Raw genomic sequence first — 57,671 nt, forward strand, 5'->3', positions numbered from 1 at the left:
AACCATCCTTTGATGCACTAGTATTTAATAAAAAAGTAGAGCGTAATAAGAAACCTTTTGGTAACCATTCTTCTGAAAAAGACACAACAGCCTGTACAGGTGATGGGCTAATAACCCGAATAAACATATCTAAGCTTTTAGTTAACTGCTTTAAACAGGCACCCTCTTATATTGAAGTTAACGATTTTAAGTAAATATAAGTTTATTTTTTATGCCTTACACAGTTGAACTAGAATTTTGAGAGTTAGAATCTTGAGAGTTAGAGTCTTCGAACTTTAAAGCAAGAGTAATTAATACCGTGACCATTAAAAAGCTGGCAGAAATCGATATACAGGCAACCAGACCAAAAAACTGATACACAACACCCGATAAAACGGTACCCACAAGTCGCCCCATTGCATTGGCCATGTAATAGAAACCAACGTCCAGTGAAACGCCTTCATCGGAAGCAAAGTGAACAATCAAATAACTGTGCAATGCAGAGTTGATGGCAAAGGCAACTGCGAATATTAATAAACCAATAATAATCACCCAGGTGACATCAAAGTAATCAAAAGATAAAGCAATTGCAGCCGGTACCAGAGTTAATACACTGGCCCAGAAAATAAGCAATGATTTGTTGTTAACTGATCGAGAATTTGAACTATTTTTACGATGGGTGATGCTTGGCGCAATGGCTTGTACTATGCCGTAACCTATAACCCAGCAAGCAAAAAACGCCCCTACTTCAGCGTGAGCCCAATTCAGTTGTTGTGATAAAAACACAGGTAAAGCAACCACAAACCAGACATCACGGGATGCAAATAAAAACAGTCGTGCTGCTGAAAGTATATTGATGGAATGGCTTTTAGAAAAAATGTCTCGGAACTTGGGTTTAAAACGCGCTTTTCCGATATCTTGTTTTAATAACAATATGCTTACTATCCAGACAGCACTTAAGACTATCGCCATAATGAGTATGGCACCTTGAAATGAATAAGCTGTTAATAGTGCTCCGCCAATAAAAAAGCCAACACCTTTTAAGGTATTTTTTGATCCCGTAAGAAAAGCTACCCAACGATAAAGTTTTGATGAATGACTCGAATCAACCAGGGATTTAATCGCGCTTTTTGCGCTCATTTTATTGAGATCTTTGGCAATCCCAGAAACGGCTTGTGCTGTCATCACCCAGGGGATCAGTAAGTATTGTTCTGGTAATAACAACATGGACAACGCCATTATTTGTAAAAACAGACCAATATTCATGGTTTTATTTAAACCAATGCGCGCACCAAGCCAGCCGCCTACTAAATTAGTAACCACACCAAAAAACTCATAAAACAAAAACAGCATGGCCACTTCGAGTGCGCTATAGCCTAACTGGTGGAAATGTAAAACCACCAGCATGCGTAAGGCGCCATCAGTGATAGTAAATGACCAGTAATTAAACGTAATGATTAAATACTGTTTTAAAGCAGTCATAAATACGTTCGATTATTGAGTAATATATTTTGACAATTCAGCCACACGATTGACGTAACCCCATTCATTGTCATACCACAAATAGAGCTTCAACTGAGTATCATTAATCACCATGGTTGATAATGCATCGACTATGGATGAACGAGGATCGGTTCGATAATCAATTGATACCAGTGGCTTAGTTTCAAAGCCTAACACACCTTTTAAAGGACCATTGGCAGCCGCTTCAAGTGCATCATTGACTTGCTCGATGGTTACTGGCTTTTCCAATTCAAACACACAATCGGTCAAGCTCGCATTGGCTAGAGGTACGCGCACTGCGTGACCATTTAAGCGCCCTTTTAATTCGGGAAATATATGAGTAATGGCGGTAGCCGACCCTGTCGTTGTTGGGATCAAACTCATGCCACAGGCGCGGGCACGACGTAGATCTTTATGAGGTGCATCTAAAATGGTTTGAGTATTGGTTAAGTCATGTATGGTTGTCATACTGCCGTGTTTAATGCCAAAGTTTTCGTGTATAACTTTAACAACAGGCGCAAGACAATTTGTGGTGCAAGAGGCTGCTGTCACTATAGAGTGTTTAGCAGAGTCAAACTCATGTTGGTTCACGCCCATTACTATATTTTGAACGCCCTCTTCTTTAACCGGTGCTGTTACCAGTACACGCTTTACTCCTTGATCAAGATAAGGCTGAAGCGCTTGCTGGCTTTTAAATTTACCGGAAGCTTCAATTATCAACTCACAAGCTGACCAGTCAGTCTCTTCAACTCGACTATTTTGTGTCACTTTGATTATCTGTTGATCAATAACTATTGTATTTTCTTTTGCTTCAGCATATTTGTGCCAGGTACCGTGTACCGAATCAAAATTCAGCAAATGCGCACTGGTTTCTGCGTTACTGGCAGGATCATTGATTTGAATAATGTCAAAATATTGATCATCGAAAGCCGCTCTTAAAAAAAGCCGCCCCATTCGACCAAAGCCATTGATTCCAACTTTAATTTTTTTCATAACGGTTACAGACCCTTAACACTGATATTAACAATTGAGTTGAAGCTGTTGCGCCCGCTTTAGATCTCCGAGCATGGGTTCGTCATTGCCAAACGATGATAAAAAGCTCTGAATGACGGAGGTAAAGGGGTGTTGTTTATCTAATGCATAAAATACCCACTGGGCACGTTTGCTCGACTTTAGCAATTGATGTCGGTTGAGATAACCGATATGGCGAGAAATAACACTCTGTGGCAGCTCTAAAATATCGATAAGCTCACAGACACAGAGCTCATCAAACTGGCATAACAGTGACACAATCCTTAGGCGGACAGGCTCAGATAAGCATTTAAATAATTGACTGTGTTCAGACAAAGCAAAACCCCTTATATTTGGCCAGGCAAATATAAGGGGTTTTGAGATAAATGTCTAATAGAAAATAAAAGTATTAACTATTATCGTCAGATTTATCTTTATTAAAAATTTGACGCTTTTGAGTGGGTGCAAGCTCAGTTGGCGTTACCAGATATGCCTGAAGCTTGCCTTCATCCGAAACCCGAGCTTTAAACTCAACTTGCTGCTGCTTGATTAGATACTTAAAGCCATCAAGCTGAATTTCAGAATAGTGAAAAAATGCAGGGACTTTAAATTCTTCACAGCGAATAAAGCCATAGCCTTTTTCACGATAATAATTTTGCACGATACCTTCATAGGTTTTGCCTTCTTCTACTTCAGGCACATAATTTGGATCAACATCGGGTTGATGCGGTTTATGCTTGGGATTGTGCTTATTATCGTGTTGATGACGTTTTTTCTGGTAGCCATGGCGTGGCTTTTTGGCTTGAGGTTGATGATCATCTTCTGTATGACCAAAATTACCTTCTACATATTGTTGCTGCGGATAATCAGTATTTCCATTTTGCTGATGTTTCTGCTTCTTTTTTGTATTACCGTTTTCCTGTCGCTTTTTATTGGCGACCATAAATTCGTGGCTCGTTAACATATTAGTTTAGGTTCCGACCTGAATAAATTAGGTTAATAAAGAGAAAAACATTAGGATTTACAGTGTAAGTTTAAGATGTGTTAGTGAATTTATCAATTTTATAACCATTAAAATGTGTATTTTTTCGCCAAAAACAGCATAATCAATAGGATAATCGCTTTTATCTATAGCTAAAAATTGCTTTTAAACAAGCTATAAATGCATTTACGACATTATCCTGTCATAGCCAATCAATATTCACTAGTCGTTTAGCCGATAATCATAGGCTACTGTTTTGCATTATTTCGGTGCAAACAATACTTAATATCGCGGCCAATAAATATCATTTTTCCAATCACCTATCACTATTAGAATTAAAAGTAATAGAGTTGATTAGACATTAATATTAGCTATATCTAAATTAGTAAATTCAATTAAATGTGTTAAAATTCACCTATTCTAAGAACTACCTGACTATACAATATGACAAAGAGCATTGGCGAACTTAAACAACATGCCAGCAACGCCAGTCGATTACTAAAAGCGTTAAGTAATGAAACACGGTTGCTTATACTTTGTTTCCTTAGTCAAGGTGAAATGTCTGTCACCGATATTAATCAAAACATTCAAATTAGCCAGTCTGCACTTTCACAGCATTTGGCCGTTCTTAGAAATGACGGTCTTGTACAAACACGCCGGGATTCGCAAACAATATATTATTCCTTGGCGAAAGGCCCTGCCGCACAAATTATTGATACATTACACGGTATCTACTGCCAATAATCACCAAACCTGTTGAGCTATTTAAAATAAATACCTTAAACGCATCCATACCGATGAGTTTTGTTGCAGTTGCCCCCAAAAAGAATGCTCCTTCTCACCTTCAAATAAAAACAACCCCGTTGAAAGCTTCCATTCATCATTAAATCGATAGTCAGAGGTTAATCGTAAGTGGCCATCGTTATCCGTTGGTGAATAAAATACAAAGAACGAGTTGGTCCATTTTTGCTGATGCGACTGATGAGTGATCCGTGCAGTAACCTGAGTATGCCACTCCCGCTGTTCAAATTCTGGTGTCAGGCTGTTATTAATTAATGATTGATAGTCCTGTGTTTTTTCCAAATAAAACTGAAAGGATCCGGTTAAGTTTTTTGCCAGTTCCGTTTCATAACCGATTAATGCTCTGAACTCATCGTTTGGAACCAGAGAATCATGGCCACCCGGATCATCTAAACTCAGGTACTGGCCGATTTCAAACTTCACAATGCCATTGAAAGCCGCTTGCCTTACACTTGCTCCCCACACATTGAGTCGTGAAAAGTATGGATTAGCGTTATTATCGATAGCCTTTGGTGTTTTATAAAAACCACGATAACCGTAGAGCGCCCACTCCAATCCATTTTCTGTACCAAACAGGCGTGTTGCAAATTCAAAGTCACGATGCACAGGTTGAGCGGCGTGAATAGGAGTCTGAGGCTGTGAAATTCCAATTGATGGAATGTAAAAGCTGAATCGCTCACCGGATAAATACTCATCAGATTCAAATTCAGGCGTAATAACAACATCTAGGTTACTGTCACTGCCAAACCAGCTGAATCGAATGGCATCCGATGGTGCTTTAAGATACTCGTCATCTCGCCCCATAAAAAATGACTGCCAATCCTTAGGAAACAAGTCATTTATAAATACTAAATCACCTGTGCCCCAGGTTAATATTTGTCGGCCGAGTTTAATGTCGGTCGATTGACCTGGCGAAAATTGATAGTTAAGTTCACGGAGCTTTACATCAGTGTTATCGATCACTGCATCATGAATTAGATCGGTTTTTGTGGTCAACTCGCCAACATCAAAAGCATAATCCCAATCGAGTCGAAGCCTGAGCTCTTGCATAGGCTCGTCAATATGACTGGCTTTATCATCGAGCCAGTATGAGTTTGCAAACTCCAAAAAGCCATGAAATAACTGCTCCTCTGGCGTATCCCAGCTATCGCCCCAACCTTCGTTCCACTGTTCTTCTGTCTTTGTATGTTGTTGCGAAGCGTTAATACTTAAAACAAAAGCACTAAATATAACCAATAAAAACAGTCGTATTATTATGAACATTATTGAGTTCGCTGCAGCCATTTATCAGGAGGATTTCTTAGGCTACGTTCGCTAAATACTTGTTCTGGAATGCCCAAGTTATAATCCATAAAGCGAAACTGTATGAGGGTATGACCGTTTAAGCGATGATCGGTTAGTGTTGCCTCAGTAACCGTTGGAAAACTTTCAATGATTTTAACCTGATTCACTTCCATGGTGCGTAACGGTTTATCGTTACTGTCATAATAAATGACATGCATGGGCAAAAATGTTTGCTTGTTAATCGTTGAGGAATAATAAGCAAATTCCACAGTTTCTGGTGACTTTGGAGTATGCTTTAAATAATAATTTTCTTCATCTTGATTAATCAGTTCATGATTATCCAATAATGGTGAGCGGCCAGAAACGTCTTCGTAGTAAAAATTAGAGCCAACAAAACTTGTTCGCTTATCGCCAGATGAAATACGTTTAACCAAATCAAGCCCTGGTAAATACAGCCATCGATCATCATCACTTTGAGGCTTTTTATCGACTAAAAACACAGTATCTCTAACATCCGTTGGACGAGAAAACACCACAAGAAAATGTTGTTTCATATTTTCCTGTTGATTTTTACGAAGCATTACGAACTGACGATACTGCACGCGATCCTGCGAGTCGACAATTTTCATTCTTGCATCACTGCGGCCATCAGTTCCGGCATAATAGGATGCTAAGTTTGATTTATTAACAATAGTAGCTGCAGTAAGCCCTTCTGTTTCACTGGCATAAGCCGAAGTGACGACGACAAACAAAGCCACTGCAATAATTAGAGAGCCTTTACAAATTAAATTATTTAAATTCATTGTTTTGATTGTCCTGTTGTTTTGGAAAAAATTTTGATTTTCCAAGGTTAAATATGGCTGGCAACATTAATAACGTGACTAACGCTGAAACAGTCATAATTGTCGCTAAAAATATTCCAACCGTTATATAAGGGACAAGTGGAGCAAACAGTAATGGGGTAAAGCCAATGGCAATAACAATGGCATTGCGGGTAATGGCCCGGCCGGGTTCCTCAAACATTAGCTGTATGGTTTTATAAAAGTCACCTGTTTTTGCGTAGATGGATCGTGTTCTGTCGATAAAATGAATTGCAAAATCCACAGACAAACCAAGGGTGAGTGCAGATAAAACTGCAATAGGCATATCGTAATCTTTTCCAACCCAGCCTATCAGCCCATAAATAAAAGTAATGGTCAGCGATAAAGGTAACATAGCCATTAAACCAAATATGATGGAGCGAAATAAAATAACCATCATAATAAAGACCACAATAAATGCACTGATCAAACTGTCGAGCATTCCAGACACCATGGCATCCTGCCAGACAACATTTATATAAGTTTTCCCCGCCCACTTTAAACTCATGCCTTCAGGCAAAGGATTTTGTTTGGTAAAGGCATCAACCGTATCCATAACGGTTAACATATCCTGATTATCACCACTGGTAAGCTGCAGCCAAACCACTGCTCTACTGTAAGATGGGTTAACCATGTGCCACAAATCCTGTGGTCGATGGGACGATTGATATTGCAATAAGGTCTGTGCGACACCTGCTTGAGAATCAGGTAAAACAAAATCTTTTTGTTCACCACTAAACAGTTCTCGATTAACTGTTTTAACTAAATCAACAACCGAGTTGGATTTACCTACCACACCAGATTTATTCAGCGCTTGTTGTAAAGACGCCATGTACTGCAAAGTTTCTGGTTGAGTAAAATATTGAGTCTCCGACTGATATTGCTCGAGCAATGACATGGCTTGCTCTAATAATCCTGCATCAACCGCTTCTGCAGCAACCGGTTCTTCAGCAAAAAACGCATCATCAATGACAGCAATAAACTCTGAAGCATTAAATGTTTGCTCGGATGTATTATTTAATAATGTTGTCAACTTGCTCTTTAATGACGAGTCTTCCAATTGCTCGGTAACATCCGTTAATCGCTGCAACAATTCTGTTGCATATGCAGTTCCTTTTGTATGGGATAACACTAAAAAAGCATCGTAAGTTCCAGCAAAGTGATCATTGAGCACCCTATCGGCTATTCTTATACGATGGTCTTGCTTAAACCATCGAACCGGGTTGTCATTAATTTGAATTTTTTCAATACCGACAATCGAGAAGGCTAAAACTGTCATAAACGCAATTACAATAGCTTTGGACCAGCTGGTTGAAAACAGCCCCAGTTTTGGTATGAAGCGAGCTATCAAGCTTTGTTGATCACCATGCAATTTTGCCTGTAAAGCTTTCAGCTGTTTTTCAGACATTCGGGATATATATGCTGGCATAAATAAAATCGTCCAAATAAAGGCCAATAAAATACCAAAACCAACAAATACGCCAAATATTTGAACCGGGGGGATGGGCGTGAGTGCCAAGGATGCAAATCCAGCCGTTGAAGTGATTGAGGTAAATAACATGGGCCGAAACAAGTGACTGATAACGTCCTTAACCACTTGCTTAACATCGGCGCCTGGTTTAAAACGATCGGCAAATTCGGACATCACATGAACCGAATCCACAACCGCAATCGGCATCAAGAAAATAGCAATCATCGAACTCATGATGTGGACTTTAAAACCACAGGCAATTAATAAGCCCATGGTTGATAAAACCGTTGCCATTGCAATAATCATTGGCGCTATAACAATGGTTAAGTTTCGAAAAAAGAACAACAACAATAAAAATATAACCGCGGCAGCCAAAGGCGCTGAAATACCCATTTGAACAAACATCTCATAGCCAAAGGTATCTTCTGCAACTGGCAAGCCGGTGATATGGAATTGATCGTCTGTGTTTAACGCATCAATGTGCTGTTGAATGGCCTGTGAGATTCGATAACTTTCATTCTTGTCTTTAATGGGTACATAGATAGAAGCCGCTTTGCCATCACCAGAAACCAGTGTATCCAGTAGCAAAGGTAAATCCGCTACATTTTGTTGTATCTCAGCCGCTTCAGACTCACTGGACGGAGGATTTTTCATCATGTATTCAAACCGAATACTGCCCTCTCCAGTTTGCTCTATATTATCCACCACACTCAAAGACATAACATCTGGATTAACGACACCATCAATGGTTAATATTTTATTACTGAGTTGATGAATGGCTGACAATGAATCGGTGTTATAAATGGATTCATCATTAACCATCCCCACGACTATGGCATCGTGTAAGGCAAATTCTTGTTTTACCTGATTGTGAAACACTCTGTCCGGTTGATCATCCGGTAACATATTTTCCGGATCAGTATCTATTTGGATGGTGGGAATAAAAGCAGCCAGTCCCAATGAGACTATGGCCATTAATAAGTACACGCGTTTGGCGTGATTTAATGAAAAATTAATAACCCAAGCTTTCATCTTTCTCTCATTTATATTAGTATTTTCTAATGTTGGATGCATTTTATATTAGATATATCTAAATTACAAACAGCTATTTTAACTGGATATGGTAATGGATATCCCATTTGTAGCATAACAATCCAAAACTTCTATTACTGGAGGCAGTATGACAACAGCACTCGATTTAGTGACCGAAGCAAAAAAAGCAATTAATGAAGTGGATGCACAAACCTTTAAAAATTCGAGCACCGATGAGCGAATAGTCATAGACGTTAGAGAACCTGCAGAATATGAACAGGGGCACCTTGATAATGCCGTGAATATTCCAAGAGGTATTTTAGAGTTTGATATTATGAATAACTCATCGGTAAAGCAGCAGTTAAAGGATCCTTCACAGCTAAAGTCTTCGCCTATTTACCTTTATTGCCAGTCTGGAGGCCGGTCTGCATTAGCCGCAGAGTCCTTACAAAAGCTAGGCTTCAATAAAGTCGTTTCAATTGCAGGAGGCTATAAGGCCCTTACTGAATCAAAATGATGATTAATAACAAACTGATGTACTGGTGAGAAGGTTCCTGATAAAGCACTGCTTTATCCTTCGAACGCTTTGATTTGTAATCAGAGCCGGGGACTCCGTGGAAGCAGCAGTTGTGGTTTGTGCAACTGGTGCGCCCGGCAGGGTGAGAAGGTTCCTGATAAAGCACTGCTTTATCCTTCGAACGCTCTGATTTGTAATCAGAGCCGGGGACTCCGTGGAAGCAGCAGTTGCGGTTTGTGCAACTGGTGCGCCCGGCAGGGTAAGAAGGTTCCTGATAAAGCACTGCTTTATCCTTCGAACGCTCTGATTTGTAATCAGAGCCGGGGACTCCGTGGAAGCAGCGGTTGCGGTTTGTGCAACTGGTGCGCCCGGCAGGGTGAGAAGGTTCCTGATAAAGCACTGCTTTATCCTTCGAACGCTCTGATTTGTAATCAGAGCCGGGGACTCCGTGGAAGCAGCAGTTGTGGTTTGTGCAACTGGTGCGCCCGGCAGGAGTCGAACCTGCTACCTGCCCCTTAGGAGGGGGCCGCTCTATCCAAATGAGCTACGGGCGCGTGTTTATCATTTCGTGAAGCACAGGTTTATTGATGATAAATCTTTTGATAAGAAAACGAAATATCAATTCTTATTTAAATACTTAAATTACATTAGCAAACTCATATACTCATTTTCTTTTTTGCATCGGGTACGAAAATTTACAGGTGGTTTAAAACTATTTTTGACTAAAAAATGACGGGATAAGTCACTATCACTATAAAAGATATTTAACAGCTTATGAATCAGTCAGTTAGAAAAATTACCTTGATTTCTCTGGTTTTCTTTTTACCGCAACACTCTCAAATATTAACTAATCTTAAAGATAGGTTGGTAGTTTCGGTTAAAGGAGAGACGCAACTATGATGTATCAACAAATTCCGACATTAATATATTCATTACAGCCACGCTTTAAAAATAAAGAGTCTGTAAGGATTACTCAGTCTCAATATGAACAGCTCAATGAGCTGGTGAAGGATTACTGCCATTTTCATGATGCCCCAAGATTAAAAGGATTGGTAAAGCGCATTCAACGTCGTATGCAACAACACTCGGATCATCACTTATGGCAAACCGAGTATAACTTTATTACCGATCATTTAATGAGCGCAATGAAAGAAGCAGGTTATTGCCGTAATGAAGATAATAACAAATCGGTTATTTCGGTTTTAAACCGGGAGAGTTCAGGTGATTATAGTGAACGGCGACGAAGCCGACGCAGCGATCAAATGCAGTTTAGCCAGTCGGTAAAACAGATATTCGATAAGTGGTTGCATTAACGTTTAAATCGCATCTACTTTTCGTTGCTACTTGCTTTCATAAGAATTAACGTCAACTGACTTTAATCAGAAGTTAACTCATCAAACATTATCTCAATATCGTTAGAGTAAAACCCGCGATATTGCAGATAGCGAATTTGCTTTGCTTTTTCAGGCCAGTCTTGAGGGAGTTGTTTAAATTTTTTTCGCCATGCCTGTTGAGCAACTTCACTCCATTGAATCGTTAACTCGGATATTTTTAAATCCACCAAAGATTTTTCAACACCTTTCTGACTTAGCTCATTACGTATCCGAAATGGTCCATAAGCGCCCTGAATTCTGTGGCGTATCCAGCTTTCAGTAAAGCGTTCGTCGCTTAGCCATCCACGTTGCTCAAGGCTGTCGAGTGCCAGAGATATATCTGGTTCGGTAAATCCTTTTTGTAATAATTTGGTATGAAGTTCTTTCCGAGCGTGTTCACGGCGCGCTAAAAGAGCGATTGCCCTTTCGCGCGCTGTGTCTTTAGGTGGTGCTTTAACGGTTAGGCCTCTTCAGTTTCTGCTTTTTCTTGAGGTTTACTGCTGTTAGGTAATAACTTAGCTCTTAGCTGCTGCTCAATTTCATTGGCCATTTCAGGATTTTCTTTTAAGAAATTAATCACATTCATTTTGCCCTGACCAATTCGATCGCCATTATAGCTGTACCATGCGCCGGATTTATCAACCAGACCTTCTTTAACGCCTAAGTCAATCAGCTCGCCTTCAAGTGAGCTGCCCTGCCCGTACATAATTTGGAATTCAGCCTGTCTAAACGGTGGTGCCACTTTATTTTTAACCACTTTTACACGCGTCTCATTACCAACCACTTCGTCGCCCTGTTTAATTGAGCCGGTACGACGAATATCCAGACGAACCGATGAATAAAACTTAAGAGCATTACCACCAGTGGTGGTTTCAGGACTACCAAACATCACACCAATTTTCATACGGATCTGGTTAATGAAAATAACCGTGCAGTTGGCACGTTGGATATTGGCGGTTAATTTTCGAAGGGCTTGCGACATCAAACGAGCCTGAAGACCCATATGAGAATCGCCCATTTCACCTTCAATCTCTGCTTTAGGGGTTAAGGCTGCAACGGAGTCAACAACGATTATATCGACGGCGCTTGAACGAACCAGCATATCGGTAATTTCCAACGCCTGCTCGCCCGTATCAGGTTGTGAAACTAAAAGGTCATCTAAATTAACACCTAATTTTTCTGCGTACACGGGATCCAGTGCATGCTCGGCATCAACAAAAGCGGCAGTACCACCGGTTTTCTGACAATTAGCCACGGCCTGTAAAGCAATGGTTGTTTTACCGGATGACTCTGGACCGTAAACTTCAACCACACGACCTTTTGGAAAGCCACCAACACCCAGAGCTAAGTCGAGTCCGAGAGATCCCGATGAAATAACCTCAATACCAGGTCTTGCGTCGGAATCGCCCATTCGCATAATTGAGCCTTTGCCAAATTGACGCTCAATTTGTGACAGCGCTGCGCCGAGTGCTTTATTTTTGCTATCGTCCATCGTATTCTCCAGACAGTTCGTTTTATTTTGACTATTGAGGCGATTATTCCATATAACTACTCAGTTGACTAGTCCTTTTGTTGAATCATTGATATTGCGCCTTTTAAAGCTTCAACCACCGCCTGTTCTCTGATGTCAGCACGATGGCCCTTAAAAATAAACTGGGCCGTATGTTCAAGGCCATCAAGCTGCCAGCCTAGCCAAACCGTACCAACCGGCTTATCCTCGGTACCGCCATCAGGTCCTGCGATACCGCTCACAGATATCGCCAAATGCGCTGTCGTGCGTTCTAAAGCGCCTTTACACATGGCTTTGATTACCTCTTCAGAAACCGCACCATAACGAGTCAGCAACGAATTATCAACGCCTAGCAAGGTTTCTTTTGACGCATTACTGTAAGTGACAAAGCCACATTCAAACCAGCTTGAACTTCCAGCCAAATCGGTTAATGTTTTTGAGATATATCCGCCGGTACAGGACTCTGCGGTCACCAGTTTCAACTGATGACTGATGGCTAATTGAGCAAGCTGTTCGGTTAATGTTGATATTTTGTTTAACATTTATTCAACCCGGTGTAATTTCTATAGTTTTACTGGTTTAGGGCACCATGCTTCAGTACAATTTGCCCCATGAATCAAGCTAATCATTCTATAGTAGACGACCTGAAAGCGCATACCCCGATGATGCGCCAGTTTTTATCGATCAAAGCAGCTCATCCTGATCAGCTGCTGTTTTATCGCATGGGTGATTTTTATGAGCTGTTTTTTGATGACGCCATAAAAGCTGCAGATCTGCTCGACATCACATTAACCAAGCGGGGCCAATCGGCCGGCGAACCAATTCCTATGGCCGGTGTACCCTTTCATGCCGTTGATAATTATCTTTCGCGACTGTTAAAACTTGGCGAATCTGTTGCTATATGTGAACAAATAGGCGACCCGGCAACCAGCAAAGGGCCGGTTGAACGAAAAGTGGTTCGAGTATTAACCCCGGGCACAGTGAGTGATGAATCTTTATTAGCGAATGACTCGATACAATTATTAGCAGCAATTTATCATCAGAAACGATCACCTAAAAACCAAACCTTTGGTATGGCCTGGCTCGATTTGGCGGGCGGTCAGTTCTGGTTAAGCGAGTACGCGAGTGAAGATGATATACGAAGTGAATTGCATCGATTGCAACCTGCCGAATTAATCGTCTCTGAAAAAAGTGAATTGCAGATTCAACATTCCTGTTTAAGACAACTGCCCGATTATTACTTTGCCATTGATGAAAACAGAAAAGCGCTTTGCCATAAACTGGATGTGGTTAGTCTGGCAACGTTTGGTTGTGATGAATTCAATGAAGCCATTGCCGCTGCAGGCGCTGCATTACAATACGCAGAAGAAACACAAAAAACTGCACTGCCTCACATTAAACAGTTACTGCCCTACTTTGATCAGGATTGCATTCGTCTTGATTCCGCTACCCGAAAAAATTTAGAAATAACAAAAAACTTACAGGGTGGTGAAGAAAACACTCTGATGTCGATTATTGATCGCACTCAAAATGTCATGGGTAAACGTTTATTAAAGCAGTGGCTGCATCAACCGCTTGCGGATCGTACAACGCTTAGAATGCGTCATGAAATCGTTCGGGGTTTTATCGAAGCTTCGTTAAGCGATCTCCAGGAACAAGTAAAACAGATTGCCGATATCGAACGTATTACCACACGAATCGCTTTAGGCTCAGCAAGACCAAGAGATTTGGTTCGTTTAAGCAGCAGTCTTGAGCATATTGCTATTACAAAATCCATTTTAAAAAAATTAAATAATAACGTATTTGCTTCGCTGGTTAATGGCATTAATGATTTTGATGAACTGGCTGCCTTGCTGAGTCAAGCTGTCATTGAAAACCCTCCAGTTACCATTCGGGACGGTGGTGTAATTGCCGAAGGTTTTAATCAGCAACTGGATGAATTACGAGCATTATCCAATAATGCCGATAATTTTTTGATTGATCTGGAAGAAAAAGAAAAACAAAACAGTGGCCTTAATACATTAAAGGTAGGCTTTAATAAAGTTCATGGGTTTTATATTGAAGTTTCCAGAGCACAGAGTGAGCAAGTGCCTGAACATTTTGTTCGACGCCAAACGTTAAAAAATGTCGAGCGGTTTATCACGCCTGAGTTGAAACAATACGAAGAGAAAGTACTATCAGCCAAGTCAAAATCTCTTGCTCTGGAAAAAGAAATCTACCAACAATTAATTCAAGACTTGCAACCATTTGTCCGTTCACTGCATGCCAGCGCTAAGTCGATTTCAGAGTTAGACGTATTGCTGTGTTTTGCTGATGTGGCAATCAGCTATAACTATGTATGCCCTGAACTAATTGATGAAAAGCAAATTATTATTAAACAGGGTCGTCATCCGGTCGTTGAACATACTGTAGAACCTTTTATAGCCAATGCCATAACTCTCGATAAAGAGCAACGTACACAAATTATTACCGGGCCCAATATGGGTGGTAAATCAACCTATATGCGACAAACTGCGCTTATTGTATTGCTCGCCAATGTTGGTTGTTTCGTTCCAGCAGAAAGTGCAAAAATAGGTCCGATTGATCGCATCTTTACGCGTATCGGTGCCTCCGATGATCTGGCCTCTGGCCGATCCACCTTTATGGTGGAAATGACAGAAACCGCTTATATATTAAAAAATGCCACACCAAACAGTCTGGTACTGTTGGATGAAATTGGCCGAGGTACCAGTACCTTTGATGGACTGTCACTGGCATGGGCAATAGCAGAACACATTCATCAAAATATTCAGGCATTCACTTTGTTCGCAACTCATTATTTTGAAATGACCGAATTTCCCGAAAAATTTAAAGGTGCGGTTAATTATCATTTTGGTGCTCAGGAATTCGATGAAAATTTGATTCTTGAACACGCTATCCATATTGGCCCTGCGAGTCAAAGCTTTGGTATTCAGGTGGGGAAGCTGGCGGGAATACCACAGGCAGTGATCGAAGCAGCCAAGTACCAACTGTCAACACTTGAAAGCAACTCAGAAATCCATCAATTGCAAGAGACACCTGTAGAGCAATTGAAAACCAACTTAATTTCTGCTCAAAAAGAAAACTTACTCAATCAGATTAAATCCATTGATGTCGACAGTCTCAGTCCAAGAGAAGCGCTTGAGCTTATCTATCAATGGCAGCAACCTCTTAAAAATAAGGAGTGATAACCGTATGGCTTTTGTTGTTACCGAAAACTGTATCAAATGCAAATACACCGACTGTGTCGAAGTATGCCCTGTTGACTGCTTTTATGAAGGCCCAAACTTTCTGGTTATCCATCCTGATGAATGCATTGACTGCGCACTTTGCGAACCGGAGTGTCCGGCTGAAGCCATTTTTGAAGAAGATGACTTACCAGCGGATCAAAAACAGTTTATTGAATTGAATGCCGAACTTGCCGAAGAATGGCCAAATATCACAGAACAAAAAGATCCACCAGCAGACGCAAAAGATTGGGATGGGAAGCCGGATAAACTGCAATATCTGGAACGATAAAATACTAGAATTTAAATGTCTTTATTCGAATTGTTTGGTCGTGCGTTTATATTGAAACGCACGACTTCATTTAGAAAACAATGAACATTGAAATAATGACTATCAGTTCATGCTATTGGCATAATGAATGCTTGTGCCTTTTAGATCGACCCATTCAATATCCGCCTCAGGGTGATGACTGCGTACCAGCTCTTCAACCGGTTTAAACAAATCCCGTTCCACATCCACGAGTAATAAATATTTACCTTGATCGATTTGTTTTTGGAAGTGCTCAACACCCAGATCATTCACTGACACGCCAATCATGGATGACATCCAGGCACCAAAACCTGCCCCTGCAGCACTGAGTCCAAGTACCGCACCACCACCAAATACTAATCCCGCTGGGGGAAATGTAATGGCAACAATTCCAGCAAGAAAACCGGTGGTTCCACCAAACAATAAACCTCGTTTTAGCGCCGGAATCAAATCCGTTGTTTCGGCTAGCCCCGCTTCATGCAAGTGGGCTTTTTCAAGCCGCTCATGATCTTTACCAACGATATGGATATGGTGCTCATCCAGTCCATAATCCTGTAACTCGTTAACAATATTTTGCGTATTTTTAAAATCAGGAACTAAAAAATATAAGCGGATCACAAGACACCTCCAGTAATATCCTCTCACTGTTTTAAGTATAGGTGTGTTATTAGATTATGATGTTATTTTTTCTCTCTTATGAAAAACTAACGTATAGGCAGAATGGCTAATAACGAGAAGTAATCAAAACTGCTTATTGCAGACTATTCTTTATAGTTTTTAAATAAACTTGAAGGCATAAAAAAACCCGAGTGAATTTGCACCCGGGTTTTCCTTAGAGATAGAAAAACTTATGCGTCAACCGTAACCTGATTTGAAACAGGAATGGTCACCGAATTTGCTTTTTCTTGATACTCTTTCATTTGATGGAAGTTCATGTACTTGTAAATATCACTCGCCATACTGTCCAGTTCTTTTGCATACTCCATGTACTCTGATACAGAAGGCAGTTTACCCATAACCGAAGCAACCGAAGCTAGCTCGGCAGACGCCAAATAAACATTAGCGCCCTGCCCTAATCGATTAGGGAAATTTCGAGTTGATGTCGAGACAACGGTTGACTTTGGTTTAACGCGAGCTTGATTACCCATGCATAACGAACATCCTGGCATTTCTAATCGCGCACCAGACTTTCCAAAGATGTTGTAATAACCTTCTTCCATCAACTGGTGTTGATCCATTTTGGTTGGTGGTGCAATCCACAAGGTAGTGGCCAATGTGCCCGGCTCCACTTTATCCAATAATTTACCGGCGGCTCGGAAGTGACCGATATTTGTCATGCACGAACCAATGAACACTTCATCAATTTTATCGCCTGCTACTTCACTTAGCAGTCGTGCATCATCTGGATCGTTAGGCGCACAAAGTACCGGCTCTTTTAATTCATTTAAATCAATTTCAATGACGGCTTCATACTCGGCGTCTTTATCCGCTTCCATAAGTTCAGGGTTTGCCAACCATTCTTCCATTTTTTCAATACGACGGGCGATAGTACGCTCATCGCCATAACCGTTCGCAATCATCCACTTCAATAACACGACGTTTGATTGCAGGTATTCGGATACCGACTCTTCGGATAACTTAATGGTACAACCGGCAGCGGAACGTTCTGCAGAAGCATCAGACAATTCAAATGCCTGTTCGGCTGTTAAGTGCTCAAGCCCTTCAATTTCTAATACACGACCCGAGAACACATTTTTCTTACCGGATTTTGCAACGGATAAATGCCCTTCTTGAATGGCGTAATAAGGAATTGCATGAACCAGATCACGCAGTGTGATGCCCGGTTGCATTTTGCCTTTAAATCGAACCAAAACAGATTCTGGCATATCAAGTGGCATTACACCTGTGGCGGCTGCAAAAGCGACCAGACCCGAACCTGCCGGGAATGAAATACCCATTGGGAAACGGGTATGTGAATCACCACCGGTACCGACAGTATCAGGCAGTAACATTCTGTTTAACCAACTGTGGATAATGCCGTCGCCCGGACGAAGTGATACACCGCCACGGTTACGGATAAAATCGGGCAGTGAATGTTGAGTATCAACATCAACCGGTTTTGGGTAAGCGGCAGTGTGACAGAAAGATTGCATAACCAAGTCGGCTGAAAAGCCTAAGCAGGCTAAATCTTTTAACTCATCGCGAGTCATAGGGCCCGTTGTGTCCTGAGATCCTACCGTTGTCATTTTAGGCTCACAATATTGACCAGGACGAACACCGGTAACACCGCAAGCTTTACCAACCATTTTTTGCGCTAATGTAAACCCTTTACCGCTGTCTTTAACATCGGTAGGTAAACGGAAGAAATCCGCTTCTGGCAAACCTAAAAACTCACGTGCACGAGCTGTTAGTCCGCGTCCAATAATCATAGGGATACGACCACCGGCTTGAACTTCGTCAATCATGACCGAGGTTTTTAATTTGAAAGTTGCGATAGTTTCGCCATCTTTCTCAACTTTTCCTTCGTACGGATAAATGGTAATGACATCGCCCATTTCCATTTTATCGACGTCAACTTCAATCGGAAGTGCACCAGCATCTTCCATTGTGTTGAAAAATATTGGTGCAATTTTGCCACCAAGGCAGAAGCCGCCAGCTCGTTTATTAGGTACATAAGGAATATCATCACCCGTACACCACAACACAGAGTTAGTGGCTGATTTACGCGATGACCCAGTACCAACAACATCACCAACGTAGGCAACGGGATGTCCTTTTTCTTTTAACTGGTCAATAATTTCTAATGGATTGCCTTCAAGCCCTTCTCTTGGGTTTTTTAGCATGGCGAGTGAATGCAAAGGAATATCAGGACGCGACCAGGCGTCTTGCGCCGGAGATAAGTCATCGGTATTGGTTTCGCCCGGTACTTTAAAAACCGTCAATGTAATTTTTTCTGCCAGAGCGGGTTTCTTTTTAAACCATTCAGCATCGGCCCAGGACTGGATCACTTCTTTGGCGATGGCGTTTCCTGCATTGGCTTTGTCGGCCACATCATGGAACGCATCAAACATCAACATTGTGTGTTTAAGTTGTTCACCAGCTATTTTTGCAAGTTCACTGTCATCAAGCAGTTCAACCAGCGTAGCAATATTGTAGCCACCAAGCATGGTGCCCAATAACTTAACGGCGTGCTCTTTATCAACAAGTGGAGACATCGCTTCGCCCTTTGCGATAGCGGATAAGAAACCGGCTTTAACGTAAGCAGCCTCATCAACACCAGCAGGAATTCGATTGGTTAACAGATCGACTAAAAATTCACCTTCATCCGATGGTGGTGTTTTTAGTAATTCAACTAACTCATTAACTTGTTCGGCGTTTAAGGGTTTTGGCGGGATACCTTGAGCGGCGCGCTCTTCAACATGCTTACGATAGGCTTCTAACACGTTTCGTTCCTCGTTTGAATGCTTTTAGATTGCAGATCGCTATACATCAGTTTTGGCTTCAATGTGAAAGCCTGATAATTGAATATTTAACGATCTTACTGAAATTTGGGTGCGTAATTATACAAGAAATCCCTTCAAGAATAAATTAATACCTAAGTAAGGTATTCTTTTATCGAGCTTTTTTGATTACTTATTAATCAAAGTTAAGTTTTTTAAGGTTAACTAACTTTAAGTAGGCTCTGGATTAGAAAGTACACGTGTTATTAATAATTATTTTTTGAGCGACATCATATCAGCCGCCGTATCGACGCTAAACGCGGCTTTTTGACAACTGATCGAGCGTAATTCGGATCTATGTTTATTAATAATATCTGCCGCGGGATCGTCTGATTCAGTTGTGGTTAATTCGTAGAATAAATGATGAGGAAAAATAGCCGGTATTGTAAAAATATCATCATATTCCGTGGCAACTATGGCTTTATGCTCTTTGTTGGATAAATCAATCAGTGAACGATAGTGATCCAGAGGAATAAATGGCTGATCACAATACATGATTAAAATACGATCACTATTAAACTGGCGTTTAACGGCCACAGACAGTGAGCTGGCAACACCTGACTCCCAGTTTTCGTTGAATAATATATCCACCGGTAAATGGCTTATTTCTGCTTCAACTCTATGATGGTAGGCACCGGTTACGACCGTCACCGACTTTGATAGTTGGCTTGCCTTATAGCAAGCATTTTGAATCAGGGTTTTGTCATGATATTGAATCATCTGTTTGCATACGCCTAGTCGACTGGAGCCTCCTCCGGCCAATATCAGCACTGATAGATCAATCATAAGCTCCAATAACTTTTATTATGCCAATTTGTCACTTAAGAATAGCACATGACCAAAAAATAAATGAATGAAGCCAAAACGAAAAAAGCCAGCAATAAGCTGGCTCTTAGTGGGGTATAAAACAATAGGTTTTACTTGAAAGCTTGTAAACCGGTTTGAGCACGCCCAAGGATTAATGCGTGAACATCGTGTGTGCCTTCATAAGTATTGACTGCCTCAAGATTCATCATATGACGGATCACATGAAACTCATCATTAATGCCGTTACCACCGTGCATATCACGGGCTGCACGAGCAATTTCAAGAGACTTACCACAGGCATTTCGTTTAACCATGGAAATCATTTCTGGAACAAATCGTTTTTCATCGATCAAGCGGCCTACCCTCAGCGATGCCTGGAGTCCTAGTGAAATTTCCGTTTGCATGTCGGCCAACTTCTTTTGAATCAACTGGGTAGATGCCAATGGCTTGTTGAATTGCTTACGATCAAGAGTGTATTGACGAGCAGCGTGCCAACAGGCTTCTGCAGCGCCCATTGCGCCCCACGAAATACCGTATCGAGCCATATTTAAACAACTGAAAGGCCCTTTTAGCCCTTTTACTTCAGGGAAAATATTATCGTCAGGAACAAATACATCTTCCATCACTATCTCACCGGTGATGGACGCCCGTAATGAAAATTTGCCTTCGATTTTGGGGGCAGAAAGACCTTCCATGCCTTTTTCGAGCACAAACCCACGAATATCGCCGTTGTCATCTTTTGCCCAAACAACAAATACATCCGCTACAGGCGAGTTGGTGATCCACATTTTTGTACCTGTGAGACGATAACCACCATCTACTTTCTTCGCTCGTGACTTCATACTACCCGGATCGGAGCCTGCATCTGGCTCTGTTAAACCAAAACAGCCAATAAATTCACCGCTGGCCAACTTGGGCAGGTATTTTTCACGCTGTTGTTCGGTTCCAAATTTATGAATTGGGTACATCACCAAAGAAGACTGGACGCTACAAGCCGAACGATAACCGGAATCCACACGCTCAACTTCGCGGGCAATAAGGCCATAAGCCACATAGCTGGTGCCAGCACAGTCGTAGCCTTCAATTGTTGAGCCCAATAAACCCAGTTCGCCTAACTCGCGCATAATTTCAACATCAAAATGTTCATGACGATTGGCTTCTAACACTCTGGGTAACAGTTTTTCCTGAGCGTATTGACGTGCCGAATCGCGGATCATGCGTTCTTCTTCAGTAAGCTGATCGTCTAATAACAGAAGATCATCCCAATTAGATAGTACTGCACCTGACATAACTAGCCTTCCAGTGAAATGGTTAACGATACTGTGTGTCGCAAGCGAATGTTTTAATATGAGTTTATAAAAAACTCATATTGATTGAAGCCCATACTGCCAACGACGCTAATCGCCCTAGTATAGGGGAAATGGCGTGCAATTTCGAAGGCTAAATGCACTGCTACGACGACTTATAGGAATATTTAAAACCAGAACAATTATACAACCGGGTAAAATAGCGCTTTCAGCATTTATGCTTCGCTTTGGTTTAAAAATTGCCAGACGTGTTGAAATATTAATTCATGACCGTCCGAATTAGGGTGTACCTGATCCGAGCAAAATAATTCAGAACAATGGTTATCATTAAATGCTGAGAAAGTATCGATGTAACTGGCATTGTACTGGTTAGCTAACCCCATGATGGCATGGTTATATTTCACCACATCGTCATTCAACCGAATATTTCCGTGTGCATTCAATTTGCCGTCGACTTTTTTAGGGATGGGCAGCACCGACATTAATCCAATTCTCGCTTTGCGAGCGACAGCAAATGTTAAGCACTGCTCCAAATGGCGAATAAAAATAGCTATTGGCACTTTATTTTTGTTTTTATGAATAACCAGATCGTTTAAACCATAGGCTAATATAATGTTGCTCTGGCTTTTTGAAAAAACACGGGCTTTAAACTCCGCTGCAAAACGTGAAACCAAGCCATCCGTTGTATCCCCACCAACACCAAGATTGTAGACCTTGTTCATTAAACTATTTGAAGCGTTAGCTGTAACTGATTGTTCAACCTGATGAAAATAAGCAAGTTTAAGTCGTTCTACCCAACCACCCTTAAGTGTATCCAGATCACCGTGGGTAATACTGTCACCAAAGCATAAAATATTATTTATATTCATCATTGAAATCTTGCTATAAAGTCTGACTATAGAGAGTTAATTATGACGATATAGTGGCTGCAGCAATAGTGTCAAGATTTACTCACTGATCCATAAGTGTTAATTTACTGGCACAAATTAACATACAAGTATTCTTTAAGGAGCCTGCAATGCAAACGAAACAGTGGTTAGCCTTTATTAGCTTTATAACGTTATTAACCTTTATACCAACTCAAAGCTATGCCAACACCGAGTGGCGATTAAACAATAACAAATCAACGTTTAACTTTATATCGGTAAAAAAGTCAACGGTAGCTGAAACACATCAGTTCAAAAAGTTTGCAGGTACTATCAAAAGCTCAGGTGAAACTTATGTTTCTATCGACTTATCCAGTGTTGATACAAATATTGATATTCGCGATGAAAGAATGCAAAAGCATTTATTTGAAACAGACAAGTTTTCTAACGCTGAAGTAACGGCTCAGGTTAACGCCTCATCACTTGGTCAATTAAAGATAGGTGAAGTACTGAAACAGAAAGTTAATTTAACACTATCTTTACATGGTCAGTCAGAAATCATACCCGCTGAGTTGAATGTTATAAAATTATCGAAAGATAAAATCCTGGTAACTCCCATAACACCTATTATGATTAACGCTAATCAATTTAATTTGACGGCTGGTATTTTAAAGCTTCAGGAAATTGCGGGCTTACCATCAATAAGTGCTTCAATACCGGTTAGCTTCCAGCTTGTATTTGAAAAGTGAACATAAAAATAGTCAGAAAGGTTCATAGAGGATTAAACGGTGAGCATTAAGCTAGAAACCATTGGTGTCATTCACTCACCGTTTAAAGAAAAGTTTTCGGTCCCGCGCCAGCCAGGGTTAATAAAACACGCGACAATGGAATTGGAGTTATATAAACCTTATAGCCATCCAGATAGCGTTAAAGATTTATCACAATACACTCACCTATGGCTGTTATTTATTTTTCATCAACATCAAGATACAAACTGGCGGCCTTTAATTCGCCCTCCCAGATTAGGCGGTAATCAAAAAACGGGAGTCTTTGCGTCTCGGAGTAGTTATCGACCCAATCCCATTGGCATGTCCGCTGTTGAATTACGAAAAGTAACCGCGCTCAACAACTCGGTAAAACTTGAATTAACGGTAGCGGATCTGGTTGATGGCACACCCATCATTGATATAAAACCCTATATTCCTTACAGCGATGTCATACCACAAGCTCATGGCGGTATGGCCCATCAGCCTCCCGAACAATTAGCCGTCAGCTTTTCAGTGGACGCATTAAAAAGCATCAAGCAACATCAAACGCATTACCCGGATTTAAAGTTATTTATCATTGAAGTGTTATCGCAAGATCCTCGCCCAGCTTACAAAAAGCAATCTGAGGATAATAAACTTTACGGCGTAAAACTTTATAACTTTGATGTTAAATGGCGAATAGACAATAATGAAGTGTATGTTGAACGAATTTTACAGCTGACAGATTAAGCGCAATCAAGGCAGAATAAAATTCATTGTATTGATGATCAACGACTGCAATGAGTGTGAGCAGTCGTTGATCAGAGATTGTGTTAGTAAGGTTAACAGTTACACTTGAAAAATAAGTTACTCGTCGTCAAAAGGCACTCTAACCTTCCCTTCCATTAATACACGTGCGCTTCGACTCATACTGACTTTTTTAGCCACCCAATTGTTATTCTGTAATATCGTTTCTGCACCCACTTTTAATGTGCCTGATGGATGACCAAATACAACTGACTCTCGATCTCCACCGCCTGCGGCTATATTGACCAGAGTACCAGGAATGGTAGATGCCGTAGCTATAGCAACCGCTGCAGTGCCCATCATGGCATGATGCAACTTACCCATTGAGAGAGCTCGTACATTTAAATCGATTTCATTCGATGAAATGGATTTGCCACTGGAAGAGACATAATCCGCTGGCGGTGCAACAAAGGCCACTTTAGGTGTGTGTTGTCGATTTGCAGCTTCATCAATAGTATCGATCAAACCCATTTTTACTGCACCATGTGCACGAATAAGTTCAAATTGTGTCAGTGCTTCAGCACTGTTATTGATAGCTTCCTGTAACTCTGTGCCGGTGTATTTTAAATCCTCAGCATTTAAAAATATGGTTGGAATACCGGCATTAATCATAGTTGCCTTGAGTTTTCCGAGGCCTGGCACGTCCAGCTCATCAACCAGATTACCGGTTGGGAACATTGATGCGTCTGCATCGGCAGGATCCATAAACTCAACTTTCACTTCAGCAGCAGGAAAAGTAACACCATCCAGTTCAAAATCGCCGGTTTCCTGAACGTCACCATTAGTCATAGGAACGTGGGCAATGATAGTTTTTTGGATATTGGCTTGCCATATTCTTACAACAGCCACCCCATTGTCTGGGATCCGGTCCGGATCAACCAATCCATTAGAGATAGCAAAGGATCCCACCGCAGCGGTTAAGTTGCCACAATTTCCACTCCAGTCGATAAATGGTTTATCTATCGACACCTGACCAAATAAATAATCCACATCATGATTCGGCTGTTGGCTTTTTGATAATATGACTGTTTTAGAGGTACTTGACGTCGCTCCACCCATACCATCGGTATGTTTCTGATAAGGATCGGGACTGCCAATTACACGGAGTAAAAGCCGATCACGTGCTTCCCCTGCTTGCTGCGCACTTTTGGGTAAGTCGGTTAGATTAAAAAATACACCTTTGCTTGTTCCACCACGCATATAGGTTGCATTAACTTTTAACTGAGGAGCATGACTCATATTTATTTCCTGTAACAATCCGTTTAACGACTGTAAATAAGATGTAAAAATAATCGCAGCGTAAATATTTAAATTACTTACGCTGGCTTTATTACAATACGCTTATTAAATTATTGTTTATTGAAATCTTCTGTATACAACAGAAAACCTTAACTGGCTTCTGCTTCAAGAAAATCTTTCGCAAAACGTTGCAGTACTCCCCCGGCAGAATAAATAGACACCTCTTCTTCCGTATCAAGTCGACAAGTGACCGAGACTTCTTGCTGCGAACCATCTTTACGGTTAATAACAAGGGTCAAAGTTGAACCCGGTGTTGGTTCGCCTTTAACATCAAAGGTTTCTGTGCCATCTATGTTTAACGTGTTACGGTTTTCTCCTCGCTGAAACTCTAAGGGTAGAACCCCCATACCAATCAGATTTGTTCGATGGATTCGTTCAAAACCTTCAGCAACAATTACTTCTACACCAGCTAGCCGTACACCTTTTGCGGCCCAGTCTCTTGAAGAGCCTTGCCCATAATCCGCTCCGGCAATAATACACAGAGGTTGTTTACGTGACATATATGTTTCAATGGCTTCCCACATGCGAGTAACTTTGCCTTCTGGTTCAACTCGGGTGAATGATCCTTGTTTTACTTCACCGTTTTCCTGAACCATTTCATTTAATAATTTAGGATTTGCAAAGGTGGCTCGTTGCGCCGTTAAATGATCACCCCGGTGCGTGGCATAAGAGTTAAAGTCTTCTTCTGGTAAACCCATTTTAGCCAAATATTCACCAGCAGCACTGGATGCCTGAATGGCATTTGATGGCGATAAGTGATCCGTCGTTATATTGTCGCCTAATACCGCCAACGGACGCATACCTGTCATGCTACGTTCACCGGCTAATGCGCCTTCCCAATATGGGGGACGGCGAATATAAGTACTTTGGGGTCGCCAATCATAAAGTGGTTCGGTTTGTTCACCCATATCAACATCAATGGTAAACATGGGTTCATAAACATCGCGAAATTGTTGCGGTTTAACACTTTGTTTGATTATCGCATCAATCTCTTCATCGGTTGGCCAGATATCTTTAAGCGTTATTGGATTGCCGCCATTATCAAATCCAAGCGTATCTTTTTCGATATCAAAACGAATGGTTCCTGCAATGGCGTAAGCGACAACCAATGGTGGTGATGCCAAAAATGCTTGATCGGCATGAGGGTGAATTCGTCCATCAAAGTTTCGATTACCCGATAAAACCGCCGTTGAATATAAATCGCGCTGTTCAATTTCCTGTTTAATTTTTGGATCAAGAGCGCCGCTCATACCGTTACAGGAAGTGCAGGCAAATGCCACAACACCAAAGCCTAACTTTTCAAGCTCTGGCAACAAGTCAGACTCTTCAAGATAAAGTTTTACCGCTTTTGAACCAGGGGCCAGTGACGATTTTACCCAGGGCTTACGAGTTAAACCCAGTTTATTTGCATTACGCGCAATTAAACCAGCGGCAATCATATTGCGAGGGTTACTGGTATTGGTACAGCTTGTGATTGCAGCAATAATACAAGCACCATCCGGCATCTGCCCTTCTTTACAATCTTTATACGCTTCTTCAAGACTGCCAGAAATTCCACGCTCGGATAAATCCGTTGTAGAGACACGGGCATGAGGATTTGAAGGCCCCGCGATATTTCGACCAACAGACGATAAATCGAATGTTAGTACACGTTCATATTCCGCAGCGGATAAATCATCCGCCCAAAGTCCGGTTTGTTTGGCGTATATTTCTACCAGTTTTACTTGTGCATCATCACGACCAGTTAAGGTTAGGTAATCGATGGTTTGTTGATCGATATAAAACATTGCAGCAGTCGCACCAAACTCTGGTGTCATGTTAGAGATAGTCGCCCGATCGCCCAGTGTTAATGCTGATGCCCCTTCGCCATAAAACTCAAGATAACTCGACACAACGCGTTCTTTGCGCAAAAACTCGGTTAACGCCAAAACAATGTCGGTGCTGGTAATTCCGGGCTGGGGTTTTCCTGTGAGTTCTACACCAATGATATCGGGCAAGCGCATGTAAGATGCTCGCCCTAACATGACGCTTTCAGCTTCTAGACCGCCAACACCTACAGCAATAACACCTAGCGCATCAACCATAGGAGTATGACTGTCTGTGCCTACGAGCGTATCAGGAAAAGCAACTCCATCACGAGATTGTATGACTGGCGACATTCGTTCTAGATTAATTTGGTGCATAATGCCGTTACCAGGAGGAATAACATCAACATTTTTAAACGCTGTTTTGGTCCAGTTAATAAAATGGAAACGATCTTCATTTCGTCTGTCTTCAATTGCGCGATTTTTTTCAAACGCGTCTTTTTCATAACCCGCGTGTTCAACCGCTAGTGAATGATCAACAATAAGTTGTGTAGGCACTACCGGATTAACTTTAGCCGGATCGCCGCCCTTTGCAGCGATAGCATCGCGTAATCCAGCTAAATCAACCAGAGCGGTCTGGCCTAAAATATCATGACAAACAACTCGCGCCGGAAACCATGGAAAATCAAGATCCCGTTTCCGTTCGATAATTTGCGACAGTGCGTCGTTAAGTTTTTCAGGCTCACATCGGCGAACAAGGTTTTCTGCCAGTACTCGTGATGTATAAGGTAACCCTTTATAAGCATCAGGTTTAATGGCATTCACTGCTTCTTGTGTGTCAAAGTAATCGAGATTTGTACCTTGTAACTTTTTTCGAAACTTTGTATTCATTAATAATCCAACCTTAATTGTCTTGTATAAACCAGTGCATTTATTCAGTTATCAAACACTGGTCGTTAGTTTTTGTGATAAATTTTTTCGTGTGTATTGAATATGGCGACGCATTAAAATTTCTGCGAGCTCAGAATCTCTATGTGAAATAGCCTGAACAATGGCTTTATGTTCATCAAAAGCAGTGGTAACTCTTGGTCCAGCCATTCCTAACTGAACCCGGTACATCCGAACCAGATGGTAAATGCCATTTAACAAGAGTGAAATTAACTGCTTATTTTTACTGCCTAAAATGATTCGATAATGAAAATCAACATCACCTGCTTCCTGATAATAGGTTTCGCCGGACTTTACAGTTTGAAAATGTGTTTTTAGCAGTTCGTTTAAATCAGATACTTCATCATCACTCATATGAATCGCTGCTAATCGAGCTGCCATACCTTCTAATGACTCTCTTACCTGATACAGCTCTGACAATCCCTGTGCACTGAGTGAAACCACTTTTGCACCAACATTGGGTTTGCGCTCAACAAGATAACAGCTCTCTAATCGGTTGATTGACTCACGGATGACCGCTCTGCTGACCGAGTAATAATTAGATAACTCAGCTTCACTGAGTTTTGAACCAGACAGAATAATCCCTTCAACGATATCGCTACGAAGCCGCAGGAATGTTTTATCGGTGGAGGTAACCGGTGCTTGAGTAATTTGATCCATTAAGGTCGATTGAAAGTCAATATTGTCGACAATATTAACAAATATTAGCATTCAATCAAGTAAACTAGCTGATTTTGTCGACAAAACAAGCTTTCACTTGCAGAGATAGTGGGAATTAGAAGCGTATGCTTTGTGTTTTAAAGCTATTTGTTTTCAACCCATTTTAAAAAGTGCTGTTTATCGGAATCACTGGTGTTATTCCATAAGCGCTTAAGGCGTTGAAGATCGGCAGAGTCGCCTATCGTTTCGGACTGGGCATCAGGATCGCCTAAGCGTTGTCTGACTAAGTTATAGGTTGGGTTTGAGGCAAATTCACGAGCTTCTTGGTAAGATTTCGGGCGATCGGCCTGAATCGAGTATTGATAGTTATTTTCCAGATCAACCACAATGATCAAAGGACGGGAATGAATTAGCTCCTGCTCAACCTCATCTTGCTCATTGGAAGGTACGGAAAAGCTATCACTGTATTTCACCACAAGCTTATGATTGCCTGGAGTAAACTCAATGATATTTTCTAGTGAATTTTCATCGGCTTCCAAATCAAAGGATGCTGGTTGTTCATAAGCCTCGTCATCAATAGAAATGATTTCAAAATACTTAGGTACGGTTACCGATACACCTGCAGTACTGGATAAGCAAATAAGTAACATACCGAGCGACATTAACAGACGACTCATGGTTATTCCCTTGATTTTTAGAGAGTATGCTTCAATTTTAATCGGTGAAATGAAATTAGCAATATGGAAGTGCAAAACTTTAATAAAAAGCTTAGAAAACGACTTTATAACTGAATAATTGCTATAAAACTTAAATACAGCCATAAAAAAAGGGCTAAAACAATGTTTTAACCCTTTTCAATAGCACTGTGGTAAATACCCTATCGGTTATCGCTAACCAATAATCTTATTACCAGCCAGTGATCTCTTTTAAGGCATCGCCAATTTCAGCTAGGCTTCTAACCGTTTTTACGCCAGCGTCTTCTAACGCAGCAAACTTTTCATCGGCAGTACCCTTTCCACCCGAAATGATTGCGCCTGCATGGCCCATTCTTTTACCTTTTGGCGCTGTCACACCAGCAATGTAAGAAACAACCGGCTTAGAAACATTTTGTTTGATATAAGCGGCAGCTTCTTCTTCTGCGGTACCACCAATTTCACCAATCATTACGATGGCTTCGGTTTTATCATCTTTCTCAAACATTTCTAAAATATCGATAAAATTGGATCCAGGAATTGGATCTCCACCGATACCGACACAAGTTGACTGACCAAAACCCGCATCCGTTGTTTGTTTTACAGCTTCATAGGTTAATGTGCCTGAGCGAGAAACGATACCCACTTTACCCGGTAAATGAATGTGACCAGGCATGATACCTATTTTACACTCACCAGGTGTTATAACACCCGGACAGTTAGGCCCAATTAAACGTACATCAGCATTATCACAAGCCATTTTGGCTTCTAACATATCTAATGTGGGAATACCTTCTGTAATACAAACAATCAGCTTAATTCCGCTGTTTGCAGCTTCCAGAATGGAGTCTTTACAAAATGGCGCAGGTACATAAATTACCGACGCTTCGGCACCTGTTTTTTCAACAGCTTCAGCGACAGTGTTGAACACAGGTAAACCAAGGTGAGTTTGTCCGCCTTTTCCAGGTGTTACGCCGCCAACCATTTGTGTACCGTACTCAATGGCCTGCTCTGAATGAAACGTACCTTGTCCGCCAGTAAAGCCCTGACAAATAACTTTAGTGTCTTTGTTTATCAAAATTGACATGGCTTATTGACCCCCTGATGCTTTTACTGCTTGTTGAGCCGCATCGGTCAAACTTTTTGCAGCAATAATATTTAAACCACTTTTTGCAAGTAACTCAGAACCTTTGTCTGCGTTATTGCCTTCAAGACGTACGACAACGGGAACTTTTACACCGACTTCTTCAACCGCGCCAATAATCCCTTCAGCGATCAAGTCACAGCGAACAATTCCACCAAAAATATTAACCAGTACGGCTTTTACATTGTCATCTGACAAAATAATTTTAAACGCTTCGGTAACACGTTCTTTGGTAGCACCACCACCCACGTCTAAGAAGTTGGCAGGAAAACCGCCGTGTAACGCAACGATATCCATGGTGCCCATTGCCAAACCTGCACCATTAACCATGCAGCCAATGTTACCGTCTAAAGCAACATAGTTAAGTTCCCATTTTGCCGCATGAGCTTCACGCTCATCTTCCTGACTTGGATCATGCATTTCTTTAACCGCAGATTGACGATACAAAGCATTACCATCCACACCAATTTTGGCATCCAGGCAATGCAAGTTTCCATCATCTTTTATGACCAAAGGATTGATTTCGATCAACGCCAAGTCTTTTTCTGTAAACATGGTTGCCAGTCCCATAAATATTTTAGTGAACTGTTTTACCTGATCGCCTTTAAGTCCCAGTTTAAATGCTAACTCACGTCCTTGATATGGCTGAGGACCAACCAATGGATCCAGAATCGCTTTAAATATTTTATCGGGTGTTTCTTCAGCTACTTTTTCAATTTCAACACCGCCTTCCTGTGATGCCATAAAGACAACACGGCGAGTAGCGCGATCAACAACAGCACCTAAATAAAGTTCATCAGCAATATCTGTGCATGACTCAACTAAGATTTTACTAACTGGTTGCCCATTCTCGTCTGTTTGATAAGTGACAAGATTTTTGCCTAACCAATTGCTAGCAAATTCTTTCACTTCTTCTTTGGTTGATACAAGTTTCACCCCACCGGCTTTTCCTCGACCGCCAGCGTGAACTTGTGCTTTAACAACCCATTTGTTGCCACCGATTTGACCGGCTGCTTCAAATGCTGCTTTTGGTGTCTCACAGGCGATGCCATCAGAGACTGGCAAGCCATACTCTCTGAAAAGCTGCTTACCTTGATATTCATGAAGGTTCATTTTTATCTTCCAAAGTTATCGATTTAAGTTTAAACATAATTTCAAATTAACGGTGTATTCCAGAGCAATCAGGAGAACACTAAATTAAAGCTCAAGTAAAATACGAGCTGGATCTTCAATATAATCTTTAATGGTTTTCAAGAAGCCGACAGATTCACGGCCATCGATAATTCTGTGATCGTATGAAAATGCCAGATACATCATGGGACGTGCGACAATCTCACCGTTTTCAACAACCGGCCGCATCTCTGTTCGATGCATGCCTAAAATTCCACTTTGTGGAGGGTTAATGATTGGCGTAGACATTAATGATCCAAAGGTTCCACCATTAGAAACCGTAAATGTGCCGCCGGTTAAATCATCAACCGTTAGTTGATTATTTTGAGCTTTCTGCCCGAATTCCATAATCGTTTTTTCAATTTCAGCCATGCTTAACTGATCGGCATCACGAATAACCGGAACCACAAGCCCTCTTGGGCCAGAAACTGCAATACCAACATCAAAGAAACCGTGGTAAACAATATCGTCACCATCAATCGATGCGTTAACGGCTGGGTATCTTTTTAATGCTTCAACAGTGGCTTTAACAAAAAACGACATAAATCCAAGTTTTACATCATGCGTTTTTTGGAATTGCTCTTTATATTTGGCACGAATATCCATAACAGGTTTCATATTAACGTCGTTAAACGTGGTTAATATGGCTGCCGTTTGTTGAGCATCCACTAATCGTTCAGCGATACGTTTTCTCAGGCGAGTCATTGGAACTCGTTTTTCTTCACGAGGTCCTGCGGACAATTCTGGCTCATCTTTAGTAGCAGGTTTAGATGATGATTTTCCAGACTTGATGTGTTTTTCAACATCTTCTTTAGTCAGACGACCGCCTTTACCTGTTGCGGAAATAGACGACACATCAAGATTGTGCTCATTAACTAATCGGCGTACCGCAGGACTTAGTACATCATCGCTACTTTTATCGGAAGATGTTGTTTTTTCAGTATCTTGCTTTTTGTCATCTGACTTTTTATTACTAGAATCTGATGAGGCAGACGCTTCTTTCTTTGTATCAGCAGCCGCACCAGCTTTAAATTTTGCAATAACTTCTTCAGCGGTAACTGTATCGCCTTCTTGTTTAATAATTTCTTCAAGCACACCGTCTTCAGGCGCGACGACTTCCAGGACCACTTTATCGGTTTCAATGTCTACCAGATTTTCATCACGCTCACAGGCGTCACCTGGTTGCTTATGCCATGTTGCAATCGACGCATCTGCAACAGATTCTGGTAAAACTGGAACTTTAATTTCTGTGGACATGGTTTATTAACCCTTATACCAATTTAATGTTAATTTATTTCGCGTTTAAGCCTAACGCTTTATCAACAAGTGCGCGTTGTTGCTCAACATGCTTTGATGCGTGACCTGTCGCTGGTGCTGCTGAAGCAGAACGGCCAGCGTATTCAATGTAACCATCTTTAGGTAACGATGCTTGGAAATTATGGCGACTGGAATACCAGGCGCCCTGATTTTTAGGCTCTTCCTGACACCAGATGAACTCTTTCGCATTTTTATATTCAGCGATAACATCTTTTAAATGTTTAGGAAAAGGATAAAGTTGTTCAATTCGAATTATTGCTACATCATCGAGTTCTTCAGCGCGTCTTTTTTCCAGTAAGTCAAAATAAACCTTGCCGGAACACAGCACAATTCGTGTAACTTTATCTTTATTCAAGTTATCAATTTCGTCGATAACTGTTTCAAACTTACCACTGATCAATTCATCAGCATTGCTTGTCGCAAGACGATGACGCAATAAGCTTTTTGGTGACATAACCACCAACGGAGCTCGCCACTTTCGTATCATTTGACGACGTAGCATATGAAACACTTGTGAAGGCGTACTCGGCACACACACTTGCATGTTGTGTTCTGCACAAAGTTGCAAGAAACGTTCTAAACGCGCCGAAGAATGTTCCGGTCCTTGCCCCTCATAACCATGAGGAAGTAACATCACCAGTCCGCATAGACGACCCCACTTATGTTCGCCAGAACTAATAAATTGATCGATAACAACTTGAGCGCCATTGGCAAAGTCGCCAAACTGAGCTTCCCAAATGACTAGCGATCTTGGCTCTGTGGTTGAGTAACCGTATTCAAAAGCTAAAACCGCCTCTTCTGAAAGTACAGAGTCAATAACATCGAAAGGAGCCTGGTTTTCACTGACATTATTCAATGGTAAATAAGTGTCACCTGTTTTTTGATCATGCAAAACAGAGTGTCGGTGGAAAAAGGTTCCTCGGCCACTGTCCTGACCGGATAATCTTACGCGATAGCCATCATCAAGAATGGATGCATAGGCCATAGTTTCTGCAAAGCCCCAATCCATTGGGATTTCACCATTTGCCATTTTCTGACGGTCTGTCATCAGACGTTTCACTTGAGTTTGTAATGTTAACTCGTCGGGTACTGTTGATATTTGTTTTGCCAAACGATCAAATTGTTCTTGAGCAAGAGATGTAACCGTGGGCATTTGCCAATCGGTATTGGCATAAGGTGTCCAGTCGACCGTAAACTCATGTTGTTGCATCGGTAACCAGTTGCTTACAACATTTTTGCCTTCATCCATTTTATCCCGGTACTCACTGGATAAAGAATTGGCATAGCCGTCGTCGATCACCCCTTCTTTGGCTAATTGCTCTGCGTATACTTTTCGTGTGGTTGGGTGTTTGCGAACTTTTTCATACATTAACGGTTGAGTCGCTCTTGGCTCATCCGCTTCATTGTGTCCATGGCGGCGATAACAAACCAAATCGATCACAACATCTTTTTTGTATGTGGCACGAAAATCCAATGCCAATTGAGTGACAAATACCACTGCTTCAGGATCATCACCATTTACATGAAAGATTGGTGCTTCAATCATTTTTGCAACATCAGTGCAATAAGTGGTCGAGCGGGTGTCCTGTGGCTTACTGGTAGTAAAACCAACCTGATTATTGATAACAATATGCACACTGCCACCAGTGGTGTAGCCTCTGGCCTGTGACATATTGAAGGTTTCCATGACAACACCCTGTCCGGTAATGGCAGCGTCACCATGAATTACTACAGGCAGTACTTGAGAAAAACTGTCATCTTTTCGACGTTCTAATCGAGCACGTACCGAACCTTCTATAACCGGGGAAACAATTTCCAGATGTGAAGGGTTAAATGCCAATGCCACATGCACGACGCCCCCGGGTGTGTTGATATCGGATGAAAAGCCTTGATGATACTTAACATCGCCAGATCCACTTTCAATATTCTTTTTACCGGCAAATTCTGCAAACAGTTCTTCTGGTTTTTTACCCATTAAATTAACCAGCACATTTAATCGACCTCGATGTGCCATACCCAGAACAATTTCTTTTACACCAGCGCTGCCACCACGTTGAATTATTTCCTCAAGCATCGGCATTAAGCTATCGCCGCCTTCAAGAGAAAATCGTTTTGCGCCAGGAAATTTGTTATGTAAATATTTTTCCAGACCTTCTGCAGCACTTAACGCAGATAAAATTTGTTTCTTTACGTCATTGGCTAAATCTGGCTTGGCTAATGAACTTTCTAGTCGCTCCTGGATCCATTGTTTTTGACCAGGATCACTGATGTGCATAAATTCAGAGCCAATCGTTCTGCAATAGGTTGAGTCCAGTTCACTGATAATTTGTTTTAATGGTTTGGCTACGGCGCCGTACATAGAGCCGGTACGGAATTCGGTATCAAAATCCAACTTTGATAATCCGTATTTAGCTAAGTCAAGATGATCAATCGTTGCCTGCTTCCAAATTCCAAGGGGATCTAGGGATGCGTACTGATGACCATGGGCACGATAAGCTTGAATCAGCTCAAGGACATTAACCTGTTTAGCATCAAACGACTTATCGCCGGAACTGGATGTTGAGGCTAAGCGGTGTTTATTTAAGCCAATCTGTCTAAAATAATTCTGGATATCAGAATGAGCGATGTCTGCAGGCTGACCGTTTGAATCACTGGATTCATGAAAAGCATCGAACTTTGATTTCCAGCTTTCATCAATGGATGAGGGATCATCGAGGTATTGTTCGTAAATTTCCTCGAGATAGGCAGCACTACCCCCAGTTAAAAAGCTGGCAGCGAACTGTTCTTGAAGGGTTTTTTCCATGATTTGCAGACTTTTACGTTATTTTAAACAGCAAAATGAAACAACTTACGCTTTGAAAGCAACCGCTAACAAAGCGTAAGTTTTGAAGTAATAATAGCTGAAGTTTCAATAATATCAGCTTTTACACACCTCTGGACAGAAGCATTGAACGAACATGTCCTATCGCTTTAGTAGGATTCAAGCCTTTTGGACATACACTAACGCAATTCATAATGCCCCGACAGCGGAAAACGCTGTAGGCATCATCAAGATCGGCCAAACGGGAATCTTGTTCGGTATCTCGACTGTCAGCGAGGAATCGATACGCCTGTAAAAGACCTGCTGGTCCTACAAACTTATCAGGATTCCACCAAAATGATGGACAGGAAGTTGAGCAACAAGCGCAAAGAATGCACTCGTACAAACCGTCAAGTTTTTCGCGATCTTCCGGTGACTGTAACCGCTCTTTCGCAGGTGGCTCATCCTTATTTTGTAAAAAAGGCTTAATTTTTTCGTATTGCTTATAAAATTGAGCCATATCCACAACCAAATCTCGAACCACTGGCAATCCAGGTAAAGGACGCACAGTCACTTTAGAGCCTAGAGAAGAGATTGGTGTAATACAGGCCAGGCCATTCTTACCGTTAATGTTCAAACCATCTGAGCCGCATACCCCTTCTCGACAAGAGCGTCGAAATGCCAACGTCGGATCTTTGTCTTTTAACATCATTAATGCATCAAGCAACATGATGTCTGAACCTTCAGCAATATCCAGTTCGTAATCCTGCATTTTAGGTGCATTATCTGTTTCCGGGTTGTATCGGTAAATTGAAAATTTCATATGAGTCGATACCTGCCTTTTAATAGCTTCTTACCTTGGGTGGGAACGGATCCATGGTCACTGGCTTCATATTCACATCCCGAGTTTTCATTGCTCCACTCTCTGGGAAATAAAGCGAGTGAACCAACCAATTTTCATCGTCGCGATCCGGGTAATCTTCCCGACTGTGAGCACCACGACTTTCAGTTCTAAATGCAGCTGCTTTAGCTGTAGCACGAGCAACCGCCATTAGATTATCAAGCTCAAGACATTCAACACGTTGAGTGTTATAGGCTTTACTTTTATCACTCATAACCGCATTTTTCAGTCGCTCACTGATTTGCTCAAGCTCTTCTAAACCTTTGTCCATTAAGTCGCCAGTACGGAATACACCAAAACTGTTCTGCATAGTTTTCTGCATATCCGCTTTAATCTTCGCAGGGTCTTCCCCTTTTTCAGACTCGTCCCATCGCGCTAATCGGGATTGTGACGCCTCTAGATTGTCATCAGAAAACTCAGCAAACGGTAACCCTTCACGCAAAGACTCTTCAAGATGCATACCGGCAGCACGACCAAACACAACCAAATCAAGCAATGAGTTACCACCCAGTCTATTGGCACCATGAACCGATACACAGGCACATTCGCCTACCGCATAAAAACCTTTCACGACTTTATCTTCGTTACTGTTTTCGCCACGGGTGATGACCTGACCGTATTTGTTAGTAGGTATCCCACCCATCATATAGTGACAAGTTGGTACAACAGGAATTGGCTCTTTAATTGGGTCGGCATGGCCAAATGTACGGGATAACTCCAAAATACCCGGCAAACGTTTATTCAGAGTTTCTTCACCTAAATGATCAAGCTTAAGATAAACATGATCACCATCGGGCCCACAACCTCGACCTTCTAAAATCTCTTTCGTCATTGAACGAGCTACTACGTCACGGCTGGCCAAATCTTTAGCATTTGGCGCATAACGCTCCATAAAGCGCTCACCGTCTTTATTAATCAGGTAGCCACCTTCACCGCGGCACCCTTCTGTAACTAGCACGCCTGCACCAGCAATTCCGGTTGGATGGAACTGCCACATTTCAATATCCTGTACAGGAATACCGGCTCGAAGAGCCATACCAACACCATCACCGGTATTGATTAATGCATTGGTTGTTGACTGATAAATCCGTCCAGAACCACCCGTTGCAAACACCGTTGCCCGAGCTTTAAACATGGCGACTTCGCCAGTTTCGATGGACATGGCGATAACACCTGCAACATCGCCGTCATCATTAGTGACCAGATCAATAGCAAGCCACTCATTAAAAAACTGAGTATTGGCGGCTAGATTTTGCTGATAGAGTGTGTGCAGCAATGCGTGACCGGTACGATCCGCTGCTGCTGCTGTACGAGCCGCCTGGTCACCACCAAAATTCTTTGATTGACCTCCAAACGGACGTTGGTAGATTTTTCCGTCATCTTGGCGGGAAAATGGTAAACCCATATGCTCCAGTTCATAAACTGTTGCAGGGCCGTTTTGACACATATATTCGATAGCATCTTGATCACCAATGTAATCTGAGCCTTTTACTGTGTCGTACATATGCCAGCGCCAATCATCCTCGTGCGAGTTACCAAGCGCGACAGTGATGCCACCTTGAGCAGAAACGGTATGAGAACGCGTTGGAAATACTTTTGAAATTAATGCTACTTTTTGACCGGATTGTGCCAGTTGGAGTGATGCTCTCATGCCTGCACCACCACCACCAACAATTACCGCGTCATAGGTATAAACTGGAATTCCCATTTATACACTCCAAAAAATCTGAATGCCCCAAAAAATCACGATCAGGCAGTAAATGATTAACGCTGCCTGAAATACCATACGTATACCCAGTGGTTTCAGATAATCGGTAGAAACTATCCACATGCCAACCCAGATATGCAAACTCATTAAAATAAGCGTTAGTGTGGCAAACACTTTCACCACAGGCTGACTAAAAAAAGCCAACCACTGTTGGTATTGCAACTCAGGATTACTGACCAAAAACCAGCAAAGATAAACGGTAAACGCCGTCATCACGACAGCGCTAAGTCTCTGTATAAACCAGTCATGCAGCCCACTACGGCCTAAACTTGTTACTGTAGTTACCATAACCAGACTCCCAGGCCGATGGCGAGTAATACACCTAGCACCAATACAATGGTTGCTCCGCGCATTCCGCCTTCTAGTGACTCACCAATACCGGCATCCATCAATAAATGACGTAAACCAGCAATAATATGGAAACCGATAGACGATAATATGGCCCAGAACAGCAGTTTGCCGAATCCGGCGGCCACGAAGGAAGATGCTTCATTAAACCCTTGCTCAGAGGCAAGTGATTTACCTAGCATCCAGAGTAATACGGGGATCCCGATAACTAGAAATACGCCTGTGATTCTATGCAGAATAGACGAGATAGCGGTTACCGGAAAACTCATCGATGTGAGATCGAGATTTACAGGTCTTTGCTTATTCACGGCTGATAACTTTCTTTAATTGTGTGTTTAGCCAAATAGAGTGCAGTTGGCACTCTCCTAATGTTGCAAATAACGAGCGTTGTTGCAGTTTTACTGCGTGTTGTTGCAATAAATGAGACAATGCTGAGCTATACTAACTATAGATTAGCATGGCGACCACGCAAGTTTGCGCAAATTATATAGCCGCAACTGCTTGTTTACAAATGGATTTGTGCTTTGCGAAAAAACTTTGTGATTTTGGATAAATATTAATCGCTTTAGAGGGTTTTGACGCATTGTGGCATTGACAAAAATATTCTGCCACCTATAGTTACACCAATTTTTTGCAGCACGACATTTTCATCATGTTATGAAATTGACTAAGGAGTCATCGAATGGGACAAAATACCGCCAAACTCAAATTACACACTGGTAAAGAGATTGAGTTGCCGGTTTATCAGCCAGTTCTTGGGAATGATGTTCTCGATATCACTGGACTGGTTAAAGAAGGCGTATTCACCTATGATCCTGGATTTATGTCGACCGCTTCTTGTGAGTCCAAAATCACGTTTATAGATGGCGCTAATGGCGTCCTTCTTTATCGCGGCTACCCAATTGAAGACTTAGCCGTTCATTCCGATTTTATGGAAGTCGCCTATTTATTACTCAATAGCGATTTGCCAAACAAGACTGAAAAAGAAGAGTTTCTTGAAGAGCTGAACAATCACACCATGTTGCACGAGCAACTGACTCATTTTTTCAATGGTTTCCGACGTGACGCCCATCCAATGGCGGTTATGGTTGGTGTTGTTGGTGCGCTTTCAGCGTTTTACCATGATTCATTAGATATCAATAATCCAAGACATCGACGTCGCAGTGCGTTCAGACTGATTGCTAAAGTTCCGACAATTGCTGCAATGTGTTATCGATATTCAATGGGCTTTCCTTTCGTTTACCCAAGAAACGAAATGAGTTACGCAGAAAACTTCTTAAATCAAATGTTTTCAATGCCCTCTACGGATGACAAACCGAATCCTGTTCTTGTAAAAGCCATGGATCGTATTTTCACCCTGCATGCGGATCATGAACAAAACTGTTCTACCTCTACCGTACGCCTTGCCGGTTCATCGGGTGCAAATCCTTTTGCTTGCATAGCAGCCGGTATTGCCAGCTTATGGGGTCCTGCTCATGGTGGTGCCAATGAAGCCTGTTTGAAAATGCTGCATGAAATTGGCGATGTTAAAAACATTCCAGAGTACATTGCCCGGGCAAAAGATAAAGATGATCCCTTCCGACTGATGGGCTTTGGTCATCGCGTTTATAAGAACTTTGATCCACGTGCCAAAGTAATGCGAGAAAGTGCCCATGAAGTACTTGAAGCCATGGGCGCAAAAGACGACCCAATACTAAAAGTGGCTATGGAGCTTGAAAAAATCGCATTGGAAGATGAGTATTTTGTTTCCAAAAAGCTATACCCCAATGTCGATTTTTACTCAGGCATTATTTTGTCAGCCATTGGCATTCCAACCAATATGTTCACCGTAATATTTGCACTTGCCAGAACAGTTGGCTGGGTTGCTCAGTGGAGTGAAATGATCAGCGAGCCGAATCAAAAAATTGGCCGCCCTCGTCAGTTATACAATGGCCCAAAAGAGCGTAAATACGTAAAACTGAACGATAGAAAATAAAAGCTATCAGGTAATAAAAAAGGGAGCATTTGCTCCCTTTTTTATTACCTGTATGTTTCTTTGTAATTTAAATTGCACTTAATACTTGAAACCAAGATTGATTTGAATAAGAAATAATTGCTAAGTGCTTACAATATTACCAATTGATTAATCTTCATCATCAAAATTTAAACTAATTTGTACAATTTTCCTCATATACTCACGCTCTTTTTTAAAGCGCTTTTTCAGAACGTCCATTTCCGCTTCAAGCATCATTAAACGTTTTTCTAATTCTGACCCCGTCTCGATTGGTTTAGATGCTGACCTCTTACCACTGATGGTTTCCGGCGCTTGTTTGTCTTTGACCACATCTGGCTGCTCAATGGCAATTTCCTCTGCAACGGTATTAACAATCTCACCATCAATTCGATGTTTTTCTTCCAGAAATCCATATAGCAAAAGTCTGTCACATATGGTGTTGATTCGTCGGGGTATGCCTTCAGTAAACTCAAAGATTTGCTGATAAGCTTCTGCGGTAAAAACAGGATTATCAGACCAATCAACTTTCTTAAGCCGATGTTCTATGTATGCTTGTGTTTCTTCTGCGCTCAAATGAGCCAAATGGTAAGAGGCTGTAATACGCTGTCTTACCTGCTCCAGATGGGGAACAGCAAGGTTTTCACGAAACTCAGACTGGCCTAACAAAAATATTTGCAGCAACGTTTTTCCATCGCAATGCAAATTCGACAACATCCTTAATTCTTCAAGGCTTTCAAGCGGCAGGTTTTGAGCTTCATCCACCACTAACATGCAACGCTTTCCTTCCCGTTGACGAGAGATGAAAAAGTTTTCCAGGTTTTTAATTAAAGAGGTTTTTTCACTGGATTTATGGGCTAAACCAAAGGTTGCAGCGACCATTCTTAAGATATCCGCAGAGTCGAGTTGGGTGTTTACCAGCTCTCCGGCGACAATGTCTTTTTTATTTTCTAGGGAGCCAAATAATGTGCGAACCAGTGTGCTTTTACCAGTGCCGACATCGCCAGTGACAATAATAAAACCTTCGCCTTGTGATAATCCATAACGCAAATAGGCCAGCGCACGTTTGTGAGTACTGCTGCCAAAGAAGAAAAAAGGATCTGGCGCTAACTGAAATGGCTTTCCTTTTAATTTGTAGTATGAATCGTACATTACTTCTCCTTAACACCCTATTTAGCGAGAGCCTTTTTGCCAAACGATAACCTGTATCGTTTGCAGCAATATCGTCAAATCTAAGAACAGACTGAAGTTTTTAATGTAATAGAGATCAAACTGCAACTTCTGCTTTGCGTCTTCATCATTGTCACCATAAGGATAGCAGATTTGTGCCCAACCTGTGATGCCTGGTTTTACCCGGTGACGCATATTGTAATAAGGAATTTTTTTATTCAGGTCGGCAACAAACTCCGGCCGCTCTGGACGGGGCCCGACAAAACTCATATCACCTTTTAGAACATTCCACATTTGCGGGATCTCATCGAGTCGGGTTTTACGCATGATCTCCCCTACTCGAGTTACCCTTGCATCATTTTTAGCAGCAAACTGCGGCCCGTTTTTTTCAGCGTCAATCACCATGCTTCGAAACTTATAAACCGTAAAAGGCACTCCATTTTGGCCTGTTCGTATCTGATTATAAATAACCGGATCTTTCCACCCTGACTCTCGCTTTATCAAAATATACAAAACGATGCAGATAGGAATTGAACATATCAAGAATATGACACTGACCAATATATCAAATAACCGTTTTAGTGCCTCACGGAGATAATCGGTATGAAATCCTTCAAAAAATATCACCTGATTAGGTGATAAAGTGTCGATTTCCATCCGCCCAGTTTGACGTTCAAAGAACTCGGTAACATCGGTAATTCTAAGGCCTGACAGTTTTAACTCTATAATATCATTCACGGGATAATTTTTACGGGTATCGTCTACTGCAATCACCAGTTCATCGATACCATAGCGCTCTATCATTTTAGCCAAAGTATCTTCAGAGCGTATTACCAGAGAATCATCATCGACTTTATCAACATCGCCCTTAAGGTGTACAAAGCCAACCAACTTTAATCCATGCCAGTCACTTTTTCGCTTTAATCTTAACAGCTGTTTTGCCCTATCACCTGTACCCAAAATAAGTATACGTGAGCGAAACAGTTCTTTATCGGCTATTACAGAAAATACATATCGAGTTGTAACTAGGAAGAAAAAGCCAAAAACCAAGCTTAATGCAAAGACGCCCCGACCAATAAAAATATTTGGGAATATATAAAACAGAATACTCATTGCGCCAAATGCAATGCAGACAGACCAGAACAACCGGGAAATAATTAAGGTGAATGAGCCACGATGATTTCGTCGATACAATCCGACGGCTATCATCACAACAATATGAATCAGTGAAAAAATGGCGGCTTTAAAGTTAAACTGCTTAAAAAGCTCAGGGTGTGTATTTAAGTCTGGCAGACGTATTTCTGAAGCCAGGTGCACACTTAAAAAGAGTACTACAAACTCCAGTGCCAGTAATAGAAACAAGGCTCTAGGGATATAGTGCCCAAAAAGACGAACCATTTAACGCATCCTTGTGTATGAAGTAATGATTAATTTAAGAGCTAGGCTATGAGCGACGATTATATCTTTTTTGCAATAAATTACCAGAAAACGATATATTGAAAATCGTTAATGTTAAACTGTTCACGTTATCAAATATTACATACTGAGATATAAGAGTTACCCTATGTGCGCAATGCAAAGAAATACAACACCCTGCTATTACTCAGATTACCTGCAGCTGGATAAATTGCTGGATAGCCAACATCCTGAAAGCCCCAAATACGGTGAAGAAGCTCACGAAGAGATGCTATTTATTATTGTGCATCAAGCGTATGAACTTTGGTTTAAACAAATATTACATGAAATGAATGCCATTTATGGTGAGTTTAATCAAAAGCACATACCTGAACAGTCTTTGGGCAGAATCGTCAGTCGGCTGGAAAGAATTGAGTCCATTCAAAAGTTATTGATCGATCAAATCCGGATTATGGAAACCATGACACCGCTGGACTTTCTCGATTTTCGAGACTATTTGGTACCAGCCTCTGGATTTCAGAGCATTCAATTTAAAGAAATTGAAATACTGCTGGGTCTAAAATCAAAGTATCGAATTAACTTTGATCAAGCCTCTTTCTATCAACGATTAAATGAGAAAGATCGTAATCACTTGCAATCGTTAGAACAACAGCCAAGCCTTTTCGACTGTGTTGAAAAGTGGTTGGAGCGTATTCCTTTCTTCGAATTTGGCGAGTTTCAGTTCTGGAAAGCTTACGGTGAAGCAGTTGATAAAATGCTCAATAGTGATGAAGAAATCATCATTAATAACGAGTATTTGAGTGACAAAGATAAAGAGTTTCAACTTAAAGATCTAAAAACTACCCGAGCCAGTTTCGATGCACTGCTCGATGAAGAAAAGTATCTTGAGTTGAAAAAAGAAGATAAATTCAGATTCAGTCAAAAAGCCATGCTGGGCGCTGTTTTTATTAACCTTTACCGTGATGAGCCCATGTTTCAACTACCCTTTCGCCTATTGATGACTTTGACGGAAATTGATGAGCATTTTACTACCTGGCGTTATCGTCATGTCATTATGGTGCAACGAATGCTTGGTAGTAAAATTGGTACTGGTGGTTCAAGTGGTTCTGATTATCTTAGGCAAACCACTGAAAACAATCGATTCTTTAAAGATTTATTTAGCTTATCGACATTTTTACTGCCTCGTTCGGCACTTCCAGAACTGCCCGATGCCTTAAAAAAGGCTCTGAATTTTTACTTTCATCCAGAGCGTTAACGATAGTTCATTAGAATCTAAATTTGTGTGGCTTCTATAAAGGAAGCCACCAGCAATTCCATTCCAGCAACATCTTCATTGGTAAACCGGTCCACTTTGGGACTATCAATATCAAGTACACCAATAAGCTTATCATCAACAATGATGGGTATAACAATTTCGGCATTAGATGCGCTATCACAGGCTATATGTCCTTCAAACTGATGCACATTATTAACACAAACGGCCTCTCTGGTTTGAGCCACACTTCCACAAACGCCTCTACCGAAAGGAATGTGAACACACGCGACCTTTCCCTGAAACGGGCCCAGTTTAAGCTGAGTATCCTTGTCATTTAGATAGAAACCAGCCCAATTCAACTCAGGTATCGACTGAAAGATGAAAGCCGATGTTTGTGCCATATTGGTCACTGGGTCACGCTCAATGCTTAACAATGCAGACAACTGTGCAACCAATGATTGATAGTACTCAGGCTTATTATCGTAATAAAGTGTAAAGTCAGTGGTATTTTGGAACATGAATAATTTAAATTAGGCCAGTTTAGAATGGTCGCTAGCATATTCCGATTGAGCGGTAGATTCAATAATTGTGTTAATTGGCGATGGCACAGCCAAGCCATAACCTTGACCAAAATCGATCCCCATATCCCTCAATACAACTGCAACTTCCTTATTCTCAACGTATTCAGCCACTGTTTGCAGTTCCATTTCATGAGCCACGTCATTAATAGACTTAACCATACTGCGTGAGATTTTATCCTGATGAATTTCCTTCACAAACTCACCATCAATTTTAACAAAATCGACCGGTAAGTTTTTTAAATAAGAAAAAGACGCCATACCGGTTCCAAAATCATCAAGCGCAATTCGACAGCCCAAACTGCGCATAGAAGTAATAAACTCGCGTGCTTTTTTAACATTTTCTACCGCGGCTGTTTCTGTAATTTCAAAACAAACCTTCTCTACAGGTACCAGATAAGCCTCAACTAAGTCATGCACATAACCTAAGAACTCAGGCTGGGTTAGACTGATACCCGATAAATTTATATTAATGTGATCAAGCGATATATCCCTATTTTCACAAAGCCAGACAAAGCTGTTCATAACCACCCAGCGATCGATTACATTAATCATGTCGTACTTTTCGGCCGCCATTAGAAAAGCACCAGGATTAATAATACCCCCCTTTCCATCTCGCATCCTTAATAACAGCTCACAATGATCAAGATGGGTATTATCGGTTAAGCTGTAAATAGGCTGTTGATAGAGTTCGAACTGATCAGATTTTACTGCTTTAATAATCTTTCCTACCCAGGCAACACTGGTTTTATGGCTCTTAATATCTTCTGTTATAGGAGAATAAATGGCGCAGCGGTTCTGACCTTTCTGCTTTGCTTGTAGACAAGCCAAATCTGCACAGCTGATGAGCTGAGCCCAGGACTCGGCAGCATCATTTACTTCAACAATCCCAATACTGGTAGTAATTAGATATTCCGATTGTTGCCACTCAAATGAAAAATCCCTAACCGAAGCTAAAATTTTGGTTGCCACTCTTTCGGCTACTATTGGATCAACCTGCCATAATAACAATGCAAACTCATCATTTGAGATCCTTGCTAATAGATCATTTGCGCGAATCTGCTGCTTCAACATGTCGGAGTAGGCTTTTAATAATTCACACACAGCAAGATGACCGGCAGAGTCATTAACAAGCTTAATTTGCTCCATCTTAATCATACACAGCGAGTGCTGCCCTTTATTTAAACGGGTGTCTTGCAGCGACTCCATCAACTGCTTTTCAAATTCCACTCTATTGGCAACGCCGGTTAATAAATCGTGTTTGCGATGAAAGTTAACCGACTGTTTTAATCGATACGTTTGAGTTTCATCATGCACCACAATCACGAAGTGTTCCGGCATAATGTCACCCTTCGACTGATACAGTTCAGACATAGTTATATTAAATGCTATTTCAGTACCAGAGGGTGTTACGAGAAAAGCTTGATGCTCTAATGATTCCAGATATTCAGCATTTAAAAGCTTATCCAGGGAGGGCTCTATAAACTCATTGGTATAATGATCGATAAACTTAAAACAACGGGTAATATTAGGGTTATGATTAACCGGTATCTCGAAAATTTCACGAGCAATTCGATTGGCGACTAATATTTCACCGGACTTATCACAAACCAACACCAGATCCCGAGTGCTATCCAATGCTTGAGTTATGGCTTGTTGATACTGGCTCGATTGATTATCCCGCATGACTAGGCTACCCATTTATTGAAACGATACGCCTGCTTTTAGTTACTTCCTAAAAGCCTTTTGTCCGTAGCAAAGCCTTAAATATCATCCGGCTACAGATCCTTTCTATGAAATAAGATTAGCTTATTATTTGAATATTTAAAGAAAACAAATAGTTAATTAAATTATAAGCCTGACGGTGGTACTTAAAGAGCAGTCGAGGTAACATATCGGGCTTTTCTATTGGGTAGAGTTCACACATGGTGCAACAGCCGATAAAATCACCCTGTATTGGGGTCTGTAAGCTAGAAGCAACAGACTCGGGTAATGATGTTTGTCAGGGTTGCCACCGGACGCTAGACGAAATCGTACAGTGGCGATCGATGAGTGATGAACAAAGAGAAACAATCATCAACCGGGTTCTGGCAAACCTTTCTCCTGCCGAATAACCCATAATTTAGAACTTATTGGAGTAACTACAACTATGACTGCACTGAGCGTTGCTGAATTTTTAGCGGGTAAAGCCTCCGCTGGCTCAGACGTGACCGTCAAAGGATGGGTCAGAACAAAAAAAGACTCAAAAGGCGGCTTTTCATTTATCAATATCCATGATGGCTCCTGCTTTGGCACATTACAGGTGGTGGCAGACAATAAGTTACCCAATTACGACAGTGAAGTAACAAAGTTGACCACTGGCTGCTCCATTGAAGTCTTTGGCACCGTTGTCGAGTCACAAGGTAAAGGTCAGTCTTTTGAAATGCAGGCAAAAGAACTGCAAGTGCTAGGCTGGGTTGAAGATCCGGCAACCTACCCTATCCAGCCCAAACCCCATACCATGGAGTTTTTGCGAGAAAATGCCCACCTAAGACCTCGTACCAATATTATTGGCGCCATGACCCGCGTCCGAAATTCACTCGCACAGGCAATCCATCGATTTCATCATCAACGTGGATTTAACTGGATCCATACCCCTTTAATTACCGCCTCAGATGCAGAAGGTGCCGGTGAATTATTCAGGGTTTCAACTTTAGATCTTAATAATCTTCCACGTACCGACAAAGGCGATATCGATTTTTCACAAGACTTTTTTGGCAAAGAAGCTTTTTTAACCGTCTCAGGGCAATTAAATGTTGAAAGTTACTGCTTGGCCATGTCAAAAGTATATACATTTGGTCCCACATTTCGTGCAGAAAACTCAAACACCAGCCGCCATTTGGCTGAATTCTGGATGGTTGAGCCCGAAGTTGCTTTCGCAAAATTACCAGAAAATGCTGACTTAGCCGAAAGTATGCTGAAATACATCTGTAAGGCTGTTCTCGATGAACGTCAGGACGATATGGCCTTTTTCGCACAACGGGTCGATAAAACCTGTATTTCCCGGTTGGAACAAATCGTTGAACAAGACTTTGAGCGAATGGAATACACAGATGCGGTAAACATTCTTAAAAACAGCGGTAAGTCATTTGAATACCCCGTTGAATGGGGTGTTGATCTTCAGTCTGAACATGAACGTTACCTCGCTGAAGAGCATGTCGGCCGCCCAATTATTTTAATGAATTACCCGAAAGATATTAAAGCATTTTATATGCGTTTAAACGACGATGAAAAAACCGTCGCGGCGATGGATGTATTAGCACCCGGTATCGGTGAGATTATTGGTGGCAGTGAACGTGAAGAACGGCTGGATGTATTTGATGCCCGCTTAAATGCCATGGATCTGAATAAAGATGATTATTGGTGGTACCGCGATTTACGTCGCTACGGCACAGTCCCTCATTCAGGGTTTGGGTTAGGCTTTGAACGCATGGTAGCCTATGCAACCGGTATTAAAAATATCCGTGATGTAATCCCATTTCCACGGGCACCAAAATCAGCAGAATTTTAAACACTATTTAGGTTTTAAAAGGTTACATAATGACAGTTAAAATATTAGCGTTTGCTGGCAGTTTACGTAAAGATTCCTACAACAAAAAGCTAGCCAAAATTATTGCGAAATCCGCCGAAAAAGCTGGCGCAGAAGTGACTTTGGTTGAGTTAAATGACTACCCTATGCCACTTTTTAATGAAGACGATGAGTCAAAAGACGGTATTCATCCAAACGCACTAAAATTTAAGCAATTAATGAATGAGTCCGATGGCTTTTTGATCGCCTCTCCGGAATACAATGGCGCCTATTCTGGGGTACTTAAAAATATAGTGGACTGGGCATCACGTCAAGCCGATGGTGAAGGCATGCTTGAAAGCTTTAAAGGTAAGTACGCCACTTTATTCGCAACATCGCCGGGTGCATTTGGTGGTTTGAGAGGATTAAATCACCTTCGTATATTACTCAGTGGTATTGGCACCACCGTTACAGCCGATCAAGTTGCGATCCCTAAAGCACAAGATGCCATTACAGACGATGGGCAATTAGCCAGTGAAAAACGTCAGGCGTCGGTGGATCGCATCACTAAAAACCTTGTGGATACGCTAGCAAAACTAAAAGCCTAGATGTAAAAAATGAAATAGCTGTGATGTAAATACAGCTATTTCATACTTAAATACTGGCAATTCGGCTTAACTTTGTCTTATAGTGAAAAAGCTTGGTTTAAACAATTAGGAGCCTTTTATGAGTATCGACAGAAACTACGTCAGTGAAATGGACAAGTTTTTAATAGAATTCGATAAAAAGCCCGAAAGCCACTCAGAAAGTCGCGCATTTGAAGAAGAAAAGTATAAGCGAGTCCACAAGCTGCGAGATGAAGAGCAAGCCGAACGTAAGCCCGGTAAACTCTGGGAGTCTTTTTAAACCCCAGAGTGTTTTAACGATTACTCTACAATAAGAAATCCCTGTTCAGGATAATATTGTTCATACCCATCCAGTTTACTCAATAGATCATCATAATCTCCACGATAAATATCTCGTAGAAACTCAGGGCACTGGTGATAACAAAACACACTGGGAGTATGCTGCAAAATATCAGCTGCGAATAAAAACATTGGTAATTCAGCCATAAAATAATGGGCTCCCATCACAAGCATATCTTCAGTTAAATTACTTTTGTCATCAATCTGATTACAAAGCACCCACTTTGAACTGTTTAGGCACCCTTCTCTAAACGCCTTATCCTTTTCAAACAATCTGTATAGTTGTTGATAGTAATTCAGGTAAGAATGATTGTTATCAAGATAACTGTGATCGATTATTAATGACTCTACTTTGTCATCATTTAAATCCAGTTGAGACAAAGCACGCTTAATTTTATTCTTTAAATAATTACACTGGCGGCGCGCTTTTTTTTCAGCTTTCGATGGCTCATAACCAAGAGCCCTAAGAGTAAATGATGTTGGTAAATCCGGTATGTACAACCGAACTTGAGAAAAATTTCGACAGGCCCAACTGTAAAGGTTCTCAATACGTTCGGTCGAAAAATAGCTATTAAAGGGACTCACCCCAATCACTGCCATTGTATTTTTGTATACGAATGTTTCTTTTTTGTTTGTGACTAACGTTGTTTTCATACAGGTATCCCCTGAATCAATAAGTCAGTTTAATAAATAATTTTTTAAGTATTTGAATTAAACAAAAGACTTGGGGGGACGATAGACTTTGGCTGGAGTATTATTGATCACAGAATAACTCTGCTTTAATTGATTAAAAATATAATGTTGATGCAATAGAAGGTCTGTGTTGGGTGGGAGAAAAACACAAAACTGGAAACATAAAATCTTTTCCGGACTGCACTGTTTTTCACTTACTTCGCTTTTCGCAGGATAATCGCTGTGACAACCCTGTCTAGAGTTGGCGGAAACTTCATTGGTAGAATTACTTATAACCGGCATATCAAAACTGATAATAGACACAGCGAGCACTAGATTACTCTGAATGAGCGCAAGTACGACAAGCGATACTATCAATTTATGCAAGTTAAAAGATTTATTCATCGTCGCAGCTTAGCACGAAAGGCTACTTAACACAGTATTGACCTGTATGATGGTTAAACAGTGTTATTGTACAAAAAAGTAATCTTCAGGATTTGCCTGATCCGGTTTATTGATGCGTACCTTTGGTGTACCTATGTATAAGAACCCGGCAATTTCATCACTCGGCTTAATCCCTAAAGATTGTTTTAAATAGGGATTGAACGCAAGATCACCCGTGCGCCAGTAACCGGAAAAACCCAAAGCCTGTAAGGCATAAAGCATCCCGTGAACCGCACAGCCGCATGAAACCACCTGCTCCACTTCAGGCACCTTTTTATGTTCCTGATACTCGGTGACTGCAATGATAATCATGGGTGCCCGAAACGGCATATTTAACGCTTTTTGTTGCTTAGCTTCAGGCAGCTCAGGATTTTGCTTTAACTTGGCTTCGAGGAACGACTCACCTAACTTCTTTAACGCGTGCTCATCTTGATAAACCAAAAACTTCCAGGGACGTAAGCCAGCGTGATCCGGCGCACGTAATGCAGCCCGGTAAACCAGCTCCATTTGTTCTTTGCTTGGCGCAGGCGCTTCAAGTTTTCCAAAAGAACTTCTATTTAACAGTAATTCAAAGGCATCCATTATTTTTTAGCCGGCAGTGATTCATAATAAGCGGCTAAATTAAGAATATCTTGATCGGATAAAGGTTTAGCCATTGGTGTCATCACCATATTTTTACGCTGACCATCACGAAATGCCCGTAACTGCATTTCTGTATAGGCGGCCTTTTGGCCGGCCAAATTTGGGTAAGTGGGTAATACTCCTACGCCATCTTTACCGTGACAACTGGCACAGATCATGGATTTAGCCTTGCCTTTAGCAGCATCACCTTCTACAGCTACTAATAAGTTTGAAGCAACAAGTGCTGTAATGGCTAACGCTTTTTTAAACATCAAATTTGCACTACTCATAAGGGTTCCATGGTTATTCAAGTTTCGCTACATTATAAAAGTCGACTAACGAATTAACCAGTGCAGTTAACTCCAGAGAGTAACTTTGTGAGCGTGTTTTAAAAAGAAGGGATTTTAAAGAAAGTTAAATTCTGGGCATAAAAAAGCCCGACTCGAAGGTCAGGCTTTAAAATATGGCGTCCCCTAGGGGATTCGAACCCCTGTTACCGCCGTGAAAGGGCGGTGTCCTAGGCCTCTAGACGAAGGGGACTGAAAACGTCAATCTCGTTTAGAGGCGCGCATTCTATATAGCACCCATGATGTTGTCAAAAGGTTTTTTAAACTTTTTTAATATCGATTACGGTTTACACAAATTTGTGCTTTTTTATGCTCAGAGAGTAAATATCGACTGTTAAAGAGCTCTCTTTTTTACAGCTCTAACAATGGCGATAGCTTACTCAACATCTCAATGATAATTATCGCCATATAGCCGTCTGGTGCTACCAACCTGCTACGACTATGGTAAAATGCCGCCATCTTGCTATGACCCAATAATTTCTGAGGAATACTGATGGAACTCTCTTCACTTACCGCAATATCACCAGTTGATGGCCGTTATGGTTCAAAGACCATGGAATTGCGCGAAATATTCAGTGAATACGGCTTAATTAAATACCGCACAACCGTTGAGGTTCGCTGGTTACAAAAACTGGCCGCTACTGCAGAAATTACCGAAGTTCCGTCATTTTCCGATAAAACCAATCAACAACTGGACGCACTGGTCGAAAATTTTTCGCTGGAAGATGCCGAGCGAGTCAAAACCATTGAGAAAACCACCAATCATGACGTTAAAGCCGTTGAGTATTTGCTTAAAGAAAAAACCAGTGACAATGAAGAACTGAAGCAAGTCAGCGAGTTTATACACTTTGCCTGTACTTCAGAAGATATAAATAATCTGTCATATGGACTGATGCTTAAAGATGCCGCCGAGGTGATAGAGAATTATCAGACCAAAATTATTGACTCAATCAAGTCACTAACAGAAGAGTTTGCGGACATTCCCATGATGTCTCGCACCCATGGGCAGCCCGCCTCACCGTCTACCATGGGCAAAGAAATGGCAAATGTAGTGGCTCGACTGCAACGCCAATTAACCCAGTTTAAAGCCGTTGAAATACTCGGAAAAATTAATGGTGCCGTTGGCAACTACAATGCTCACTTTTCTGCATACCCGGAAGTTAACTGGCCAGAGTTTTCACAACAGTTTGTCGAATCCTTAGGACTGACATTTAATCCCTATACCACGCAAATTGAGCCGCACGATTACATTGCCGAATATTTTGATGCGTTAACTCGTTTCAACGTTATTTTGCTTGATTTTGATCGGGATGTTTGGGGCTATATTGCTCTGGGGCATTTCAAACAAAAAACCATAGCCGGTGAAATTGGCTCCTCAACCATGCCACATAAAGTCAATCCCATTGATTTCGAAAACAGTGAAGGTAATATCGGTATTGCCAATGCCCTGTTTACCCATTTAGGACAAAAACTACCGGTTTCTCGCTGGCAAAGAGACTTATCTGACTCAACAGCCCTGCGCGCCTTGGGTACCGGTGTTGCGCATTCTTTAATCGCTTATCAAGCGACTCTTAAAGGCATCAGCAAACTGGAAGTTAATCGTCAATCGTTACTTGATGAGCTGAATAATAACTGGGAGCTGTTAGCCGAGCCGATCCAAACTGTAATGCGTCGCTACGGAATTGAAAAACCTTACGAAAAACTGAAAGAACTGACGCGAGGTAAAAAAGTTGATCAGGCTGGCATGGCAAGCTTTATTGATGGGCTGGAATTACCCGATGATGTGAAGCAACAGCTGAAACAATTAACGCCAGCCAACTATATTGGTAATGCAATTGAGCAAGCGAAAAATATTTAATCCCAGAGTTAAACGTCTTATTATAATTCAGGCCGGTTTCGTACCGGCCTTTTTGCAGATAAACATCACAGAGACAGTGCAATTATGAGCATTGATCCAGCTTCCCCCTTTGGTTCTCTTTCTATCAATGAGTTTTTGAATAAATATTGGCAAAAACAGCCTGTGATTATTCGTCAGGCGTTTCCCAACTTCAGCGATATAATATCGGCAGAAGAACTCGCCGGTTTATCACTCGAGCAAGACGTCGAATCACGAATAATTCAACACAAAGGCCACGCTCATAAGAAATCTTGGGATGTTATTCAAGGACCTTTTGATGAGCGATTTTTTCACCAGCTACCCGATGAAAACTGGACACTGCTGGTACAAAATGTTGATAGCTGGTCCGAACAAGCTTGTCAGTTACTAGAGCAGTTCAGCTTTATTCCTAACTGGCGCAGAGATGACTTAATGGTAAGTTTTGCCACACCGGGTGGTGGCGTCGGGCCACATGTGGATCAATACGATGTTTTTCTGATTCAAGGTATGGGGCAACGCCATTGGCAAGTTGGCTCGAATGATGAGTCGCTGATGAACCAAATCCCTCACCCTCTGTTAAAGCAAGTCTCAGACTTTACTCCCATCATCGATGACACTTTAAACCCCGGTGATATACTATACATTCCCCCCGGTTTTCCACACTGTGGTACAGCAATTAATGATTGCCTGACTTACTCGGTTGGCTTTAGAGCCCCATCGAGACAAATGGTTCTCGAGCAATTACTCAGTGATCTTCTGGAAAACGACGAATATGAATCAAATCGTTATCGTGATCATCATCCAGAACAGACGTTTCAAAGCGCCGAATTGCCTGACCATCTCAGTTCATGGCTCATGGAGTCTTTATCACAAGTTAATCCAGCTCAGCTTCAAATGGCCTTTGCCAAAATAGTGACCCGCAGACCAGCGTTTGAAGAAGAAATAGAGGAGTTGTCTAAAGAAGAGTTGCGCAATGTCATAGAAAAGTTAGAGCACGCCCCCGGCTCGATACATCTTGAAGACAATGCTCGCATCACAGGCTACGAGTCAGACAATCACTATATCTGTGTAATTAACGCAAATGTACAGCCATTTCCAATAAAACACCGCGATATTATAAGAAAATTGGTCAATCACGGTGTAATTTTGAGTAACAGGTCGAATAAATTGCCGCAAGATGTTGAATTTATTAGTGGAATTGCTAATCTTATCAATAAAGGGTGTTTAAATTTTCAACAGCATGATTAACGGAGTGGAACTGATACGCCAAATAAACACGCACATTTCAATTGCAGAAGATTGCAGCGAGGCAATTTATGACAGAAAAGTTTACCGTCTCGGAAGTTAAATGGCATGAAAGCCAACATTTATTGAAACAAGTCAGACAAAAAGTTTTTGTTTGCGAACAGCGTGTTGCAGAAGAAATAGAAATCGATGGTAAAGATCCAGATTGTTATCATGTATTAGTAACTAACCTTAAAAACGAGCCCATTGGCGCAGGGCGAATGACACCTGAAGGTAAAATTGGCCGGGTCTCTGTATTAATGCCCTATCGCGGTTTTGGTTTAGGCTCTCATATATTGGAGAAACTCGTTGAAATCGCCGCCCGTGAACACCTAAGCCCTGTAAAGCTTCATGCGCAAATTCAAGCGATTCACTTTTACGAACGTCATAATTTTGTCTCCAATGGCCCCGTATTTATGGAGGCCGGTATTCCACACAAAACCATGAAACGCACCTTACGGTAATAGATATAACGGAACTGACCATGGTAGACACAAACCAATCTCTAGAACAAACCTTATCATCAGCAAAACTGGGTGAAACAGACGATGAATTTCGAGTTAATCGTTTGTCAGAAATTCAGGCCGTTAGCCAACAGATGTTCTCTCAGGCGAAACGGCAGGTGGATATATTCAGCGTTGATCTCGATCCTAGAGTACTGAGTCAAAGAAGCATTGAGCAAACGCTTGCAAAACTTGCACGAAGCAGTCGACAATCAACCATTCGTCTTCTGATTTTTGATGTTCTTAGCTTACAGTCTATTGATCACCGTCTGGTGGATCTTTCTCAAAATTTAAGCAGTTATGTTTCTATCAAAGTGCTTGCCAACGATTATCAACATCTGCCCTATAATTATTATCTAGTAGACGATGCCGGGCTTATGTATCGATCGAATCATAAAGAGCTTGAAACACAGGTATCATTTAATGCGAAACTAAAAGTAAGAGAATACCGAAAGCAATTTAACGACATGTGGGAGCAGAGTCGTATCGCCAGTGAGTTTCGAAATCTTTCGATTTAATAACTCACTTATTGACTTAATCGCACAGAAGAAAGTCTACGTGAACCATCCACCAGTCGTTAGTTCACAACTCTATAAATACACACTTAAATTCTCATAATTCACCTTGCCCTGTGCTTAAAGCAAGACATACATCCATGACAATGCTATAACAATCGTTTTAATAAAGCGGCTTCTGTAGTTGTGATCAAAACCGAATTAAATGAACTGACAAAACTCGGCGTTCCAGCCATTCTTGCACAATTGTCGCATATGTCTTTAGCCGTTATTGACACATTGATGGCAGGCCGGGTCAGCCCGGAAGCCCTGGCGGCAATTGCAGTGGGAACCAATATATTAAACCCGATTGTGGTGTTTATTCTGGGTGTCTTCCTCGCCTTAAACCCAATTGTTGCCCATTTAAATGGGCGCGGTAATTTCTCGCAAATTGGCGTAGTGTTTCAGCAATCAGTGCTGTTATCTTTTATTTTAGCTATCCCCTGCATTTATCTGTTATTCAACAGTATTCCTGTCATGGAATTACTGGATATTCAATCGGAGATAGTGCCAACGGTTGATGGCTATCTTAAAGCCTGTAGCTGGGGAATTATCCCTTTATTTGCATTTTTAGCACTGCGCTTTTGTAACGAAGGTTTGTTTTCGAACCGAGCCATAATGCTGGTGTCGGTGCTGGCTATTCCTTTTAATATTTTGTTCAACTTGTGGTTTATCTGGGGTGGCTTTGGCCTTGAGCCAATGGGTGCCGTGGGTGTTGGTTATGCCACCAGTGTAGTCTGGCTGGTGATGTTTATCGCTATGGCTGGTTATACCATCTTCACCCGTCGTTACCGTCATCTGGAAATAATCAGCAAGCTGCACGCTTTTGATTTTAAGCAGCTAAAAGAAATCATCACCATTGGCCTGCCCATGGGAGTGGGTGTGGGAATGGAAATCGCCATGTTTGCAATAATAGGTCTGTTAATTGGTAGTTATCAGGTAGAAGTGGTTGCGGCTCATCAAATTGCCATTAACATTGCGTCAATGGCTTATATGATCCCGCTAGGATTATCGATTGCGATTTCAGCTCGCGTTGGATTTTTTGCCGGACGACAAAAAGTTGAGTCAGTAAAAATTGCCGGAAAAACAGGAATTAGCGTCGCTATCGCCCTCGCCTGTTTATCGTCCATTACCATGTATTTATTTGCCTCTGATTTCGCTCAGTTTTACACCGACGATCGTGCGGTAATAGTACTGGCCGCCGAGCTATTGTTTTTATCGGCCATTTTTCAACTCTCAGACGCAATTCAGGTGTCCATCAGTGGTGCTTTAAGAGGTTTAAAAGACACCACCGTGCCAATGATCATTTCCGGGATCAGCTACTGGATCGTTGGATTTCCAGTAGGCTATTACTTTGCCGAATATTCAAACTTGGGCGTAAAAGGCTATTGGATGGGGATTATTTCAGGCTTATCCGCTGCTGCACTCATGTTATTTCTACGCTATCTGAGTCAATTGCAACGCATAAAAAAGCCCAGCTGATTTATCAGCCGGGCTTAATATATGGCGTCCCCTAGGGGATTCGAACCCCTGTTACCGCCGTGAAAGGGCGGTGTCCTAGGCCTCTAGACGAAGGGGACAAAACCTTCTTCCGGTCGGTCGCTGACGCGACACTTGGCCTAACCGGTAACTTAACAAGTGTTCAATAGCAACAAACGTTAAGTAAAAATGGTGGAGCTAAGCGGG

General features: G+C 41.5%; 54 protein-coding genes, 4 tRNA genes and 1 pseudogene (2 of these 59 cut by a window edge). 19 read left to right on the top strand and 40 right to left on the bottom strand.

Annotation, left to right across the window (positions count from 1 at the left end):
* On the top strand, positions 1-194 hold the 3' portion of the coding sequence (locus tag C8D97_RS10205; protein ID WP_146196131.1) for a hypothetical protein. Its footprint begins 421 nt before the window's first position; the window shows 194 of its 615 coding nt (coding positions 422-615); the start codon falls outside the window, past its left edge; the stop codon is at positions 192-194.
* A 22-nt stretch (positions 195-216) separates the two neighbouring features.
* Here C8D97_RS10205 and arsJ read toward each other — a convergent pair whose 3' ends face one another.
* The 4 genes from arsJ to C8D97_RS10225 form a co-directional block, all read right to left on the bottom strand.
* Entirely contained in the window at positions 217-1,461 is a 1,245-nt protein-coding gene (gene arsJ, locus C8D97_RS10210) for an organoarsenical effux MFS transporter ArsJ (RefSeq protein ID WP_109763681.1), read from the bottom strand.
* Positions 1,462-1,473: 12 nt separating this feature from the next.
* Positions 1,474-2,475 (bottom strand): ArsJ-associated glyceraldehyde-3-phosphate dehydrogenase, encoded by a 1,002-nt coding sequence (locus tag C8D97_RS10215; protein ID WP_109763682.1) that lies wholly within the window; start codon positions 2,473-2,475, stop codon positions 1,474-1,476.
* Between the two features lie 27 nt (positions 2,476-2,502).
* A complete protein-coding gene (locus tag C8D97_RS10220) occupies positions 2,503-2,829 on the bottom strand; it encodes an ArsR/SmtB family transcription factor (RefSeq protein ID WP_109763683.1) in 327 nt (108 codons plus the stop codon).
* Between the two features lie 73 nt (positions 2,830-2,902).
* The gene (locus C8D97_RS10225; RefSeq protein WP_245411429.1) at positions 2,903-3,457 is read right to left on the bottom strand and encodes a cold shock domain-containing protein; all 555 of its coding nucleotides are present in this window, start codon (positions 3,455-3,457) and stop codon (positions 2,903-2,905) included.
* A 462-nt stretch (positions 3,458-3,919) separates the two neighbouring features.
* Between C8D97_RS10225 and C8D97_RS10230 the strand changes: the two genes are divergently transcribed.
* Positions 3,920-4,219 (top strand): ArsR/SmtB family transcription factor, encoded by a 300-nt coding sequence (locus C8D97_RS10230; protein ID WP_109763684.1) that lies wholly within the window; start codon positions 3,920-3,922, stop codon positions 4,217-4,219.
* Positions 4,220-4,240: 21 nt separating this feature from the next.
* Here C8D97_RS10230 and C8D97_RS10235 read toward each other — a convergent pair whose 3' ends face one another.
* The 3 genes from C8D97_RS10235 to C8D97_RS10245 are packed head-to-tail and all read right to left on the bottom strand — an operon-like array spanning position 4,241 to position 8,923.
* On the bottom strand, positions 4,241-5,539 hold the full coding sequence (locus C8D97_RS10235) for a hypothetical protein (RefSeq protein WP_109763685.1): 1,299 nt from the start codon (positions 5,537-5,539) through the stop codon (positions 4,241-4,243).
* Positions 5,539-6,363, bottom strand: a complete 825-nt coding sequence (locus C8D97_RS10240; protein WP_109763686.1) for an outer membrane lipoprotein-sorting protein — start codon at positions 6,361-6,363, stop codon at positions 5,539-5,541. The genes C8D97_RS10235 and C8D97_RS10240 overlap by 1 nt, the downstream gene beginning before the upstream one ends.
* Positions 6,350-8,923: an efflux RND transporter permease subunit gene (locus C8D97_RS10245; protein WP_109763687.1), complete on the bottom strand. Its 2,574-nt coding sequence runs from the start codon at positions 8,921-8,923 to the stop codon at positions 6,350-6,352. The genes C8D97_RS10240 and C8D97_RS10245 overlap by 14 nt, the downstream gene beginning before the upstream one ends.
* A 148-nt stretch (positions 8,924-9,071) precedes the next feature.
* Here C8D97_RS10245 and C8D97_RS10250 point away from each other — a divergent pair, with 148 nt between their 5' ends.
* Entirely contained in the window at positions 9,072-9,440 is a 369-nt protein-coding gene (locus C8D97_RS10250; RefSeq protein ID WP_109763688.1) for a rhodanese-like domain-containing protein, read from the top strand.
* Here the strand turns inward: C8D97_RS10250 and C8D97_RS18035 are convergent.
* Positions 9,424-9,840: a hypothetical protein gene (locus C8D97_RS18035; protein ID WP_210204915.1), complete on the bottom strand. Its 417-nt coding sequence runs from the start codon at positions 9,838-9,840 to the stop codon at positions 9,424-9,426. The genes C8D97_RS10250 and C8D97_RS18035 overlap by 17 nt on opposite strands.
* A 77-nt stretch (positions 9,841-9,917) precedes the next feature.
* Positions 9,918-9,994, bottom strand: a tRNA-Arg gene (locus tag C8D97_RS10255).
* 342 nt (positions 9,995-10,336) lie between these two features.
* Between C8D97_RS10255 and C8D97_RS10260 the strand changes: the two genes are divergently transcribed.
* Positions 10,337-10,753 carry a hypothetical protein gene (locus C8D97_RS10260; protein WP_109763689.1) on the top strand — a complete coding sequence of 139 codons (417 nt, stop codon included), beginning with the start codon at positions 10,337-10,339 and terminating at the stop codon, positions 10,751-10,753.
* Positions 10,754-10,815: 62 nt separating this feature from the next.
* Here the strand turns inward: C8D97_RS10260 and C8D97_RS10265 are convergent.
* The 3 genes and pseudogenes from C8D97_RS10265 to C8D97_RS10275 form a co-directional block, all read right to left on the bottom strand.
* A pseudogene (locus C8D97_RS10265) lies at positions 10,816-11,241 on the bottom strand (regulatory protein RecX); the annotation flags it as partial.
* Positions 11,242-11,273: 32 nt separating this feature from the next.
* A complete protein-coding gene (recA, locus tag C8D97_RS10270; RefSeq protein WP_109763691.1) occupies positions 11,274-12,305 on the bottom strand; it encodes a recombinase RecA in 1,032 nt (343 codons plus the stop codon).
* Positions 12,306-12,373: 68 nt separating this feature from the next.
* The gene (locus C8D97_RS10275; protein ID WP_109763692.1) at positions 12,374-12,865 is read right to left on the bottom strand and encodes a CinA family protein; all 492 of its coding nucleotides are present in this window, start codon (positions 12,863-12,865) and stop codon (positions 12,374-12,376) included.
* A 69-nt stretch (positions 12,866-12,934) separates the two neighbouring features.
* On the opposite strand from C8D97_RS10275, the gene mutS reads away from it, so the two are divergent.
* Both mutS and fdxA read left to right on the top strand, forming a co-directional pair.
* Entirely contained in the window at positions 12,935-15,529 is a 2,595-nt protein-coding gene (mutS, locus tag C8D97_RS10280; RefSeq protein ID WP_210204916.1) for a DNA mismatch repair protein MutS, read from the top strand.
* A gap of 7 nt (positions 15,530-15,536) precedes the next feature.
* Positions 15,537-15,860 (top strand): ferredoxin FdxA, encoded by a 324-nt coding sequence (gene fdxA, locus C8D97_RS10285; protein ID WP_109763694.1) that lies wholly within the window; start codon positions 15,537-15,539, stop codon positions 15,858-15,860.
* Positions 15,861-15,962: 102 nt separating this feature from the next.
* Here the strand turns inward: fdxA and C8D97_RS10290 are convergent, their stop codons facing one another.
* From C8D97_RS10290 to C8D97_RS10310, 5 genes are all read right to left on the bottom strand, one after another.
* Positions 15,963-16,496 carry a DUF1269 domain-containing protein gene (locus C8D97_RS10290; RefSeq protein WP_109763695.1) on the bottom strand — a complete coding sequence of 178 codons (534 nt, stop codon included), beginning with the start codon at positions 16,494-16,496 and terminating at the stop codon, positions 15,963-15,965.
* Between the two features lie 230 nt (positions 16,497-16,726).
* On the bottom strand, positions 16,727-19,321 hold the full coding sequence (gene acnB / locus C8D97_RS10295; RefSeq protein WP_109763696.1) for a bifunctional aconitate hydratase 2/2-methylisocitrate dehydratase: 2,595 nt from the start codon (positions 19,319-19,321) through the stop codon (positions 16,727-16,729).
* 270 nt (positions 19,322-19,591) lie between these two features.
* Positions 19,592-20,164 carry a nucleotidyltransferase family protein gene (locus tag C8D97_RS10300; protein ID WP_109763697.1) on the bottom strand — a complete coding sequence of 191 codons (573 nt, stop codon included), beginning with the start codon at positions 20,162-20,164 and terminating at the stop codon, positions 19,592-19,594.
* A 131-nt stretch (positions 20,165-20,295) separates the two neighbouring features.
* Positions 20,296-21,474, bottom strand: a complete 1,179-nt coding sequence (locus C8D97_RS10305) for an acyl-CoA dehydrogenase (protein WP_109763698.1) — start codon at positions 21,472-21,474, stop codon at positions 20,296-20,298.
* A 233-nt stretch (positions 21,475-21,707) separates the two neighbouring features.
* Positions 21,708-22,364, bottom strand: a complete 657-nt coding sequence (locus C8D97_RS10310) for an SGNH/GDSL hydrolase family protein (protein WP_109763699.1) — start codon at positions 22,362-22,364, stop codon at positions 21,708-21,710.
* 146 nt (positions 22,365-22,510) lie between these two features.
* Between C8D97_RS10310 and C8D97_RS10315 the strand changes: the two genes are divergently transcribed.
* Both C8D97_RS10315 and tsaA read left to right on the top strand, forming a co-directional pair.
* Complete coding sequence (locus C8D97_RS10315) at positions 22,511-23,107, top strand: YceI family protein (protein ID WP_109763700.1); 597 nt, start codon at positions 22,511-22,513, stop codon at positions 23,105-23,107.
* A gap of 39 nt (positions 23,108-23,146) precedes the next feature.
* Positions 23,147-23,854 (top strand): tRNA (N6-threonylcarbamoyladenosine(37)-N6)-methyltransferase TrmO, encoded by a 708-nt coding sequence (gene tsaA / locus C8D97_RS10320; protein ID WP_109763701.1) that lies wholly within the window; start codon positions 23,147-23,149, stop codon positions 23,852-23,854.
* A gap of 117 nt (positions 23,855-23,971) precedes the next feature.
* On the opposite strand, the gene prpF is transcribed toward tsaA, so the two are convergent.
* The 12 genes from prpF to sdhC all read right to left on the bottom strand — a co-directional run bounded on the left by prpF (position 23,972) and on the right by sdhC (position 39,071).
* Positions 23,972-25,150, bottom strand: a complete 1,179-nt coding sequence (prpF, locus tag C8D97_RS10325) for a 2-methylaconitate cis-trans isomerase PrpF (RefSeq protein ID WP_109763702.1) — start codon at positions 25,148-25,150, stop codon at positions 23,972-23,974.
* 149 nt (positions 25,151-25,299) lie between these two features.
* Positions 25,300-27,906, bottom strand: coding sequence for a Fe/S-dependent 2-methylisocitrate dehydratase AcnD (gene acnD / locus C8D97_RS10330; RefSeq protein WP_109763703.1), 2,607 nt, complete (start codon positions 27,904-27,906; stop codon positions 25,300-25,302).
* A gap of 51 nt (positions 27,907-27,957) precedes the next feature.
* Positions 27,958-28,674: a GntR family transcriptional regulator gene (locus C8D97_RS10335; protein WP_245411430.1), complete on the bottom strand. Its 717-nt coding sequence runs from the start codon at positions 28,672-28,674 to the stop codon at positions 27,958-27,960.
* 92 nt (positions 28,675-28,766) lie between these two features.
* A complete protein-coding gene (locus C8D97_RS10340; protein ID WP_170115211.1) occupies positions 28,767-29,300 on the bottom strand; it encodes a DUF2057 family protein in 534 nt (177 codons plus the stop codon).
* Positions 29,301-29,529: 229 nt separating this feature from the next.
* A complete protein-coding gene (gene sucD / locus C8D97_RS10345) occupies positions 29,530-30,402 on the bottom strand; it encodes a succinate--CoA ligase subunit alpha (protein ID WP_109763705.1) in 873 nt (290 codons plus the stop codon).
* 3 nt (positions 30,403-30,405) lie between these two features.
* Positions 30,406-31,572: an ADP-forming succinate--CoA ligase subunit beta gene (gene sucC / locus C8D97_RS10350; protein ID WP_109763706.1), complete on the bottom strand. Its 1,167-nt coding sequence runs from the start codon at positions 31,570-31,572 to the stop codon at positions 30,406-30,408.
* 84 nt (positions 31,573-31,656) lie between these two features.
* Complete coding sequence (gene odhB / locus C8D97_RS10355; protein WP_109763707.1) at positions 31,657-32,886, bottom strand: 2-oxoglutarate dehydrogenase complex dihydrolipoyllysine-residue succinyltransferase; 1,230 nt, start codon at positions 32,884-32,886, stop codon at positions 31,657-31,659.
* A gap of 34 nt (positions 32,887-32,920) precedes the next feature.
* A complete protein-coding gene (locus C8D97_RS10360; RefSeq protein ID WP_109763708.1) occupies positions 32,921-35,749 on the bottom strand; it encodes a 2-oxoglutarate dehydrogenase E1 component in 2,829 nt (942 codons plus the stop codon).
* A gap of 121 nt (positions 35,750-35,870) precedes the next feature.
* Entirely contained in the window at positions 35,871-36,569 is a 699-nt protein-coding gene (locus C8D97_RS10365) for a succinate dehydrogenase iron-sulfur subunit (RefSeq protein ID WP_109763709.1), read from the bottom strand.
* A gap of 19 nt (positions 36,570-36,588) precedes the next feature.
* Complete coding sequence (gene sdhA, locus C8D97_RS10370; RefSeq protein ID WP_109763710.1) at positions 36,589-38,355, bottom strand: succinate dehydrogenase flavoprotein subunit; 1,767 nt, start codon at positions 38,353-38,355, stop codon at positions 36,589-36,591.
* The gene (gene sdhD / locus C8D97_RS10375; protein ID WP_245411431.1) at positions 38,356-38,703 is read right to left on the bottom strand and encodes a succinate dehydrogenase, hydrophobic membrane anchor protein; all 348 of its coding nucleotides are present in this window, start codon (positions 38,701-38,703) and stop codon (positions 38,356-38,358) included. It lies immediately after the preceding gene.
* Entirely contained in the window at positions 38,697-39,071 is a 375-nt protein-coding gene (sdhC, locus tag C8D97_RS10380; RefSeq protein WP_109763712.1) for a succinate dehydrogenase, cytochrome b556 subunit, read from the bottom strand. The genes sdhD and sdhC overlap by 7 nt, the downstream gene beginning before the upstream one ends.
* 374 nt (positions 39,072-39,445) lie before the next feature.
* Between sdhC and gltA the strand changes: the two genes are divergently transcribed.
* A complete protein-coding gene (gene gltA / locus C8D97_RS10385; protein ID WP_109763713.1) occupies positions 39,446-40,738 on the top strand; it encodes a citrate synthase in 1,293 nt (430 codons plus the stop codon).
* A gap of 147 nt (positions 40,739-40,885) precedes the next feature.
* Here the strand turns inward: gltA and C8D97_RS10390 are convergent, their stop codons facing one another.
* Complete coding sequence (locus C8D97_RS10390; protein WP_109763714.1) at positions 40,886-41,905, bottom strand: XrtA/PEP-CTERM system-associated ATPase; 1,020 nt, start codon at positions 41,903-41,905, stop codon at positions 40,886-40,888.
* 21 nt (positions 41,906-41,926) lie between these two features.
* Positions 41,927-43,321, bottom strand: coding sequence for a TIGR03013 family XrtA/PEP-CTERM system glycosyltransferase (locus tag C8D97_RS10395; RefSeq protein WP_109763715.1), 1,395 nt, complete (start codon positions 43,319-43,321; stop codon positions 41,927-41,929).
* 166 nt (positions 43,322-43,487) lie between these two features.
* On the opposite strand from C8D97_RS10395, the gene C8D97_RS10400 reads away from it, so the two are divergent.
* Positions 43,488-44,594, top strand: a complete 1,107-nt coding sequence (locus C8D97_RS10400; protein ID WP_245411432.1) for a tryptophan 2,3-dioxygenase family protein — start codon at positions 43,488-43,490, stop codon at positions 44,592-44,594.
* A 17-nt stretch (positions 44,595-44,611) separates the two neighbouring features.
* Here C8D97_RS10400 and C8D97_RS10405 read toward each other — a convergent pair whose 3' ends face one another.
* Together C8D97_RS10405 and C8D97_RS10410 are read right to left on the bottom strand one after the other, a co-directional pair.
* Positions 44,612-45,112, bottom strand: coding sequence for a GAF domain-containing protein (locus tag C8D97_RS10405; protein WP_109763716.1), 501 nt, complete (start codon positions 45,110-45,112; stop codon positions 44,612-44,614).
* A gap of 12 nt (positions 45,113-45,124) precedes the next feature.
* Positions 45,125-46,873 carry a putative bifunctional diguanylate cyclase/phosphodiesterase gene (locus C8D97_RS10410; RefSeq protein WP_109763717.1) on the bottom strand — a complete coding sequence of 583 codons (1,749 nt, stop codon included), beginning with the start codon at positions 46,871-46,873 and terminating at the stop codon, positions 45,125-45,127.
* Positions 46,874-47,097: 224 nt separating this feature from the next.
* Here C8D97_RS10410 and C8D97_RS10415 point away from each other — a divergent pair, with 224 nt between their 5' ends.
* From C8D97_RS10415 to C8D97_RS10430, 4 genes are all read left to right on the top strand, one after another.
* Entirely contained in the window at positions 47,098-47,286 is a 189-nt protein-coding gene (locus C8D97_RS10415; RefSeq protein ID WP_210204917.1) for a DUF1289 domain-containing protein, read from the top strand.
* A gap of 35 nt (positions 47,287-47,321) precedes the next feature.
* Complete coding sequence (gene asnS, locus C8D97_RS10420; protein ID WP_109763718.1) at positions 47,322-48,722, top strand: asparagine--tRNA ligase; 1,401 nt, start codon at positions 47,322-47,324, stop codon at positions 48,720-48,722.
* Between the two features lie 29 nt (positions 48,723-48,751).
* A complete protein-coding gene (locus C8D97_RS10425; RefSeq protein WP_109763719.1) occupies positions 48,752-49,327 on the top strand; it encodes an NADPH-dependent FMN reductase in 576 nt (191 codons plus the stop codon).
* Between the two features lie 118 nt (positions 49,328-49,445).
* Complete coding sequence (locus C8D97_RS10430) at positions 49,446-49,625, top strand: CBU_0585 family protein (protein WP_109763720.1); 180 nt, start codon at positions 49,446-49,448, stop codon at positions 49,623-49,625.
* A 20-nt stretch (positions 49,626-49,645) separates the two neighbouring features.
* On the opposite strand, the gene C8D97_RS10435 is transcribed toward C8D97_RS10430, so the two are convergent.
* The 5 genes from C8D97_RS10435 to C8D97_RS10455 form a co-directional block, all read right to left on the bottom strand.
* Entirely contained in the window at positions 49,646-50,338 is a 693-nt protein-coding gene (locus C8D97_RS10435) for a tRNA-dependent cyclodipeptide synthase (RefSeq protein WP_109763721.1), read from the bottom strand.
* A 57-nt stretch (positions 50,339-50,395) separates the two neighbouring features.
* A complete protein-coding gene (locus tag C8D97_RS10440) occupies positions 50,396-50,761 on the bottom strand; it encodes a hypothetical protein (protein WP_109763722.1) in 366 nt (121 codons plus the stop codon).
* A 63-nt stretch (positions 50,762-50,824) separates the two neighbouring features.
* Positions 50,825-51,382 (bottom strand): nitroreductase family protein, encoded by a 558-nt coding sequence (locus C8D97_RS10445; protein ID WP_109763723.1) that lies wholly within the window; start codon positions 51,380-51,382, stop codon positions 50,825-50,827.
* Complete coding sequence (locus tag C8D97_RS10450) at positions 51,382-51,711, bottom strand: c-type cytochrome (RefSeq protein ID WP_245411433.1); 330 nt, start codon at positions 51,709-51,711, stop codon at positions 51,382-51,384. Before C8D97_RS10450 ends, C8D97_RS10445 begins: the two co-directional genes overlap by 1 nt.
* 174 nt (positions 51,712-51,885) lie before the next feature.
* Positions 51,886-51,961: transfer RNA gene (locus C8D97_RS10455), tRNA-Glu, on the bottom strand.
* A gap of 300 nt (positions 51,962-52,261) precedes the next feature.
* On the opposite strand from C8D97_RS10455, the gene purB reads away from it, so the two are divergent.
* The 5 genes from purB (at position 52,262) to C8D97_RS10480 (ending at position 57,467) form a co-directional block, all read left to right on the top strand.
* Complete coding sequence (gene purB, locus C8D97_RS10460) at positions 52,262-53,626, top strand: adenylosuccinate lyase (protein WP_109763724.1); 1,365 nt, start codon at positions 52,262-52,264, stop codon at positions 53,624-53,626.
* An 84-nt stretch (positions 53,627-53,710) separates the two neighbouring features.
* Complete coding sequence (locus C8D97_RS10465; protein WP_109763725.1) at positions 53,711-54,892, top strand: cupin domain-containing protein; 1,182 nt, start codon at positions 53,711-53,713, stop codon at positions 54,890-54,892.
* A gap of 68 nt (positions 54,893-54,960) precedes the next feature.
* Entirely contained in the window at positions 54,961-55,392 is a 432-nt protein-coding gene (locus C8D97_RS10470) for a GNAT family N-acetyltransferase (protein ID WP_109763726.1), read from the top strand.
* Between the two features lie 20 nt (positions 55,393-55,412).
* On the top strand, positions 55,413-55,949 hold the full coding sequence (locus C8D97_RS10475; protein WP_109763727.1) for a DUF7931 domain-containing protein: 537 nt from the start codon (positions 55,413-55,415) through the stop codon (positions 55,947-55,949).
* A gap of 183 nt (positions 55,950-56,132) precedes the next feature.
* Positions 56,133-57,467: an MATE family efflux transporter gene (locus tag C8D97_RS10480; RefSeq protein ID WP_109763728.1), complete on the top strand. Its 1,335-nt coding sequence runs from the start codon at positions 56,133-56,135 to the stop codon at positions 57,465-57,467.
* A gap of 22 nt (positions 57,468-57,489) precedes the next feature.
* On the opposite strand, the gene C8D97_RS10485 is transcribed toward C8D97_RS10480, so the two are convergent.
* Together C8D97_RS10485 and C8D97_RS10490 are read right to left on the bottom strand one after the other, a co-directional pair.
* A tRNA-Glu gene (locus C8D97_RS10485) sits at positions 57,490-57,565 on the bottom strand.
* A gap of 89 nt (positions 57,566-57,654) precedes the next feature.
* A tRNA-Ala gene (locus tag C8D97_RS10490) sits at positions 57,655-57,671 on the bottom strand; it runs 59 nt beyond the window's last position.

This window comes from Pleionea mediterranea (genome assembly GCF_003148745.1).
GTDB classification, from domain to species: domain Bacteria; phylum Pseudomonadota; class Gammaproteobacteria; order Enterobacterales; family Kangiellaceae; genus Pleionea; species Pleionea mediterranea.

What these genes read in the sequence shown, in the direction of transcription:
- C8D97_RS10275 (WP_109763692.1), bottom strand. Translation starts at nt 12,865, where the DNA reads ATGTTAAACAAAATATCAACATTAACCGAACAGCTTGCTCAATTAGCC.
- C8D97_RS10245 (WP_109763687.1), bottom strand. Translation starts at nt 8,923, where the DNA reads ATGAAAGCTTGGGTTATTAATTTTTCATTAAATCACGCCAAACGCGTG.
- C8D97_RS10340 (WP_170115211.1), bottom strand. Translation starts at nt 29,300, where the DNA reads ATGAGTCGTCTGTTAATGTCGCTCGGTATGTTACTTATTTGCTTATCC.
- sdhA (WP_109763710.1), bottom strand. Translation starts at nt 38,355, where the DNA reads ATGGGAATTCCAGTTTATACCTATGACGCGGTAATTGTTGGTGGTGGT.
- C8D97_RS10335 (WP_245411430.1), bottom strand. Translation starts at nt 28,674, where the DNA reads ATGCTAATATTTGTTAATATTGTCGACAATATTGACTTTCAATCGACC.
- C8D97_RS10315 (WP_109763700.1), top strand. Translation starts at nt 22,511, where the DNA reads ATGCAAACGAAACAGTGGTTAGCCTTTATTAGCTTTATAACGTTATTA.
- C8D97_RS10230 (WP_109763684.1), top strand. Translation starts at nt 3,920, where the DNA reads ATGACAAAGAGCATTGGCGAACTTAAACAACATGCCAGCAACGCCAGT.
- mutS (WP_210204916.1), top strand. Translation starts at nt 12,935, where the DNA reads ATGAATCAAGCTAATCATTCTATAGTAGACGACCTGAAAGCGCATACC.
- C8D97_RS10465 (WP_109763725.1), top strand. Translation starts at nt 53,711, where the DNA reads ATGAGCATTGATCCAGCTTCCCCCTTTGGTTCTCTTTCTATCAATGAG.
- sucC (WP_109763706.1), bottom strand. Translation starts at nt 31,572, where the DNA reads ATGAACCTTCATGAATATCAAGGTAAGCAGCTTTTCAGAGAGTATGGC.
- C8D97_RS10435 (WP_109763721.1), bottom strand. Translation starts at nt 50,338, where the DNA reads ATGAAAACAACGTTAGTCACAAACAAAAAAGAAACATTCGTATACAAA.
- C8D97_RS10415 (WP_210204917.1), top strand. Translation starts at nt 47,098, where the DNA reads ATGGTGCAACAGCCGATAAAATCACCCTGTATTGGGGTCTGTAAGCTA.
- C8D97_RS10310 (WP_109763699.1), bottom strand. Translation starts at nt 22,364, where the DNA reads ATGATGAATATAAATAATATTTTATGCTTTGGTGACAGTATTACCCAC.
- acnD (WP_109763703.1), bottom strand. Translation starts at nt 27,906, where the DNA reads ATGAATACAAAGTTTCGAAAAAAGTTACAAGGTACAAATCTCGATTAC.
- C8D97_RS10250 (WP_109763688.1), top strand. Translation starts at nt 9,072, where the DNA reads ATGACAACAGCACTCGATTTAGTGACCGAAGCAAAAAAAGCAATTAAT.
- C8D97_RS10225 (WP_245411429.1), bottom strand. Translation starts at nt 3,457, where the DNA reads ATGTTAACGAGCCACGAATTTATGGTCGCCAATAAAAAGCGACAGGAA.
- sucD (WP_109763705.1), bottom strand. Translation starts at nt 30,402, where the DNA reads ATGTCAATTTTGATAAACAAAGACACTAAAGTTATTTGTCAGGGCTTT.
- C8D97_RS10430 (WP_109763720.1), top strand. Translation starts at nt 49,446, where the DNA reads ATGAGTATCGACAGAAACTACGTCAGTGAAATGGACAAGTTTTTAATA.
- purB (WP_109763724.1), top strand. Translation starts at nt 52,262, where the DNA reads ATGGAACTCTCTTCACTTACCGCAATATCACCAGTTGATGGCCGTTAT.
- C8D97_RS10400 (WP_245411432.1), top strand. Translation starts at nt 43,488, where the DNA reads ATGTGCGCAATGCAAAGAAATACAACACCCTGCTATTACTCAGATTAC.
- C8D97_RS10390 (WP_109763714.1), bottom strand. Translation starts at nt 41,905, where the DNA reads ATGTACGATTCATACTACAAATTAAAAGGAAAGCCATTTCAGTTAGCG.
- C8D97_RS10450 (WP_245411433.1), bottom strand. Translation starts at nt 51,711, where the DNA reads ATGAGTAGTGCAAATTTGATGTTTAAAAAAGCGTTAGCCATTACAGCA.
- C8D97_RS10360 (WP_109763708.1), bottom strand. Translation starts at nt 35,749, where the DNA reads ATGGAAAAAACCCTTCAAGAACAGTTCGCTGCCAGCTTTTTAACTGGG.
- C8D97_RS10395 (WP_109763715.1), bottom strand. Translation starts at nt 43,321, where the DNA reads ATGGTTCGTCTTTTTGGGCACTATATCCCTAGAGCCTTGTTTCTATTA.
- C8D97_RS10470 (WP_109763726.1), top strand. Translation starts at nt 54,961, where the DNA reads ATGACAGAAAAGTTTACCGTCTCGGAAGTTAAATGGCATGAAAGCCAA.
- C8D97_RS10475 (WP_109763727.1), top strand. Translation starts at nt 55,413, where the DNA reads ATGGTAGACACAAACCAATCTCTAGAACAAACCTTATCATCAGCAAAA.
- C8D97_RS10440 (WP_109763722.1), bottom strand. Translation starts at nt 50,761, where the DNA reads ATGAATAAATCTTTTAACTTGCATAAATTGATAGTATCGCTTGTCGTA.
- sdhD (WP_245411431.1), bottom strand. Translation starts at nt 38,703, where the DNA reads ATGGTAACTACAGTAACAAGTTTAGGCCGTAGTGGGCTGCATGACTGG.
- prpF (WP_109763702.1), bottom strand. Translation starts at nt 25,150, where the DNA reads ATGAGTCATGCTCCTCAGTTAAAAGTTAATGCAACCTATATGCGTGGT.
- C8D97_RS10260 (WP_109763689.1), top strand. Translation starts at nt 10,337, where the DNA reads ATGATGTATCAACAAATTCCGACATTAATATATTCATTACAGCCACGC.
- C8D97_RS10410 (WP_109763717.1), bottom strand. Translation starts at nt 46,873, where the DNA reads ATGGGTAGCCTAGTCATGCGGGATAATCAATCGAGCCAGTATCAACAA.
- C8D97_RS10305 (WP_109763698.1), bottom strand. Translation starts at nt 21,474, where the DNA reads ATGTCAGGTGCAGTACTATCTAATTGGGATGATCTTCTGTTATTAGAC.
- C8D97_RS10240 (WP_109763686.1), bottom strand. Translation starts at nt 6,363, where the DNA reads ATGAATTTAAATAATTTAATTTGTAAAGGCTCTCTAATTATTGCAGTG.
- C8D97_RS10235 (WP_109763685.1), bottom strand. Translation starts at nt 5,539, where the DNA reads ATGTTCATAATAATACGACTGTTTTTATTGGTTATATTTAGTGCTTTT.
- C8D97_RS10365 (WP_109763709.1), bottom strand. Translation starts at nt 36,569, where the DNA reads ATGAAATTTTCAATTTACCGATACAACCCGGAAACAGATAATGCACCT.
- arsJ (WP_109763681.1), bottom strand. Translation starts at nt 1,461, where the DNA reads ATGACTGCTTTAAAACAGTATTTAATCATTACGTTTAATTACTGGTCA.
- C8D97_RS10445 (WP_109763723.1), bottom strand. Translation starts at nt 51,382, where the DNA reads ATGGATGCCTTTGAATTACTGTTAAATAGAAGTTCTTTTGGAAAACTT.
- C8D97_RS10425 (WP_109763719.1), top strand. Translation starts at nt 48,752, where the DNA reads ATGACAGTTAAAATATTAGCGTTTGCTGGCAGTTTACGTAAAGATTCC.
- C8D97_RS10300 (WP_109763697.1), bottom strand. Translation starts at nt 20,164, where the DNA reads ATGATTGATCTATCAGTGCTGATATTGGCCGGAGGAGGCTCCAGTCGA.
- C8D97_RS10215 (WP_109763682.1), bottom strand. Translation starts at nt 2,475, where the DNA reads ATGAAAAAAATTAAAGTTGGAATCAATGGCTTTGGTCGAATGGGGCGG.
- asnS (WP_109763718.1), top strand. Translation starts at nt 47,322, where the DNA reads ATGACTGCACTGAGCGTTGCTGAATTTTTAGCGGGTAAAGCCTCCGCT.
- recA (WP_109763691.1), bottom strand. Translation starts at nt 12,305, where the DNA reads ATGGACGATAGCAAAAATAAAGCACTCGGCGCAGCGCTGTCACAAATT.
- C8D97_RS10405 (WP_109763716.1), bottom strand. Translation starts at nt 45,112, where the DNA reads ATGTTCCAAAATACCACTGACTTTACACTTTATTACGATAATAAGCCT.
- fdxA (WP_109763694.1), top strand. Translation starts at nt 15,537, where the DNA reads ATGGCTTTTGTTGTTACCGAAAACTGTATCAAATGCAAATACACCGAC.
- odhB (WP_109763707.1), bottom strand. Translation starts at nt 32,886, where the DNA reads ATGTCCACAGAAATTAAAGTTCCAGTTTTACCAGAATCTGTTGCAGAT.
- gltA (WP_109763713.1), top strand. Translation starts at nt 39,446, where the DNA reads ATGGGACAAAATACCGCCAAACTCAAATTACACACTGGTAAAGAGATT.